This window comes from Caenispirillum bisanense (assembly GCF_900230255.1).
GTDB classification, from domain to species: domain Bacteria; phylum Pseudomonadota; class Alphaproteobacteria; order Rhodospirillales; family Rhodospirillaceae; genus Caenispirillum; species Caenispirillum bisanense_A.
Map to the genome: position 1 here is coordinate 1 of NZ_OCNJ01000004.1, position 55,057 is coordinate 55,057.

The 55,057-nt window shown below is 71.3% G+C and carries 55 protein-coding genes, 1 tRNA gene and 1 pseudogene (1 of these 57 cut by a window edge); 33 read left to right on the top strand and 24 right to left on the bottom strand.

Annotated elements, in window-relative coordinates; genetic code table 11:
- Positions 1 to 319 precede the first annotated feature (319 nt).
- Positions 320 to 1,216 carry a bifunctional methylenetetrahydrofolate dehydrogenase/methenyltetrahydrofolate cyclohydrolase FolD gene (gene folD, locus CRP50_RS09775; RefSeq protein WP_097278981.1) on the bottom strand — a complete coding sequence of 299 codons (897 nt, stop codon included), beginning with the start codon at positions 1,214 to 1,216 and terminating at the stop codon, positions 320 to 322.
- Positions 1,217 to 1,376: 160 nt separating this feature from the next.
- Here folD and CRP50_RS09780 point away from each other — a divergent pair, with 160 nt between their 5' ends.
- The 10 genes from CRP50_RS09780 (at position 1,377) to map (ending at position 10,495) form a co-directional block, all read left to right on the top strand.
- Positions 1,377 to 2,021, top strand: coding sequence for a helix-turn-helix domain-containing protein (locus CRP50_RS09780; RefSeq protein WP_097278982.1), 645 nt, complete (start codon positions 1,377 to 1,379; stop codon positions 2,019 to 2,021).
- Between the two features lie 3 nt (positions 2,022 to 2,024).
- The gene (locus CRP50_RS09785) at positions 2,025 to 3,395 is read left to right on the top strand and encodes a hypothetical protein (RefSeq protein ID WP_097278983.1); all 1,371 of its coding nucleotides are present in this window, start codon (positions 2,025 to 2,027) and stop codon (positions 3,393 to 3,395) included.
- On the top strand, positions 3,392 to 3,871 hold the full coding sequence (locus tag CRP50_RS09790) for a hypothetical protein (protein ID WP_097278984.1): 480 nt from the start codon (positions 3,392 to 3,394) through the stop codon (positions 3,869 to 3,871). The genes CRP50_RS09785 and CRP50_RS09790 overlap by 4 nt, the downstream gene beginning before the upstream one ends.
- A 13-nt stretch (positions 3,872 to 3,884) precedes the next feature.
- Positions 3,885 to 4,550, top strand: a complete 666-nt coding sequence (locus CRP50_RS09795) for a DNA-3-methyladenine glycosylase family protein (RefSeq protein ID WP_097278985.1) — start codon at positions 3,885 to 3,887, stop codon at positions 4,548 to 4,550.
- A 50-nt stretch (positions 4,551 to 4,600) separates the two neighbouring features.
- Positions 4,601 to 5,413 carry a rhomboid family intramembrane serine protease gene (locus CRP50_RS09800; RefSeq protein ID WP_097278986.1) on the top strand — a complete coding sequence of 271 codons (813 nt, stop codon included), beginning with the start codon at positions 4,601 to 4,603 and terminating at the stop codon, positions 5,411 to 5,413.
- A gap of 392 nt (positions 5,414 to 5,805) precedes the next feature.
- Positions 5,806 to 5,988, top strand: coding sequence for a hypothetical protein (locus CRP50_RS09805; RefSeq protein WP_097278987.1), 183 nt, complete (start codon positions 5,806 to 5,808; stop codon positions 5,986 to 5,988).
- 34 nt (positions 5,989 to 6,022) lie between these two features.
- Positions 6,023 to 6,415 (top strand): bactofilin family protein, encoded by a 393-nt coding sequence (locus CRP50_RS09810; protein WP_097278988.1) that lies wholly within the window; start codon positions 6,023 to 6,025, stop codon positions 6,413 to 6,415.
- A gap of 81 nt (positions 6,416 to 6,496) precedes the next feature.
- On the top strand, positions 6,497 to 8,887 hold the full coding sequence (locus CRP50_RS09815) for a PAS-domain containing protein (protein ID WP_176525107.1): 2,391 nt from the start codon (positions 6,497 to 6,499) through the stop codon (positions 8,885 to 8,887).
- Positions 8,888 to 9,128: 241 nt separating this feature from the next.
- Positions 9,129 to 9,710: a TetR family transcriptional regulator gene (locus CRP50_RS09820; protein WP_097278990.1), complete on the top strand. Its 582-nt coding sequence runs from the start codon at positions 9,129 to 9,131 to the stop codon at positions 9,708 to 9,710.
- Entirely contained in the window at positions 9,704 to 10,495 is a 792-nt protein-coding gene (gene map / locus CRP50_RS09825) for a type I methionyl aminopeptidase (protein WP_097278991.1), read from the top strand. Before CRP50_RS09820 ends, map begins: the two co-directional genes overlap by 7 nt.
- 72 nt (positions 10,496 to 10,567) lie before the next feature.
- Here the strand turns inward: map and CRP50_RS09830 are convergent, their stop codons facing one another.
- The 3 genes from CRP50_RS09830 to CRP50_RS09840 form a co-directional block, all read right to left on the bottom strand.
- Positions 10,568 to 12,544 carry a methyl-accepting chemotaxis protein gene (locus CRP50_RS09830; RefSeq protein ID WP_097278992.1) on the bottom strand — a complete coding sequence of 659 codons (1,977 nt, stop codon included), beginning with the start codon at positions 12,542 to 12,544 and terminating at the stop codon, positions 10,568 to 10,570.
- Between the two features lie 178 nt (positions 12,545 to 12,722).
- Positions 12,723 to 14,099, bottom strand: coding sequence for a glutamate--cysteine ligase (locus CRP50_RS09835; RefSeq protein WP_097278993.1), 1,377 nt, complete (start codon positions 14,097 to 14,099; stop codon positions 12,723 to 12,725).
- Positions 14,100 to 14,142: 43 nt separating this feature from the next.
- On the bottom strand, positions 14,143 to 14,904 hold the full coding sequence (locus CRP50_RS09840; RefSeq protein ID WP_097278994.1) for a 16S rRNA (uracil(1498)-N(3))-methyltransferase: 762 nt from the start codon (positions 14,902 to 14,904) through the stop codon (positions 14,143 to 14,145).
- A gap of 79 nt (positions 14,905 to 14,983) precedes the next feature.
- On the opposite strand from CRP50_RS09840, the gene ubiA reads away from it, so the two are divergent.
- From ubiA to CRP50_RS09855, 3 genes are all read left to right on the top strand, one after another.
- A complete protein-coding gene (ubiA, locus tag CRP50_RS09845; protein WP_097278995.1) occupies positions 14,984 to 15,919 on the top strand; it encodes a 4-hydroxybenzoate octaprenyltransferase in 936 nt (311 codons plus the stop codon).
- Positions 15,916 to 16,605 (top strand): class I SAM-dependent methyltransferase, encoded by a 690-nt coding sequence (locus tag CRP50_RS09850; protein ID WP_097278996.1) that lies wholly within the window; start codon positions 15,916 to 15,918, stop codon positions 16,603 to 16,605. The genes ubiA and CRP50_RS09850 overlap by 4 nt, the downstream gene beginning before the upstream one ends.
- Positions 16,606 to 16,999: 394 nt before the next feature.
- Complete coding sequence (locus tag CRP50_RS09855; RefSeq protein WP_097278997.1) at positions 17,000 to 17,671, top strand: UdgX family uracil-DNA binding protein; 672 nt, start codon at positions 17,000 to 17,002, stop codon at positions 17,669 to 17,671.
- A gap of 176 nt (positions 17,672 to 17,847) precedes the next feature.
- Here the strand turns inward: CRP50_RS09855 and CRP50_RS09860 are convergent, their stop codons facing one another.
- Positions 17,848 to 18,174, bottom strand: coding sequence for a hypothetical protein (locus CRP50_RS09860; RefSeq protein WP_097278998.1), 327 nt, complete (start codon positions 18,172 to 18,174; stop codon positions 17,848 to 17,850).
- Positions 18,175 to 18,323: 149 nt separating this feature from the next.
- On the bottom strand, positions 18,324 to 19,088 hold the full coding sequence (locus tag CRP50_RS09865; RefSeq protein ID WP_097278999.1) for a helix-turn-helix transcriptional regulator: 765 nt from the start codon (positions 19,086 to 19,088) through the stop codon (positions 18,324 to 18,326).
- A gap of 134 nt (positions 19,089 to 19,222) precedes the next feature.
- On the opposite strand from CRP50_RS09865, the gene trpS reads away from it, so the two are divergent.
- The 10 genes from trpS to CRP50_RS09915 all read left to right on the top strand — a co-directional run bounded on the left by trpS (position 19,223) and on the right by CRP50_RS09915 (position 26,722).
- Positions 19,223 to 20,221: a tryptophan--tRNA ligase gene (gene trpS, locus CRP50_RS09870; protein ID WP_097279000.1), complete on the top strand. Its 999-nt coding sequence runs from the start codon at positions 19,223 to 19,225 to the stop codon at positions 20,219 to 20,221.
- A gap of 88 nt (positions 20,222 to 20,309) precedes the next feature.
- Positions 20,310 to 21,104, top strand: a complete 795-nt coding sequence (locus CRP50_RS09875; RefSeq protein WP_097279001.1) for a TIGR02186 family protein — start codon at positions 20,310 to 20,312, stop codon at positions 21,102 to 21,104.
- A gap of 13 nt (positions 21,105 to 21,117) precedes the next feature.
- A complete protein-coding gene (locus tag CRP50_RS09880; RefSeq protein WP_416045207.1) occupies positions 21,118 to 21,633 on the top strand; it encodes a universal stress protein in 516 nt (171 codons plus the stop codon).
- Positions 21,634 to 21,750: 117 nt separating this feature from the next.
- A complete protein-coding gene (locus CRP50_RS09885) occupies positions 21,751 to 22,314 on the top strand; it encodes a NifU family protein (protein WP_097279003.1) in 564 nt (187 codons plus the stop codon).
- 429 nt (positions 22,315 to 22,743) lie between these two features.
- Positions 22,744 to 23,784, top strand: coding sequence for a glucosaminidase domain-containing protein (locus tag CRP50_RS09890; protein WP_176525108.1), 1,041 nt, complete (start codon positions 22,744 to 22,746; stop codon positions 23,782 to 23,784).
- A gap of 171 nt (positions 23,785 to 23,955) precedes the next feature.
- Positions 23,956 to 24,048 (top strand) — tRNA-Ser (locus CRP50_RS09895).
- A 301-nt stretch (positions 24,049 to 24,349) separates the two neighbouring features.
- Complete coding sequence (locus CRP50_RS09900) at positions 24,350 to 24,619, top strand: DUF2282 domain-containing protein (protein WP_097279005.1); 270 nt, start codon at positions 24,350 to 24,352, stop codon at positions 24,617 to 24,619.
- A 27-nt stretch (positions 24,620 to 24,646) separates the two neighbouring features.
- The gene (locus tag CRP50_RS09905; protein ID WP_097279006.1) at positions 24,647 to 25,537 is read left to right on the top strand and encodes a DUF692 domain-containing protein; all 891 of its coding nucleotides are present in this window, start codon (positions 24,647 to 24,649) and stop codon (positions 25,535 to 25,537) included.
- On the top strand, positions 25,521 to 26,294 hold the full coding sequence (locus CRP50_RS09910) for a DNA-binding domain-containing protein (protein ID WP_097279007.1): 774 nt from the start codon (positions 25,521 to 25,523) through the stop codon (positions 26,292 to 26,294). The genes CRP50_RS09905 and CRP50_RS09910 overlap by 17 nt, the downstream gene beginning before the upstream one ends.
- Entirely contained in the window at positions 26,291 to 26,722 is a 432-nt protein-coding gene (locus CRP50_RS09915) for a DoxX family protein (RefSeq protein ID WP_097279008.1), read from the top strand. The genes CRP50_RS09910 and CRP50_RS09915 overlap by 4 nt, the downstream gene beginning before the upstream one ends.
- Here the strand turns inward: CRP50_RS09915 and CRP50_RS09920 are convergent.
- On the bottom strand, positions 26,713 to 27,822 hold the full coding sequence (locus CRP50_RS09920; protein ID WP_097279009.1) for a DUF418 domain-containing protein: 1,110 nt from the start codon (positions 27,820 to 27,822) through the stop codon (positions 26,713 to 26,715). The two genes, CRP50_RS09915 and CRP50_RS09920, sit on opposite strands and share 10 nt — an antisense overlap.
- A gap of 69 nt (positions 27,823 to 27,891) precedes the next feature.
- Between CRP50_RS09920 and CRP50_RS09925 the strand changes: the two genes are divergently transcribed.
- The 3 genes from CRP50_RS09925 to CRP50_RS09935 are packed head-to-tail and all read left to right on the top strand — an operon-like array spanning position 27,892 to position 31,343.
- Positions 27,892 to 28,491 carry a TetR family transcriptional regulator C-terminal domain-containing protein gene (locus tag CRP50_RS09925; RefSeq protein WP_097279010.1) on the top strand — a complete coding sequence of 200 codons (600 nt, stop codon included), beginning with the start codon at positions 27,892 to 27,894 and terminating at the stop codon, positions 28,489 to 28,491.
- Between the two features lie 25 nt (positions 28,492 to 28,516).
- Positions 28,517 to 30,091, top strand: coding sequence for a B12-binding domain-containing radical SAM protein (locus tag CRP50_RS09930; protein WP_097279011.1), 1,575 nt, complete (start codon positions 28,517 to 28,519; stop codon positions 30,089 to 30,091).
- 10 nt (positions 30,092 to 30,101) lie between these two features.
- Entirely contained in the window at positions 30,102 to 31,343 is a 1,242-nt protein-coding gene (locus tag CRP50_RS09935; RefSeq protein WP_097279012.1) for a nitric oxide synthase oxygenase, read from the top strand.
- On the opposite strand, the gene CRP50_RS09940 is transcribed toward CRP50_RS09935, so the two are convergent.
- The 6 genes from CRP50_RS09940 to CRP50_RS09960 form a co-directional block, all read right to left on the bottom strand.
- A complete protein-coding gene (locus CRP50_RS09940; protein ID WP_097279013.1) occupies positions 31,338 to 32,357 on the bottom strand; it encodes a polysaccharide deacetylase in 1,020 nt (339 codons plus the stop codon). The genes CRP50_RS09935 and CRP50_RS09940 overlap by 6 nt on opposite strands.
- A 111-nt stretch (positions 32,358 to 32,468) precedes the next feature.
- The gene (locus CRP50_RS09945) at positions 32,469 to 32,936 is read right to left on the bottom strand and encodes an iron-sulfur cluster assembly scaffold protein (protein WP_097279014.1); all 468 of its coding nucleotides are present in this window, start codon (positions 32,934 to 32,936) and stop codon (positions 32,469 to 32,471) included.
- 75 nt (positions 32,937 to 33,011) lie between these two features.
- Positions 33,012 to 34,415, bottom strand: a complete 1,404-nt coding sequence (gene amrB, locus CRP50_RS09950) for an AmmeMemoRadiSam system protein B (RefSeq protein ID WP_097279015.1) — start codon at positions 34,413 to 34,415, stop codon at positions 33,012 to 33,014.
- A 45-nt stretch (positions 34,416 to 34,460) separates the two neighbouring features.
- On the bottom strand, positions 34,461 to 35,057 hold the full coding sequence (locus CRP50_RS09955) for a hypothetical protein (RefSeq protein ID WP_097279016.1): 597 nt from the start codon (positions 35,055 to 35,057) through the stop codon (positions 34,461 to 34,463).
- The gene (locus CRP50_RS25545; protein ID WP_176525109.1) at positions 35,057 to 35,203 is read right to left on the bottom strand and encodes a hypothetical protein; all 147 of its coding nucleotides are present in this window, start codon (positions 35,201 to 35,203) and stop codon (positions 35,057 to 35,059) included. Before CRP50_RS25545 ends, CRP50_RS09955 begins: the two co-directional genes overlap by 1 nt.
- 59 nt (positions 35,204 to 35,262) lie before the next feature.
- A complete protein-coding gene (locus CRP50_RS09960; RefSeq protein WP_097279017.1) occupies positions 35,263 to 36,306 on the bottom strand; it encodes a zinc transporter ZntB in 1,044 nt (347 codons plus the stop codon).
- 96 nt (positions 36,307 to 36,402) lie between these two features.
- Here CRP50_RS09960 and amrS point away from each other — a divergent pair, with 96 nt between their 5' ends.
- Entirely contained in the window at positions 36,403 to 37,491 is a 1,089-nt protein-coding gene (gene amrS / locus CRP50_RS09965) for an AmmeMemoRadiSam system radical SAM enzyme (RefSeq protein WP_097279018.1), read from the top strand.
- 243 nt (positions 37,492 to 37,734) lie between these two features.
- Here the strand turns inward: amrS and CRP50_RS09970 are convergent, their stop codons facing one another.
- On the bottom strand, positions 37,735 to 38,085 hold the full coding sequence (locus tag CRP50_RS09970) for a RidA family protein (RefSeq protein WP_097279019.1): 351 nt from the start codon (positions 38,083 to 38,085) through the stop codon (positions 37,735 to 37,737).
- A 167-nt stretch (positions 38,086 to 38,252) separates the two neighbouring features.
- Between CRP50_RS09970 and CRP50_RS09975 the strand changes: the two genes are divergently transcribed.
- Positions 38,253 to 38,696, top strand: a complete 444-nt coding sequence (locus CRP50_RS09975) for an acyl-CoA thioesterase (protein ID WP_097279020.1) — start codon at positions 38,253 to 38,255, stop codon at positions 38,694 to 38,696.
- Entirely contained in the window at positions 38,693 to 39,628 is a 936-nt protein-coding gene (locus CRP50_RS09980; protein ID WP_097279021.1) for a 2-hydroxyacid dehydrogenase, read from the top strand. The genes CRP50_RS09975 and CRP50_RS09980 overlap by 4 nt, the downstream gene beginning before the upstream one ends.
- A 27-nt stretch (positions 39,629 to 39,655) precedes the next feature.
- Here the strand turns inward: CRP50_RS09980 and CRP50_RS09985 are convergent, their stop codons facing one another.
- The 6 genes from CRP50_RS09985 to aceA form a co-directional block, all read right to left on the bottom strand.
- Positions 39,656 to 41,479 carry a hypothetical protein gene (locus tag CRP50_RS09985; RefSeq protein ID WP_097279022.1) on the bottom strand — a complete coding sequence of 608 codons (1,824 nt, stop codon included), beginning with the start codon at positions 41,477 to 41,479 and terminating at the stop codon, positions 39,656 to 39,658.
- 161 nt (positions 41,480 to 41,640) lie between these two features.
- Positions 41,641 to 42,225 carry a hypothetical protein gene (locus tag CRP50_RS09990; RefSeq protein WP_097279023.1) on the bottom strand — a complete coding sequence of 195 codons (585 nt, stop codon included), beginning with the start codon at positions 42,223 to 42,225 and terminating at the stop codon, positions 41,641 to 41,643.
- Positions 42,226 to 42,238: 13 nt separating this feature from the next.
- Positions 42,239 to 42,421 (bottom strand): hypothetical protein, encoded by a 183-nt coding sequence (locus CRP50_RS09995; protein WP_097279024.1) that lies wholly within the window; start codon positions 42,419 to 42,421, stop codon positions 42,239 to 42,241.
- Positions 42,422 to 42,486: 65 nt separating this feature from the next.
- Positions 42,487 to 44,061, bottom strand: coding sequence for a methyl-accepting chemotaxis protein (locus CRP50_RS10000; RefSeq protein WP_176525110.1), 1,575 nt, complete (start codon positions 44,059 to 44,061; stop codon positions 42,487 to 42,489).
- A gap of 695 nt (positions 44,062 to 44,756) precedes the next feature.
- Positions 44,757 to 44,981 carry a DUF4170 domain-containing protein gene (locus CRP50_RS10005; RefSeq protein ID WP_097279026.1) on the bottom strand — a complete coding sequence of 75 codons (225 nt, stop codon included), beginning with the start codon at positions 44,979 to 44,981 and terminating at the stop codon, positions 44,757 to 44,759.
- 50 nt (positions 44,982 to 45,031) lie between these two features.
- The gene (gene aceA, locus CRP50_RS10010; RefSeq protein ID WP_097279027.1) at positions 45,032 to 46,327 is read right to left on the bottom strand and encodes an isocitrate lyase; all 1,296 of its coding nucleotides are present in this window, start codon (positions 46,325 to 46,327) and stop codon (positions 45,032 to 45,034) included.
- Between the two features lie 276 nt (positions 46,328 to 46,603).
- Between aceA and CRP50_RS26035 the strand changes: the two are divergent.
- The 3 genes and pseudogenes from CRP50_RS26035 to CRP50_RS10020 all read left to right on the top strand — a co-directional run.
- A pseudogene (locus CRP50_RS26035) lies at positions 46,604 to 47,335 on the top strand (helix-turn-helix domain-containing protein); the annotation flags it as partial.
- A gap of 166 nt (positions 47,336 to 47,501) precedes the next feature.
- Complete coding sequence (locus tag CRP50_RS26040; RefSeq protein WP_245913426.1) at positions 47,502 to 47,969, top strand: DUF2083 domain-containing protein; 468 nt, start codon at positions 47,502 to 47,504, stop codon at positions 47,967 to 47,969.
- 45 nt (positions 47,970 to 48,014) lie between these two features.
- The gene (locus CRP50_RS10020; protein ID WP_097279028.1) at positions 48,015 to 48,968 is read left to right on the top strand and encodes a D-2-hydroxyacid dehydrogenase family protein; all 954 of its coding nucleotides are present in this window, start codon (positions 48,015 to 48,017) and stop codon (positions 48,966 to 48,968) included.
- Positions 48,969 to 48,970: 2 nt separating this feature from the next.
- On the opposite strand, the gene CRP50_RS10025 is transcribed toward CRP50_RS10020, so the two are convergent.
- The 3 genes from CRP50_RS10025 to CRP50_RS10035 are packed head-to-tail and all read right to left on the bottom strand — an operon-like array spanning position 48,971 to position 50,756.
- Positions 48,971 to 49,444: a putative molybdenum carrier protein gene (locus CRP50_RS10025; RefSeq protein ID WP_097279029.1), complete on the bottom strand. Its 474-nt coding sequence runs from the start codon at positions 49,442 to 49,444 to the stop codon at positions 48,971 to 48,973.
- Between the two features lie 54 nt (positions 49,445 to 49,498).
- A complete protein-coding gene (locus tag CRP50_RS10030) occupies positions 49,499 to 49,978 on the bottom strand; it encodes a hypothetical protein (protein ID WP_097279030.1) in 480 nt (159 codons plus the stop codon).
- Positions 49,979 to 50,018: 40 nt separating this feature from the next.
- Positions 50,019 to 50,756 carry an SDR family oxidoreductase gene (locus CRP50_RS10035; RefSeq protein WP_097279031.1) on the bottom strand — a complete coding sequence of 246 codons (738 nt, stop codon included), beginning with the start codon at positions 50,754 to 50,756 and terminating at the stop codon, positions 50,019 to 50,021.
- A gap of 169 nt (positions 50,757 to 50,925) precedes the next feature.
- Here CRP50_RS10035 and sbmA point away from each other — a divergent pair, with 169 nt between their 5' ends.
- On the top strand, positions 50,926 to 52,224 hold the full coding sequence (sbmA, locus tag CRP50_RS10040) for a peptide antibiotic transporter SbmA (protein ID WP_097279032.1): 1,299 nt from the start codon (positions 50,926 to 50,928) through the stop codon (positions 52,222 to 52,224).
- A gap of 88 nt (positions 52,225 to 52,312) precedes the next feature.
- On the opposite strand, the gene gltB is transcribed toward sbmA, so the two are convergent.
- On the bottom strand, positions 52,313 to 55,057 hold the 3' portion of the coding sequence (gene gltB, locus CRP50_RS10045; protein ID WP_097279033.1) for a glutamate synthase large subunit. Its footprint extends 1,815 nt past the window's final position; only the last 2,745 of its 4,560 coding nucleotides appear in the window; its start codon lies beyond the right edge, outside the window — the gene reads right to left on this strand; its stop codon occupies positions 52,313 to 52,315.

Here is a 55,057-nt window from a genome sequence, read left to right on the forward strand (position 1 = left end):
GCAGTCGCGCGCCTGAGCCGCCGAGGTGGTCGGAAACGTCGATCCAGTCCTTCGAGACGTCGACACCGTAATAGAGCTTGTCCGTCATTTCGACCTCCCGCACCATAGGGGAAGGGTCCGCACGCCGGATTGTATGCGGGTTATGCCCAGACTTCCGTTCGCGTGTAAGACCGTGATGCCGGCGGCTTTCGAGATGCCCTCGGTCGCAAGACCAATCCACGTCCGAAATGCCGCCGGCATCCTACTCTCTCATCTCAGAGAGCGACGCCAACATACAATCCACGGCGCCCCGAACGGTAGCCGTGAAAGGTGACGCCCCTTAGGCGTCCAGTTCCGCCGGCACGGCCACGCCGGCCTGGAGGCAGGTGGCGCGCAGGGTGTTGTAGAGCAGCATGGCGATGGTCATGGGGCCGACGCCGCCCGGCACCGGCGTGATGGCGCCGGCGCGCTCCACCGCGGAGTCGAAGTCGACGTCGCCGACCACCTTGGTCTTACCGTCGCCGGCGTCGATGCGGTTGATGCCGACGTCGATGACCACCGCGCCCGGCTTCAGCCATTCGCCCTTCACCATGCGCGGCCGGCCGACGGCGGCGACCACGATGTCGGCCTGCGCCACCTCGGCCGCCAGGTCGGCGGTGCGCGAGTGGGCGACGGTGACCGTGCAGCTCTCGTTCAGCAGCAGCCCGGCCATGGGCTTGCCGACGATGTTGGAGCGGCCGATCACCAGCGCCTTCTTGCCGCTCAGGTTGCCGACGTGGTGCTTGAGCAGCTGCAGGCAGCCGAGCGGCGTGCACGGCACGGTGCCGGCGCCGCCGGTCCACAGGCGGCCGGCGTTGATGACGTGGAAGCCGTCGACGTCCTTGTCGGGGTGGATGGCGGCGATGACGGCGGCCTCGTCGATCTGCTTCGGCAGCGGCAGCTGCACCAGGATGCCGTTGACGCGCGGGTCCTCGTTCAACTGGGCGACCAGGGCCAGCAGCTCGGACTCGGTGGCCTCGGCCGGCAGGCGGTGCTCGAAGCTGTGCAGGCCGGCCTCGACCGTCGCCTTGTGCTTGTTGCGCACGTAGATCTGGCTGGCCGGGTCCTCGCCCACCAGCACCACGGCGAGGCCGGGGTGGATGCCGTCGCGGTCCTTCAGCACCTGGGCCGCCTTCGCCACGCGCTCGCGCACGGTGAGGGCGAAAGCCTTGCCGTCGATGAGGGTCGCCTGCGTCATGGGGAGGTCTCCGGCCGAGGGGTTGTGGACGACTGGCGCCCCTATACTCCGCCGCGCACCGTGGGGCAAGCGGGCGCCGCCGTGCGCGGCCCTTCCGGGATGCTCCGGTTCGCCTTATAGTCCAGGCCGCAAGCATCTTCGACGGACGGACACGATCTCCTTGAACAGCGACGCCCGCCCCCCCGCTCCCCTGGCCCAGACGCCGCGCACCGAACCGCGCGGCCGCGACGGCAACTCGCTGGAAAGCGCCATCGGCCTGCAGGTGCGCGAGTTCCGCACCCGCCTCGGCATGACGGTGGTGGAACTGGCGCGCCAGGCGGACCTGTCGCCCGGCATGCTGTCGAAGATCGAGAACGGCCAGACCTCGCCGTCGCTGTCGACCCTGCAGAGCCTGTCGCGGGCGCTCAACACCCCCGTCACCAGCTTCTTCCGCAAGTTCGAGGAACAGCGCGACGCCACCTTCGTGAAGGCCGGCCAGGGGCTGAACATCGACCGCCGCGGCACCAAGGCGGGGCACCACTACGCCCTGCTCGGCCATTCCATCGGCAAGCACATCGCCGTCGAGCCCTACCTCATCACCCTGACCGAGATGACCGACATCTCGTCGACCTTCCAGCATGCGGGGTTCGAGTTCCTCTATCTGATCGAGGGCGAGGTGGTCTACCGCCACGGCCAGAAGATCTACGAGATGGGGCCGGGCGACAGCCTGTTCTTCGACGCCGAGGCGCCGCACGGGCCGGAGGAGCTGCGCAAGCTGCCCATCCGCATGCTGTCGGTCATGGTCCACGCCCGCGAGGTCGACTAGGCCATGCCCTACCCGCGCCGCGGACGCCGCGCCGGCGGCCTCGCCCTGGTGGCGTTGCTGTGCTTCGTGGCGGCGCTCGCCTTCGGGCTGGCGGTGTTCTGGGCGATCCCGCTCGGCCTCGGCGACAAGAAGGAGGCGGCGGTCTTCGGCTGGCTGGTGGAGCGGCGGGTCGCCTATCAGGTCGGCTTCGCCGCGGCGGCGGTGAACCTGCTGGTCGGGGCGGCGGCCCTGGTGCTGCGCGGTGCCACTGCCCAGGGCTGGCTGCGCACCCTGTTCGCGGCGGCCAACGTGGCGGCGGTGGTGTTCCTGGTGGTCAAGAGCGACGCCCTGCTGGCCCAGCGCGAGGACGTCGGCGCCGACCCGCGCCCCTTCACCGAAATGCCCGACACGCCCTATTCCGACCCGGATCGGGCGGCGGAACTCATCCACGTTCATACCGCGACGGCGGCGGAGGCCCTGCGCGACCGCCTGACCGCGCGCATCTTCGGGGCGGAGGCCCTGCCCGCCGCCAAGGTCTTCGACGTCACCGAGCGCGAGGTGTCCGAGCCCCGCCTCGCCGACGTCGGCGCTGCGCAGATCGACCGCTTCAGCCTCGCCCTGCCGCACGGCTACGGCGCCATCGGTTACCACTTCGTGGCGCCGCAGCCCAACGGCCGCCTGGTGCTCTACAACCACGGCCACGTCGGCGGCCTGTTCGCCGAGCCGGCGCGGGAGGCGATCCGCCGCTTGCTGGCCGCCGGCTACGGCGTCACCGGCTTCTCCATGCCGCACCGCGACCCCAACGTCACTCCGGCGCGGGTGGAGACGCCCCTGCACGGCACCCTGCCGCCCCTGCGCGACCACGAGACGTTCCAGTGGCTGGAGAGCGAGGACTTCTCGCCCGTCCGCCTGTTCGTGGAACCGCTGGTGGTGGCGGTGAACCAGGCCCTGCTCGACGGCTATACCGGCATCGCCGCCGCCGGCATTTCGGGCGGCGGCTGGACGGTGACGCTGGCCGCCGCGCTCGATCCGCGCATCCGGGCGAGCTATCCGGTGGCGGGCAGCCTGCCGGTGCATCTCGCCATCCTGCCGCCCAACGATCCGCAGGACTGGGAACAGCGGGCGGCTGACATCTACCGCCTGGCATCCTATCTCGATCTCTACGTCCTCGGCGCCGCCGGGGCCGGGCGGCGGCAGGTGCAGATCCTCAACCAGTACGACGCCTGCTGCTTCCGCGGCGTCGGCGCCCGCGGCTACGCGCCGGCGGTGGCGGCGGCGGCCGAGCGGCTCGGCGGCAGCTACCGCCTGGAAATCCTGCCCGAGCATGCCCACCGCATTTCGCCCGAGGCCTACGACATCATCCTCGGCGACCTGGAGAAGGCTTTCGCGCCATGAGGTTCCCCCGCTTCCCCGCCGCCGCCCTCGTGCTGCTCGCGCCGCTGGCGCTGGCCGCCTGCGCCAGCCCGCCGGTGCAGGGCACGGGCGTCGTCACCGGGCTGAACGGCCAGCCCGCCGGGCAGGCGGTGATGACGGTGGAGCAGGACGTCGGCTGGCCGACGCCGCTCGCTTTCGTCACCCTGCCCGACGGCGAGCAGTTCCGCGGCAAGGTCATCCACGAGCGCACCGAACCGGAAGCCGGCTTCGCCCTCGGCACCGGCTTCGGCTGGGGCAGCCGGCGCGGCGTCGGCTATGGCACCGGCGTGCTGTTCGAGGGGCCGGAGCGCACCAGCCGGGCCGGCGCCCTGCTCATCGGCGACCGCGGCCGCAGCATGACCTGCGACATCCGCACCGCCGCCCCCGGCCGCATCAGCTCCGGCGGCTATGCCGACTGCAAGGTCTCCGACGGGCGCGTCGTCGCCCTGCAGTTCTGAGGCAGGCGCCGCCATGCGCGACGCCGACAGCCTGACCGACGCCCTCGCCCTGCTGGCCGAGCGCGACCCGCGCCTCGCCCGTGCCCTGCGCGACGTCGGCCCGCCCGAGCCGCGGGTGCGCGAGGCCGGGTTCGGCACGCTGCTGCGCGTCATCGTCGACCAGCAGGTCTCGACCGCCGCCGGCGCCGCCATCTGGGCCAAGGTGACCACCGCCTACGGCGCCGCGCCCGACCCCGCCGCCATCGCCGCCGCCACCGACGAGGCGCTGACCGCCTGTGGCCTGTCCAAGCCCAAGCGACGCTACGCCGTGGCGCTCGCCCGCGAGGTGGCCGAGGGGCGGCTCGACGTCGACGGCCTCGCCGCCCTGCCCGACGACGACGTGCGCCGCGCCCTTCTGCCGCTGCCCGGCATCGGGCCGTGGACGGTGGACATCTACCTCATGTTCGCGCTCGGCCGGCCCGACGTGTGGCCGGTCGGCGATCTCGCCCTGCAGGCCGCCTGCGCCGGCCTGTTCGAGTTGCCGAAGCGGCCCGACGCCGCCACACTGGAAGTGCTGGGCGAAGGCTGGCGGCCCCATCGCTCGGCGGCGTCGCTGTTGTTGTGGCGGTGGTACGGCGGCGTGCTGAAGAACCGCACAGGCGCCGGCATTCCCATGACGGAAAGCGGAAAAAAGACCTGACGGGCCGCTTAGCGGTTGCAGCGCGGCAGGGCAGGCCGCACCTTCTTCCCATGCTGTTCCTGCCCATCGCCGACGACAACCCGACCCGCCGCACGCCCTTCGTCACCTGGACGATGATGGGCTTGTGCATCGCCGTTTTCCTGTGGCAGCAGAGCCTGGGGCCGATGGACCAACGGGCGGCGCTCTACTCCTACGGCGTGGTGCCGGCGGTGCTGTTCGGCATCAAGTCCCTGCCGCCCGAACTCGACGTCATTCCCGGCTGGCTGAGCGTGGTGTCGAGCATGTTCATGCACGGCGGCTGGCTGCATCTCGGCGGCAACATGCTGTACCTGTGGATCTTCGGCAACAACGTCGAGGACAGCATGGGCCACGGCCGCTTCCTCGTCTTCTACCTGCTGTGCGGCGCGCTGGCGGCGCTGGCCCAGAGCGTGCCGGCCCCCGAGTCGGTGATCCCCATGGTCGGCGCCTCGGGCGCCATCGCCGGGGTGCTCGGGGCCTACCTGCTGCTCCACCCGAAGGCCAACGTGAAGGTCTTCCTGTGGATCATCATCATCTTCCGCATCATCAACGTGCCGGCCATGGTGGTGCTGGGCGGCTGGTTCGTGATGCAGTTCATTTCCGGCGCCTCGGCCCCCATCGACCAGGGCGGCGTCGCCTTCCTCGCCCACATCGGCGGCTTCGTCGCCGGCAGCGTGCTCATCCTGGTGTTCCGCCAGCGCGGGGTGCCGCTGTTCGCCGGCTCCCGCTCGCGCGCCTTCGAGGTCAGCCGGCCGCCGCCGCTGCGGCGCCGGACCGGCAGCGTGCCCCCCGTGGCCCCGGCCGAGCACCACCGCCGCCCGCGCGGTCCGTGGGACCGCTATTAGAGCATCCTCAAGCACTTGCGGCCCGCCCGCGGCAGGCACCCGAGGATTTCCGGCGAGTCGCGCCGGCCCGCCCGGCCGGGGTGGGGCGCGACCAGCCCCAATCACCCCTACCTCCTTTTTGCCAAGGCGCTGTTGCAGAACTGCAACAGCCGACGATGTCGTTGAATCACAGCATCTTGCTTTCCGACCTTCAGTCGGTGCCTTATCCGCCGCCTGCCGCGAGTGACGGCGGTCACGTCGCGCCCCCTGCGAACGATGGTAGGTCGAGATGGCGCGGCTATGATCGTATCGAAGCCGCGACGTGGCGGTGCCCGTCGGCAGATCGACTTGGAGTGCCACCGGTGGTCCGGGCGGACAATCCGCCCGCCGCCGACGCTTGAGGATTTGCGACGATGCAGTACGGGGATCTGAAGAACCTCATCAACCGCGCCATGGAGGATGCCCGCCGGTCCGGTCGGGACAGCCTCGCGGCGCGGCGGGCCGCGGTTCGCGCCGTCATGGCGGTCCGCCCCGACCTAAGCCCGTGGGAAGCGCAGGACGCGGTCAGCGGGTGTTCCGACGGATCGCACGCCTGACCGCTTGTTCCACCACCGGCTCTCGAGAGGACGCATGACCACCAGTCGTTCCCACTTCGCCGCCGACCTGATCGTCACCGGGTCCGTCAGCGGCCCCGGTCGCCTGCAGATCGACGGCCGCGTCGACGGCGAGGTTTCGGTGGGCGCCCTGGCGGTCGGCGCCCGCGGCAGCCTCATCGGCACCGTCACCGCCGAGCAGGCCGAGGTGGCCGGCAGCGTCACCGGCTCCCTCCGCGCCGCCTCCGTCACCGTGGCGCCCGAGGGCTTCCTGTCGGGCGTGGTGGAATACGAGCGCCTGGGCGTCGCCGCCGGTGGCCGCTTCGAGGCCGAATGCCGCCCGACCGCCGTGCCCGCCTTGCAGAACGGCGGCTCCGGCAGCGCGGCGCGCACCGCCCGCCCCTTGCGCGCGCGGCTCGTCGCGGGCTGATCCGCGGGACCGCGCTGGCCCTCGCCCTGCCCCCGGGTGTATGGTTCTCCCCCTAAAGTGCAGCAGTGGGGAGCGGCACCTTTGCCCGTTCGCGATACCGTTCCGGCCGCCGGCTTCGCCGCGCCCGCCGTCGACGTCCTGGCGGCCATCAACGCCCTGCGCATCGGCCTCGCGGTGTTCGACGCCGACGAGCGGCTGGTGTGGTGCAACGGGCAATTCCGCTACACCTACCTGTCCTTCCAGGCGGTCGACGAGCTGATCGGCCTGACGCTGGAGGAGATCCTCCGCCTCGAGCTGGAAAACGGCGAGATCGCCGGCGAGCAGGCCGCCTATCACCCCGAGGACTGGCTGGCCGAGATGCTGGCCTTCCACCGCCGCGGCGCCTATGAGCCGCTGGAGCAGCGGCTGGCCGACGGGCGGTGGATCCAGATCAAGATCCGCCGCACGTCCGACGGCGGCTCGGTCGGCCACTGGGCCGACATCACCGACGCCAAGCTGGTGCAGCTGCGCCTGGAAGACGCCGTCAACAACACCGCCGACGGCTTCGCCTTCTGGGACCAGACCGAGCGGCTGGTCATGTTCAACCACCGCTTCGCCGACCTGATGGAAGGCCTCGACCACCAGCCCGCCTACGGGTCCTCCCTGCGGACCGTGCTGGAGGACCTGGTGCACTCCGGCCGCCTGCTGCTGGAGGAGACCGGCGCGGAACTGGTCGAGCGCTGGGTGAAGGACCGCCGCCAGCCGGTGTGCGAGCGGGTGCTCGACTACGTCCACGGTCGCAGCTACCTCATCAAGGAGCGCCGCACTCGCGACGGCGGCACGGTGACGGTGCTGACCGACATCACCGACCTGAAGGAGAAGGAGCGCCAGCTCGTCTTCCGCGGCCAGACCCTGGAAGCCACCATCTCGGAACTGGAGATGGTGCAGGCGACGCTGGAGGAACAGGGCGCCGAACTGGCCGGCACCGCCGAGCGCCTGGCCGAGATGCAGGCGCAGAGCCGCGCCATCATCGAGGCCGTGCCCGACCTGCTGCTCACCGTCGGCGCCGACGGCTCGCTGCGCGAGATCCTGTCGCCCGACCACGAGGACCTGCCCTTCCCCGCCCATACGCCGCCCGGCCGCAAGCTCGGAGAACTGCTGCCCGAAACGACCGCCGACCAGTTGCTGGCCGGCGTGCGGGCGGCGGTGGCGACCGGCCTGCCGCAGCGGGTGCAGTACGCCAGCCTCGACCACGACGGCCAGCCGCAATGGTTCGACGCCCGCATCGCCGCCAAGGCCTTCGACGAGGCGCTGGTCTGCGTGCGCAACATCACCGAGATGCGCCGCATCCAGGACAGCCTGCAGCAGGCGACCGCCGTCGCCGAGAAGGCCAACGCCGACAAGACGCGCTTCCTGGCCGCCGCCAGCCACGACCTGCGCCAGCCCATCCAGGCGCTCAACCTGTTCATCCACGCGCTGTCGGGCATGGAGCATTCGCCGGCGGTGCGCGAGATCATCGGCAAGATCGAGCGGTCCACCACCGCCCTCGGCGACCTGCTGAACGGGCTCCTGAACATCTCCAAGCTGGAGGCCGGCATGGTGGAGCCGGTGATCACCAGCTTCCCGCTCGGCCGCCTGCTCGACCGCCTGATGCTGGAATACGGTCCCATCGCGCAGGAGAAGGACCTCACCCTGCGGCTGGCGCGCACCAGCCTGGTCGCCCTGTCGGACCAGACGCTGCTGGAACGCATCATCGGCAACTTCCTCACCAACGCCATCCGCTACAGTGTCGAGGGGCGCGTGCTGTTGGGCGTGCGGCGCCAGGGGGCGGTCGCCCGGATCGAGGTGTGGGACACCGGCATCGGCATCGACGAAGGCCATATCCCGCTGATCTTCCAGGAATTCCATCAGGTCGACAACGCCGCCCGCAACCGCCGCGAGGGCCTCGGCCTCGGCCTCGCCATCGTCGACCGCCTCGCCCAGTTGCTCGGCCACCCCATCACCGTGCGCTCGGTGCCGGGCCAGGGGTCGTGCTTCGCGGTGGCAGTCCCGCTCGACCTCAGCGCCCCCGCCGCGGTGGTGGAGGACGAGGACGCCGACCTGGAAGACGTCGACCTGCAGGGCGTGGTGATCCTCGCCATCGACGACGAGCCCGACATCCTGGAAGGCATCGAGGCCTCGCTCACCCAGCAGGGCTACCGCGTCATCACCGGCTGCACGGTGGACGAGGCGGTGCGGGCCGTGCGCGCCGCCGAGGTGGTGCCCGACGTCATCCTGTCCGACTACCGCCTGGAGGAGGGCATGACGGGCATCGACGCCATCGCCCGCGTGCAGGCCTGCATGGGCGGCCCCATCCCCGGCATCCTGCTCACCGGCGACACCGCCCCGGAAATCCTGCGCGCCACCCTGGCGAGCGGCTTCCCCCTGCTGCACAAGCCGCTGCCCGTGCACGACCTGAAGGCGGCCATCATCGCGGCGTTGAGCGGCGGGTGAGCCGGTTTTCTTAACCACCAAGACACCAAGACACCAAGGAGGTCGTGCAACGGCTTCGGTCGGATGAACCCCGTCCATAGTGACGGGAGGGAGCGCGAGGGAGGGCCTCCCCTCCCTCGCCCCTGCCGCCGCGCGGCAGCCTTGGTGTCCTTGATGTCTTGGTGGCTCAAACCTCCTTGATCCAACATTCTAGAACGCGCATTCTATTTCCTGTTCCGCACCCCGTGCCGACAGGAGTCCCATGGTCCGCACAGCCAAGTTCACCGACGACGCCTTCTTGACGGCGGCCGTCGGCCTCATCGCCCGTGGTGGGCCGCAGGCGGCGACCATCGCTGCCATCGCGCGGGCCGCCGGCGCGCCGAGCGGGTCGATCTATCATCGCTTCGCGTCGCGTGACGCCCTGGTGGCCCGGGCGTGGCTCGACGTGCATGCCGGCCTGCGGGCCGCCCTGCTGCCCCGTCTGGCGGCCGGCGACGGGGCGGCGGCGGCGCAGGCGCTGGTGCGCTGGGCGGCGGCGCATCCGGTGGAGGCCGCCTTCCTGCTGCCGCACGAGACGGAAGACCTGATCGGCGCCGCCCCGCCCGAGGACCTGCGGGCGGCGGTGGAGGCGGCCCAGGGCGAACTGGACGACGCCTTCCTCGCCTTCTGCCGCCGCATCGGTGCCGCCGGCGAGGAGGACGTGGCGTTCTGGCGCTATGCCGTGTTCGACGGCCCCATCGCCCTCTTGCGCCCCTACCTGCGCGGCGGCGAGCCGCTGCCGCCGTGGCTGCCCGGCCTGCTGCCGCGCGCCTTGCCGGCCGGGGCGGAGGTCGTGGCATGCTGAGGAGCGGCTACCGTCCCGACCAGATCAACGCCTGTGGCATCCCGCTGCACGACGCTGCCGACATCGCCGCCATGCGCCGCGCCTGCGCCCTGGCGGCGCGGACCCTCGATTTCATCGGCGGCGAGGTGCGGGCGGGCGTCACCACGGCGACGCTCGACGCCCTGTGCGAGACCTTCATGCGCGACCACGGCGCGGTGCCGGCGACCATCGGCTATCGCGGCTACCGTCATGCGTCGTGCATCTCGGTGAACCACGTGGTCACCCACGGCATCCCGAGCGACCGCCAGACCTTGCGCGACGGCGACATCCTCAACATCGACGTGACGCCGAAACTGGACGGCTGGCACGGCGATTCGAGCCGCATGTACGTGGTCGGCGAGGCGACGCCCGAGGCCCGCCGCCTCATCGAGGCGACGCGCGGCGCCATGCTGGCGGGCATCGCGACGGTGCGCCCGGGCGGCCGCATGGGCGACATCGGCGCCGCTGTGCTCGCACATGCCCAAGGGGCGGGCGGCTACGGCGTGGTGCGGGAGTTCATTGGCCACGGCGTCGGCCGCGTCTTCCATGCCCTGCCGGACGTGCACCACGTCGCCCGTGCCGGCACGGGGGAGATGATGGAACCCGGCATGATCTTCACCATCGAGCCCATGCTGACCATCGGCAAGCCGGCCGTGCGCATCCTGCCCGACGGCTGGACCGTGGTCACCCGCGACCGCAGCCTGTCGGCCCAGTTCGAGCACACGGTGCTGGTGACGGAGACGGGGTACGAAATCCTGACGGTGTGACCCGGAGAGCGCGGGCGCGGCCTTTGCCGCGCCTGCCGAACCGCGCTCACGCCACCGAGGCGCGCCGGCCGATCAGCCGGCGCGGACGCGCTTCAGGAAGCGGTCGACGGCCGATTGCAGTTCCTCGGCGCGGCTGTGTAGCTGGGTCGCCGACTGCAGCACCTGCCCGGCCGCCTCGCCGGTTTCGCCGGCCGCCTGGGTGACGCCGCCGATGGTGGACGACACCTCGTGCGTGCCGCGGGCGGCTTCCTGGGTGTTGCGGGCGATTTCCTGCGTCGCGGCCCCCTGTTCCTCCACCGCCGAGGCGATGGCGGAGGCGATCTCGTTGATCTGGTCGATGGTGCCGGTGACGCCCTTGATGGCGTCCACCGCGCTCTGCGTCGCCGCCTGGACGGCGGCGATCTGCTGGCCGATCTCCTCGGTGGCGCGGCCGGTCTGGTTGGCGAGGTTCTTCACCTCGTTGGCGACCACCGCGAAACCCTTGCCCGACTCGCCGGCGCGCGCCGCCTCGATGGTGGCGTTCAGGGCCAGCAGGTTGGTCTGTTCGGCGATGTCGGTGATCATGCTGACCACCTCGCCGATGCGCCGGGTCGCTTCCAGCAGGCCCGCCACCTGATCGTTGGCCTGCGCCGCCTGCCCCACGGCGGAGCGGGCGATGGCGGCCGACTGGGTGACCTGGCGGCTGATCTCGGAGATGGAGGCCGACAGTTCCTCGGCGGCGGCGGCCACCGTCTCGACGTTGGACGACGCCTGCATGGTGGCGGTCGCGACCGTGGCGGCCTGGCGGTTGGTGTCGTGCGCCGTCGCCGACATGGCTTCGGCCGTCGACTGCATCTGCGAGGCCGAGGTGGTGATGGCGCCGATGGCGCCGGCGACGCTTTCCTCCAGCTCGTCGGCCATGCCGAGCATGGCGCGGCGGCGGTTCTCCTCCTCGCGGCGGCGGGTCTCGGCCTGCTCGGACTGCAGGCGCTCCACCTCGCGGGCGTTGTCGCGGAAGATGCGCACGGCGGCGGCCATTTCGCCGATCTCGTCCTTGTTGCCGTCGGCCGGCACTTCCACCGTCAGCTCGCCGGCCGCCAGGCGGCGCATGGCGGCGGTCATGGCGGTGACCGGGCCGGCGATGGAGCGGCCGATGAGGAAGGCGGCGGCGCCCCCGAGCACCAGGCTGGCGACGGTGAGGCCGATCACCCACGAATTGGCCGCGCTCAACTGGCCGTCGGTGTCCTTCTTGATGGCGGCTTCGGCGGCCAGGGACTCGGTCTTCACCTGCTCGGTGTGGTCGGTGATGACGGCGCCGTGCCGTTCCAGCTGCGCCTGCGCCGACTGCAGCTCGCCGATGACGCCCGACAGCTCGTTCACGCCCTCCAGGTACTGCTCGTAGAGGGTGGTGGCCATTTCAGCCTCGGGCAGCTGGGCGATGGCCTCGTCCACCTTGAACAGCTCGTCCCAGATGCCGGTGAAGGCCTCCTCGGTCGGCCGCAGCAGGTAGCTGGTCACGGCCATCTGCGCCTGCAGGGTATGCTGGATGAGCTGGCCCGCCACCGCCACGTCGTTGGCGATGCCTTCGGCGCTCGATTCCTCGGCGTGCAGGCGGGCTTCCTCCACCAGCGCCTGGGCGGTGGAGCCGAGCACGCCGGTGGAAATGTCGACGCGGCGGGACACCAGCGACATGGCGGGGTCGAGGGTGGCGAGATAGTCGTCGTAGGCCGCGGCGATGTCGGCCGCATGCTGCGCCGCCTGACCGGCGGTGGCGGCGGCCTGGAATTCGGAGATGCGGGCGCTGAGGCCGGCGCGACTGTCGCCGAGCGCGGCCAGGGCCTCGTCGGACGGTTCGCGCAGGTAATCGCTCACGCGGCGGTCGAACAGCGCCGTCGCCCGGTCCAGTTGCACACTCAGAACCGCGCCCTGGGCGGAGCCGGCGAAACGCTCGAAGGAGGTGCTGACCGACCCGAACACCCAGATGGACGCCGCCGCCACCAGGGCGAGCAGCGCGAGGACCGCGAAGAACCCGGCATAGAGCCGGGTGCGGATGCGAAGGGTGGAGAGCATGCTGGCGCCTTTCTTCCCCCGGGCCGGCGACCTCTTTTAAGCCTAATCCGAAAGGCGGGTCGCTCGGCTCAATTTATACCAAACGGTATGGGGGATTCCAGCACGGGCCGCAGAAAATCACATGCCGCACGCGCTGGTGAGGAGCGACAGTTCGCCTTTCACGCCCAGGCTGTATACACTAGTAGGCATATGCGGCCCACAAGGGCTCCAGGCTGCCGTTCCAGCGGTTCTGGTAGGCGTCCAGAAGCTCGTCGGCGGGGCTCATGCCGCTTTCGGCGATGCGCTGCAGCGGCTCGAGGAAGCCGCTCTCGTCCATCCCGTCTGCCGACAGTCGGCCGCGACGACCCAGTCCGGCGCGGGCGATGCGCAAGGCGTCCAGCGCCAGGTCCTGCACGGTGCCGGACCGGAAGGGGGTCTTCAGCGCCGTCACCGGAACCCCGGCGTGCAGGGCGCGGCGCTCTTCCGGCGTCCAGTCCTTGACCAGATGCCAGGCTTCGTCGAGGGCGTCGGAGTCGTAGAGCAGGCCGCCCCAGAAGGCCGGCAGGGCGCACAGGCGGCTCCACGGCCCGCCGTCGGAGCCCCGCATCTCCATGTACTTCTTCAACCGCACGTCGGGGAAGGCGGTGGAGGCGTGGTCGGCCCAGTCGCCGACCGTCGGCGTCTCGCCCGGCAGTTCGGGCAGCTTGCCCTCGAGGAAGTCGCGGAACGAGCGGCCGGCGACGTCGATGTAGCGTCCGTCGCGGGCGACGAAGTACATGGGCACGTCGAGCAGGTAGTCGACGTAGCGTTCGAAGCCGAAGCCGTCCTCGAAGGCGAACTCGGGCAGGCCGGCGCGGTTGTTGTCGGTGTCGGTCCAGATGTGGGCGCGGTAGCTGCGCCAGCCGTTGGGCTTGCCCTCGGTGAAGGGCGAGTTGGCCCACAGCGCCGTCGCCACCGGCTGCAGGGCCGTCGCGACGCGGAACTTCTTCACCATGTCCGCTTCGGAGGCGTAGTCCATGTTCACCTGCACGGTGCAGGTGCGCAGCATCATGTCGAGGCCGAGGGTGCCGACCTTGGGCATGTAGTTGCGCATGATGGCGTAGCGGCCCTTGGGCATCCAGTGCATGTCCTCGCGCCGCCAGGTCGGCGCGAAGCCGAGGCCGATGAGGCCGACGCCGAGCTTTTCCGCCACTTCGCGGACCTGCTTGCGATGCGTGGTGACCTCGGTGCAGGTCTGGTGCACGGTTTCCAGCGGCGCGCCCGACAGTTCCAGCTGGCCGCCCGGTTCGAGCGAGATGGAGCCGCCGTCGTCGCGCGTCATGGCGATGACGTTGCCGTTCTCCTCCACCGGCTGCCAGCCGTAGGCCTGCAGGCCTTCCAGCATGTCGCGGATGCCGGGGCCGCCGTTCGGATCGGCGTAGGGCAGCGCCGTCTTGTCCGACAGGCGATAGGCGAACTTCTCGTGCTCGGTGCCCATGCGCCACTGATCCTGCGGCTTGTTGCCGCTCTCCAGCCACGCCACGAGGTCGTCGCGCCCGGTGATGGGCTGGAGGTTGGGCTTGGAGGGTCCGGACATGGAAGGTCGAGGCTCCGAACAGGAGGAAACGGAAAAGGACAGCTCAGCGGAAGGCGGGGCCGCCGGAACGCCAGTCGCCGGCGACGGCTTGCAGCACGGCGAGCGCGGCGAGGGCGGCCGTCTCGGCCCGCAGGACGCGGGGACCGAGGCCGACCGGCAAAACAAAGGATGTCCGCCGCAAGAGGTCAAGTTCCGACTGCGAGAATCCGCCCTCCGGCCCGATCAACAGGCCGAGAGTGGCACCGGCGAGTCGCGCAGCGGCGGCGGCAAGTGGCTCCCCGCCGCCGGTCTCGTCGCACACCAGCAGCGGCCGCGCCGGGTCCCACTCCGCCAGCACGCGGGCCAAGGGCGCGGCCTCGGCGACCTCGGGCACGGTCAGGCGCTCGCACTGTTCGGCGGCCTCCACCGCATTGGCGCGGGCGCGTTCCGTATTGATCCGGCTGGCGTTGGTGTTGTCGGTCATGACGGGCATCAGGCGGGCCGCCCCCAGCTCGGTCGCCTTCTCCACCACCATGTCCGTCGCGTCCTTCTTCAGCGGCGCGAACAGCAGCCACAGGTCCGGCTCCGCCGCCTGCGGGCGCAGGGACTCGGCGACGGCCAGGGTGCCGCCCTTGCGGGCCAGCTCCGCCACCTCGGCGCGCCATTCGCCGTCGCGGCCGTTGAACACCGCCACCGCCTCGCCGGCCTTGGCCCGCATGACGGTGCCGAGGTAGTGCGCCTGGCCCTGCGTCAGCGGCACCGCAACGCCGGCCGCCAGCGGAGCGTCCACGAACAGGCGGTACTTGGGGCGCAGCGGAACGGTCATGACGGCGGATACCTCCGGCGGACGGACAGAGAGAGACGGCAGCTTGAGCGGCGACGGGCGATTAGATATGACTAGCCCCATGGCGAATGGCAAACCTCTCGTCGGCGACATGCCGGTGGGCGGCTGGATCGACCGGCTGGCCCCCGCGCAGATGCGCCCCTACCTGAAGCTGATGCGGCTGGACCGGCCCATCGGCACATGGCTGCTGTTGCTGCCCGGCCTGTGGAGCATCACCCTGGCCGGCACCGCCGGCACGTGGCCCGACCTGTGGCTGATGGCGCTGTTCTGCGTCGGTGCCGTGGTCATGCGCGGGGCGGGATGCACGGTCAACGACATCGCCGACCGCGACTTCGACGGCCGTGTCGCCCGCACCGCCGGCCGCCCCATCCCCTCGGGCGACGTCAGCGTGCGGCAGGCGGTGCTGTTCCTCTGCCTGCAACTGCTGACCGGCCTGCTGATCCTGGTGCAGTTGAACGGCACCGCCATCGCGCTGGGGGCCGGGTCGCTGCTGCTGGTCGGCGCCTATCCGTTCATGAAGCGCGTCACCTACTGGCCGCAGGTGTGGCTCGGCCTCACCTTCAACTGGGGCGCCCTGCTCGGGTGGGTGGCGGTGACCGGCGAGCTGTCGCTGCCGGCGGTGCTGATGTACGTCGGCGGCCTGTTCTGGACGCTCGGCTACGACACCATCTACGCCCACCAGGACAAGGAGGACGACGTGCTGATCGGCGTGAAGTCCTCCGCCCTGGCGCTGGGTGGCCGCACGGTGCCGTTCCTCTTCGTGGTCTACGGTCTCGCCGCCGCGCTGTTCGTGCTGGCGGCATGGCAGGCCGGAGTCGGCTGGGCCTTCTGGCCGCTGGCGGCGGCGGCCTGCCTGCACCTGCTGTGGCAGGCGGTGGACGTCGACATCGACGACGGCGCCGACTGCCTCGCCAAGTTCAAGTCGAACCGCGTGTTCGGCTGGCTGTTCCTGGCCGCCGCCATCGGCGGCCGGCTGACCGCCGGGATCCCGGCTTGAGCACCGGCGCGGCTGGGGCCGTGGTCGATCTCGCCGCCTTCATCCGCGCTCAAACAGTCCTCACCGCGCCGCCCCTGGTGCCCGAGGTGCGCCTGCATCTGGCGACCGAGGTGACGCCCCTGTGGCAGGCGACGCAGGACTTCCTCGACGACAACGCCCTGCCGCCGCCCTACTGGGCCTTCGCCTGGCCCGGCGGCCAGGCCATGACGCGCTGGCTGCTGGACAATCCCGCCGTGTTCCGCCGCCGCCGGGTGCTCGACCTCGCGGCCGGCAGCGGCCTGACGGCGGTCGCGCTGGCCGCCGCCGGGGCCGGCGCCGTGGAGGCGGCCGAGATCGACGGCGTGGCGCGCGTCGCCATCGCGCTCAACGCCGCCGCCAACGGCGCCGCCGTCACGGTCTGCGACGACGACCCCATGGCCCGCCCCGGCTGCCCGTGGCCCGGCGGCCCGTGGGACGTGGTGGCGGCCGGCGACGTCTGTTACGAGAAGCCCATGACCGACCGCATGATGCCCTGGCTGCGCGCCTGCGCCGCCGCCGGGGCCTTCGTGGTCATCGCCGACCCCGGGCGCAGCTACCTGCCGAAAAGCGGGCTGGAGCGCCTCGCCGCCTACACGGTGCCGACCAGCCTCGACCTCGAGGACCGGACACACCGCGACACGGTGGTCTACCGCGTGCTGCCGGTGTGAGCCGTCGGGCCGTCGGCGGCGACGGGTGTACACGCCCCGCCGGTGGCACCGTACCGCGACTGCTCTCGCCGACCACCTGGCCGAGAAACCGGGCAGGCGCACGCTCACCCGACTGCGCCGAACGGTGGAAAACGGCGCTCTTCCGGCGCGCATTACGCACTGAGTGCGGCTTGCCGTCTTGACTTTTGTGTCAAAAAACCTCAAAAGTTCCGTCACCCGGTGTCCCGTCGCGCGCCGTCGGGATCCGTCCAGCCCGGACCATGACCGGGTGGGATGGCCGCGCGAACCGGACGCACCACATCGACCGCCGTCGGAGAGCCCCTCCGGCGGCGGTCGTTCTTTGGGCGGTGCCCAGGCGTTTCCCCGGCAGTGTCACGCCGCGAGGAGGACCGCCATGCCCGCCCCCTTCCCCACCGCCGAGGCCTTCCTCCCGTCCGGGCCGGAGGCGGAGTCGCTCGACGCCCTGCGCCGCGCCGCCGCCGGCTGCCGCGGCTGCCCGCTCTACGAGAGCGCGACGCAGACGGTGTTCGGGGCCGGGCCGCCGCAGGCCCGCATGATGATGATCGGCGAGCAGCCGGGCGACCAGGAGGACGAGGCCGGCGCGCCCTTCGTCGGCCCGGCCGGCAGGCTGCTCGACCGGGCGCTGGAGGCCGCGGGCATCGACCGCGAGCTGGTCTACGTCACCAATGCCGTGAAGCACTTCAAGTGGGAGCCGCGCGGCAAGCGCCGCCTGCACAGGAAGCCGTCGAGCCGCGAGATCAAGGCCTGCACCCCGTGGCTGCGCCAGGAAATGGCGGCGGTGCGCCCGCGCCTGCTGGTGCCCATGGGCGCGACGGCGGCGCAGGCGCTCATGGGGCCGGCGTTCAAGGTGACGGAACGCCGCGGCGACCTGCTGCCCTACCGCCCGCTGGGCGCGGCGGCGGAAGACGGCGGCACGGCGGTGGAGCTGATGGCGACGCTGCACCCCTCGGCCCTGCTGCGCGAGCGCGACCCGGCGCGGCGCGAGGAGAGCTTCGCCACCTTCGTCGCCGACCTGAAACGCGCGGCGCTGGTGCTGGCGGGGTGATTTTGGGGGTGGAGGGGGCGACCGCCGCTCCTCCCTTCACTTGTCATGGCCGGCCTCCGAGCCGGCCATCCACGGCGTGCACGGCGGTAGCCGTGGCGCCGTCCTTCACGGCCGCCGTCGGTGGCGCCGTGGATGGCCGGATCAAGTCCGGCCATGACACCTGAAGAGGTTACCTGCTACCCCGGCCGGACCTCGCCGACGCGCTTCTCGTCGCGTTCGGCGACCCCGTCGCGGCGCGGGGTGCGGTCGCGGTGGGCCCAGGCGGCCTGACGCTCGCCGCGGATGCCGGTGATGACGCCGAACACGGCGAAGACCACCAGCGTTCCCCAGACGAAGCCGAGCACGCCGATGCGCGCCGGGTCGGCGGCGTCCAGCGCGGCAACGTCGATGCCGAGCAGCGCCGGCACGTCCACCACCACCACGGGGACGTAGACCACCACAAGCCAGAAGAGCAGGCTGGTGATAGCGCCCTTGAACCCGGCCTTCATCTCTCCGATGCGCATCTACGTCCTCCGACCATGCACCGAGAGTGACCCATGGCACCCGTCGGGTCAACGGACCGAAGGGGGTGGATCCGCGGCGCGCCGCGGTGGCGGAAAGGCACAGGGACCGCCGATGTCGCGGTCGGGCCGCCGCTTTCTACCGCTTTCGATCACGTCCGGCCGGAGCGGCGCAGGGCGGCCGGCGTGACGCCGCGCTCCTTGCGCAGGGCGCGCGTCAGGGCGGTCTGGTCGGCGTATCCGCAGGCCTGCGCCACCTCGGCGATGGGCATGGCGCTGCCGGCGAGCAGGGCGCCCGCCCGGTCGAGCCGCACCCGCCGCAGATACTCCGCCACGCCGCAGCCGAGCGCCCGCCGGAACTCGGCGTGCAGCTGGCTCGGGCCGAGGCCGGCGGCGCGGGCGACGTCGGTGACCGTCAGGGCCTCGCCGGCGTGCGCTTCCATGAAGGCGGCCGCCGCCGCCACCCGCGCCGGCAGCGCCGCGCCCGCCCCGCCGGCGACGCCGACCGGCTCGGCCGACAGCAGCAGCAGGTTGAGCGCGTGGTGCGCCGTCGCCGCGTCGGCCGCCCCGCCGGCTTCCTCCAGGTAGCGTAGCAGGTGGCGGGCCGGCTCGGTCAGGGCGAAGAAGGTGCCGGCCGCCAGCCGCGGCAGCAGGCGGTCGGGCAGGCCGGCGGTGCGGAGCGCGAAGTCGACGACGAGGAAGCGGTTGCCCGCCCCCTCCACCCGGAAGCGGTGCGGCTGGTGGGGCGGCAGGAACACCCCCTGGCCGTCGCGCACGGTGCCGGTGCGGTCGCCGGCGTGCAGCGGCATGCCGCCCGCCAGCGGCAGGACGATCTGGTGGTGGTCGTGGGCGTGCGTATCCTCGACCGCCTTGGGCCGGTAGGACCGCACCTCGACCCGGATGGCGGGCGTGCTCATGCCCCGAGGATCGGTCGTGCAGGGCCGGGTGGCAAGAGCCGCGGTTGACGCCTCGGCACGGCTGGGCTACCTCCGTCCCCGGGCCGGCCCTCCACCCGCCGGCGACACCCACAGCCAGACGGAACACACACACGATGAGCCGCATCTTTTCGGGCGTTCAGCCCACGGGCAACCTGCACCTCGGCAACTACCTCGGCGCCATCCGCAACTGGGTGCGGCTGCAGAACGAGTACGAGTGCATCTTCTGCGTCGTCGACATGCATGCCATCACCGTCTGGCAGGACCCCGCCGCGCTGACCCAGGCGACGCGCGAGGTGACCGCGAGCTTCATCGCCGCCGGCATCGACCCGGAAAAGCAGGTGCTGTTCAACCAGTCGGCGGTCGCCGGCCATGCGCAGCTCGCCTGGGTGTTCAACTGCGTCGCCCGCATCGGCTGGCTGAACCGCATGACCCAGTTCAAGGAAAAGGCCGGCAAGAACCGCGAGAACGCGAGCGTCGGCCTTTATGCCTACCCGAACCTCATGGCCGCCGACATCCTGCTCTACAAGGCCACCCACGTGCCGGTGGGCGAGGACCAGAAGCAGCACCTGGAACTGGCGCGCGACATCGCCCAGAAGTTCAACACCGATTTCGGCCGCGAGGTCTTCCCGCAGCCCGAGCCGCTGATCTTCGGCGCCGGCACCCGCGTCATGTCCCTGCGCGACGGCACCGCCAAGATGAGCAAGTCGGCGGAAAGCGACTATTCGCGCATCAACATGACCGACGACGCCGACACCATCGCGCAGAAGATCCGCAAGGCCAAGACCGACCCCGAGCCGCTGCCGACCGACGCCGACGGCTTCGAGGGCCGCGCCGAGGCCCGCAACCTGGTGAACATCTACGCGGCCCTGCGCGACGTGTCGTTCAGCGAGGCGGTGGCCGAAGTGGGCGGCAAGCCCTTCAGCGAGTTCAAGGGCATCCTGACCGACGTGGCGGTGGACGTGCTCGGCCCCATCAACGCCGAGATGAAGCGCCTGCTCGCCGCCCCGGCCGAGATCGACGCCATTCTGGCCCGCGGGGCGGAGCGCGCCCGCGCCATCGCCCAGCCGGTCATCGACGAGGTCTACGATACGGTAGGCTTCCTGCGTCCGTAAGGCGTGTGGTCGACAGGCGGGGGCTTCCCCAAAGCCCCCGCCTGTCCTATGACTTGTCGGACGCCAACCATTCCGGCCGCCGCCTCTCATGCCGATCGCCGTCGTCCGCCGCCCCTGGTCCCCGCTCCGCCTGCTCGGCCTGATCGCCGCGGTCGTCGGGGCGCTGTGGGCGGGGGCCATGGCGGTGCGCGCCGTGGAGCAGCCGCTGGTCGCCGACCTGTCCAAGCATCTGGTCGCCATCACCACCGGTTTCGCCGGCACCGACGTGCTGCTGTTCGGCGCCACCGACGGGCCGGGCGACGTGGTGCTGGTGGTGCGCGGGCCGGAACAGCCGGTCATGGTGCGCAAGAAGGACAAGGTCGCCGGCCTCATCTGGGCCAATACGGAGTCGGTGGCCTTCGAGGGCGTGCCCAGCTTCTACAAGGTCGCCGCCTCGCGCGACTTCGCCGACTTCCTGCCCGAGGGCCTGCGCGAGCGCCATCGCATCGGCACCGACAACCTGGACCTGCGCCCCGAGCAGGACGAGGACATCACCCCCGCCGAACACGCCGCCTTCCGCGAAGCCCTGGTGCGCCTGAAGACGGAAGCCGGGCTCTACCTGGAGAAAGAGGACGGGGTGCGCATGCTGGCCAACCGGCTGTTCCGCTCCGAGCTGTACTTCCCGTCCAACGTGCCCACCGGCACCTACATGGTGGAGGTCTACCTGGTGCGCGAAGGCGAGGTGGTGTCGGCGGAAATCACCCCGCTGGTCATCAGCAAGGTGGGCATCGGCGCCGAGATCTTCCATTTCGCCTACAATCAGTCCGTCCTATATGGAATGGCGGCCATCGCGCTGGCCGTGTTCGCCGGCTGGCTGGCCGGCGTCATCTACCGCAAGACCTGACGGAGTTCCCATCGTGACCGACCCCCTGCCGCCCTGCGCCGCCCCGGTGCCGGAGCCCGGCCACGACCGGCCGCGCACCTTCCTGGTGGTCGTCGACGAGACGGAGGAAATGCACGCCGCCCTGCTGTTCGCCGCCATGCGGGCCCGCTCCACCGGCGGCGTCGTGGCCCTGCTGAAGGTGGTGGAGCCGGCCGAGTTCCACCACTTCGCCGCCATCGGCGCCCGCATGCAGGACGAAAGCCGCGACGAGGCCGAGCAACTGCTGCAACGCCTGGCGGCCGAGGTCGTGCAGTTGTGCGGCCGCATGCCCATCCTCTACATCCGCGAGGGCAAGGCGCAGGACGAGCTTCTGAAGCTCATCGACGAGCAGCCCGACATCTCCATCCTCGTGCTCGCCGCCGGCACCGGGCCGGAAGGGCCGGGGCCGCTGGTCTCGGCGCTGACCGGGCGCATGTCCACCCGCCTGCACGTGCCGATGACCATCGTGCCCGGCACCCTGTCGGACGAGGACATCCTGCGTCTGGCTTGACCTTTCCCGGTGCTTGGACCACATAACGACCAAGCCGATCACTCAAGAATAGCGGGCGGACGGACGGTCGAAGGCGGCCGCCGGGCGACCCGACGACCGACACGAGGGGTGCCCAGAATGTTCATCCAGACCGAGCCGACGCCCAATCCCGCGACGCTGAAGTTCCTGCCCGGCCGTCAGGTCATGCCGGCCGGCACCGCCGACTTCACCAGCCCCGAGGCCGCCGAGCCGTCGCCCCTGGCGGCGCGCCTGTTCGGCGTGTCCGGCGTCACCGGCGTGTTCCTGGGCGCCGACTTCGTGACCATCACCAAGGCCGAGGGCGAGGACTGGCAGATCCTCAAGCCCATGATCCTCGGCGCCATCATGGAACACTACACCAGCGGCGCGCCGGTCATGACCGGCGCCACCACCGCCGGCCCCGGCGGGGCCGAGGACGGCGGCGAGGACGACGACGAGATCGTCGTGCAGATCAAGGAACTGATCGACACCCGCGTGCGCCCCGTGGTGGCCCGCGACGGCGGCGACATCGTGTTCCGCGGCTTCCGCGACGGCGTCGTCTACCTGCACATGCAGGGCTCGTGCTCGGGCTGCCCCAGCTCCACCATGACCCTGAAGAACGGCATCGAGAACATGCTGCGCCACTTCGTTCCCGAGGTCCGGCTGGTGGAAGCGGTGAACTGACCGCAGCCGCCGCGACTCGCGACACGACCGCCGACGGCCGGGCCCTGCGCCCGGCCGTCTGGCATTTCGGGGGCAGGCCGCGACTCGGCGGAACCCTTCGGCCGGGGCCACCCCTCGGTCTTTCGGCGTAGGTTCCGCATTGACGGCGGGTGCGTGAGTCGTATCATCCCCGGCGCGAGCACCGGTGCGGGGTGGGCGGGCTATCCGCCGCCGCCGGTGCCACGAGCGCCGCCGCATCGTCGGCGGCACCCCGCCGGACCCGGTGGATCGGGAAGTGAATGGGGGACCGTCCGGCTTGCAGGCAGTGCGACCGCTCGCGCCAAGGCGCGGTCGCCGGCCGACCAGAGAAGAGACCACGGAATGAGGACGACGACTCCGACGTCCGGTCGATGGTTCGACCGTTTTGCTCTTGGCTTGCTGGGGACGTGCGTGCTGACGCTCTACGGCGCCACCCTGGCCGAACTGGCCACGCCCTACCTGCCCGGTGCGCCGGCGCGCGGCGAGGTTGGCACGGCCCTGTCCGGCAGCGTGCCGGCGCTGCGCTACACCTTCACCTCCGACGGGCAGGAAGCGCGCACCCTGCAGCCGGCCGCCATGACCAAGGTGTCCTTCCCGGCGCCCGAGCCCCTGCCCGTGCGCCTGCCCGGCGACGGCTTCGCCGAACGCCCCCGCCTCGCCAGCGCCGAGACGGTGCGCGAGGTGGCGCGCCTCTACGACGCCCTCGGCTACGACCTGGAGCGCGTGGCGACCGGTGTCAGCGTGCCGCGCCTCTACCTCGCCACCGTGCCCGACGACATGCCGGTGGTGGACGACATCGAGACGCGCAAGAGCGTCTTCATCCGCTCCATGCTGCCGCTGATCCTGCGGGTGAACGAGGAAGTGGCGCGCGACCGCGCCCGCCTGATCGAGATCGACGCCCGCCTGAAGTCCGGCGAAGGCGTCCACCGCACCGACATGGCGTGGGTCAGCGAACTGGCCGACTCCTACGGGATCCGCGACGCCGATATCCCGAAGCTGCTGCGCAAGGTGGACGTGGTGCCGCCGTCGCTGGCGCTCGCCCAGGCCATCGAGGAAAGCGGCTGGGGCACCTCGCGCTTCGCCCGCGAGGCCAACGCCCTGTTCGGCCAGTGGACGACCAAGAGCCACGTGCCCGGCATCAAGACCTACGTGTCGCCGAGCGACCCCAACTACAACAACCGCATCCGCGCCTTCCCGAGCCTGCTGGACGCCGTGCGGTCCTATGTGCGCAACTTGAACACCCACCGCGCCTACGCCGAGTTCCGCGAGGAACGCGCCCGCCAGCGCCGCGCCGGGACCGAGTTGAACGGCCACGCCCTGGCCGGCCACCTGCACTTCTATTCCGAGCGCGGGCCGGACTACATCGCGACGCTGCGCGAGATCATGCGCGCCAACGCGCTGGCCGACCTGGACGGCACCCGCCTCGGGCGCCAGCTGGCTGCCCTGCCGTGACCGGGGGCGCCCCCGCGAAAGCGGCGCAAGCGCCTGCAAACGCTGGAGAATCACCGCGACAAAAAGGTGAAATCGGCTGTTGCAAGGTCCGGCACTCCCTTATATAGTGCCGGCCTTCCAGGCGGGGGACCGCAGCGCCGCAAGGCCGCGACACAGTCCCCCGATCCTTGCGGAGGGGTGGCCGAGTGGTTGAAGGCGCACGCCTGGAAAGTGTGTATACGGTGTTGAGCCGTATCGAGGGTTCGAATCCCTCTCCCTCCGCCAGAATTCTGCATCGAGCCCTCGTGAGGACGCCCTCCTCCGGGGGCTCGGTCGTTTCCGGCCTCTGGTGACACCTCCCTCCCCCTCCCGGCGGCGCTCACGATTGCGCGACCGGGTGTAATCGACACGCCCCCTCACGACCTCGTGACGTGACAATCCGGCGGCTTTTATTTCGCGGATTCCAAGTAACGACCTTGTGAAACGTCTACCGAGACTTCGAAGGTGACTCTCCCGACTTCCTGAACGACAGTGATCTGGCAGACCATTCTGCTGCCAATCAAATGGACGACAGGGAGTTCCCGCAATGACCATCGCCAGCACCCGCAACCTCGCCCTTCTGGTCGCCGCCGCCGTCACCGGGGCCGCCGCCCTCGCCGCGCCGACCTCCACCGCGCATGCCGCCGACGAGAAGGAGAAGTGCTACGGCGTCGCCAAGGCCGGCCAGAACGACTGCCAGACGCCCACCAGCTCCTGCGCTGGCACCTCCAAGATGGACGGCGAGAAGGCCGCCTTCATCCTCGTCCCCAAGGGCACCTGCGCCAAGATCGTCGGCAGCTCGCCCCAGCCCATGTGATCGGCCACTGCGACGGGAGGACGCGCCATGCCCGACCTGCACGCCGGTCTGCGCACCGGCCCGGCCGGCGGCCTCGCCCCGGCGGGCACCGGCATCGGCGCCAAGGCGATGCACTTCGCCGATCTGGCGGCGGTGCGTCCTCCCCTGGCCTTTCTCGAGGTCCACGCCGAGAACTACATGGGCGCCGGCGGCCCGCCGCATCGCTGGCTGGACGTGCTGCGCGAGAGCTACCCGCTCAGCATCCACGGCGTCGGCCTGTCGCTCGGCTCCGCCGGGCCGCTGCACGCCGGGCACCTGGAGGCGCTCGGGCGGGTCGTGAAGCGGTTCCAGCCGGCGCTGGTCTCCGAGCATCTGGCGTGGTGCCGCAGCGGCGAGACCTGGCTGAATGACCTGCTGCCCATCCCCTACGACGAGGCGACGCTCGCCCTCCTGGTCGACCACGTCGACGAAACCCAGGACCGCCTGCGCCGCCGCCTGCTGATCGAGAATCCCTCGGCCTACGTGGGCTGGAGCGGCTCGACCATCGCCGAGGCGGAGTTCCTCGCCACGCTGGCGGCCGAGACGGGGTGCGGCATCCTGCTCGACGTCAACAACCTGTTCGTGTCGGCCTGCAACTTGGGCTTCGACCCGCTCGCCTACCTTGATGCCCTGCAGCCGGCGGCGATCGGCCAGTACCATCTCGCCGGCCACCATCACCGCCGGCTGCCGGAGGGCGGCGAGATCCGCATCGACGACCATGGCTCGCCGGTGGCCGACCCGGTGTGGCAGCTGTTCGACGCAGCGCTGCGCCGCTTCGGCCCGCGCCCCACCCTGGTGGAATGGGACAGCGACGTGCCACCGCTCGACGTGCTGCTCGCCGAAGCCGCCCGCGCCGACCGCCACCTCGCCGAGGGAGCGCGCCATGTCCGCGCTGGCTGACCTGCAGGCCGCAATGGCGGACTGGGCCTTGCACGGCCGGCCCGTTCCGGCAGCCCTGGCGGCGGCACACGGCCCGCCCGCGGCGGCGGCGCGGCTGTCCGTCTACCGCAACAACACGCGGTCGAGCCTGACCGAGGCGCTCATGGCCGCCTATCCGGTCACCACCCGCGTCGTCGGCGCCGACTTCTTCGCCGCGCTCGCCGCCGCCTACCTGGAAGGGCATCCGCCGCGCGCCGCCAGCCTGCTGCACTACGGCGACCGCCTGGCCGCGTTCCTGGCCACGTGGGCGCCGGCGGCGGCGCTGGTCTACCTGCCCGACCTCGCCCGGCTGGAACGGGCCTGGACGCTCGCCTACCACGCCGCCGAGGCTCCGACCCTCGACCCGGCGGCGCTCACCGCGCCCGGGGTCGCGGAGCGGCTCGGGTCGCTCCGCCTCGTGCCCCATCCGTCGCTGCACCTCGTCGCATCGCCGTGGCCGATCGCCGAGATCTGGCGCCAGCACCAGGGCGAGGACGAGCCGGCCGGGATCGCCCTGGACGCCGGTCCGAGCCGGGTGGCGGTCGTGCGGCCGGCGGCGGAGGTGCGGCTCTGCGACCTCGCCCCCGGCGCCCTCGCCCTGGTGACCGCCCTGGCCGAGGGGCGCCCGCTCGCCGCCGCGCTGGACGCGGCCTTCACCGCCGACCCCGACTTCGCCGTCGAGCGGGACTTCGCGGCGGTTCTCGCCGCCGGCCTGTTCACGACCCTGGAGGCCCCATGATCGCCGTCGCCCGCACCCTGCTCGCCCGCCTCGACGCCCAGCCGCTCGCCCTCGCCCTGCTGCTCTGCCGCCTGGGGGTGGCCGCCATCTTCTGGCGGTCGGGCCAGACCAAGGCGGACGGCTTCACCATCCTGGAAAGCACCTACGACCTGTTCCGCTACGAATACCAGGTGCCGCTGCTGCCGCCCGACGTGGCGGCGGTGATGGCGACGGTGGCCGAGCACGTCCTGCCGATCCTGCTGGCGATCGGCCTCGCCGGGCGGCTGTCGGCGGCCGGCCTGCTGACCATGACGGCGGTCATCCAGGTCTTCGTCTACCCCAACGCCTGGCCCGATCACCTGCTGTGGGGCTCGGTCCTGATGCTGATCCTCCTGCGCGGGCCGGGTCCGCTGTCCCTGGATCACCTCGTGCGGCGGGCTCAGGCATAGGTCACGCGGCGCAGCAGCGCCTCCAGCGGGCCGCGGCCGAACCGGGCCGCCACCAGCCCGACCGCCGTGACGGCCACCGCGGCGACGGCCAGTGCGACGGGGACGAGCCAGGCATGGCCGATCGCCGCGAACAGGCCCGCGCCGTAGCCGCCGAACAGGACGCCCGCCACCACCCCCTGCGCCACGTAGACGGACAGGGAGTTGCGCCCGGCGGTCACCACCAGCGACGGCAGCCGCACCCGATCGGCCGCGTCGAGCAGCAGCGACAGATAGACGGCCGACAGCAGCGGGGCGCCCGGTGCCAGGGCCATGAAGCCCGCCAGCTCCAGCCCCTCGTACTCCGGCGGCAGCCAGCCGCCCATGGCGGCGGCATAGAGCAGGTTGAGCGGCACCCCCACCGCCGCCAGCAGCGGCACCGCCCGCTTCAGCCGGCGGCGGTGCGGGCTGTCGGCCTCGAACACCCCGAGCCGGCCGGCGGCGATGCCGGCGGCGAAGGCGGCGAAGGCGAGCGGCGCCTGGAACAGCAGCAGGAACCCGAAGGTCGCCGGCCAGTCGGCCAGCCGCGCCCGCGTCGCCTCGCCGAACGAGCCACTGAGCCCGGCCGCGCTCCCCAGGCCGAGATCGCCCGACAGCAGCACGCCGAGACTGGCGAGACAGACCGCCGCCACCGGCACCATGGCGGCGGCGATGCGCAGGAGCGTGCGCGGCGACGCCGCCCGCAACGGCCACACCAGCGCCCCCAGCAGCGCATAGAGCAACAGGATGTCGCCGGTGAACACGAAGACGGCGTGCAGGCACCCCAGCACGGCCAGCACCGCCAGGCGTCGGCTCCACCGCCGCCCGAAGCAGGCGCCCGCCCGTGCGGCCGCCTGCGCCTGCACGTGCAGCCCCCAGCCGAAGACGAAGGAGAACAGCAGGAAGACCTTGGCCTGCAACAAGGCCTCGACGGCGAAGGCCACGGCCCGGTCGGCCGGCGCTTCCGGCGGCGTGAACAGCGCCTCCAGCGGCAGGCCGAGGAAGGGCACGTTGACGACGCAGATGCCGACCAGGGCGACCGCCCGCACCACGTCGACGGATCCGTTGCGGACTGCCGTTGCCATGATACCCTCCTTGTTGAGCAAGCGCTCAACATGAATTGAGCAAGTGCTCAATTTTGTCAAGGAGGACCCATGCCCCCCACCGAGAAGGCCCTCGACCGCCGCCGCGCCCTGGTGCGCGCCGCCGCCACGCTCCTGCCCGTCCTCGGCCTGCGCGGCACCACCACCCGCGCCGTCACCGACCACGCCGGGGTGGGCACCGGGCTCCTCAACCACTACTTCCGCTGGCCGGAGTTGCGGGCGGCCGCCTGGGGCGCCGTGTTCGACGCGGTCGCCGAGACGCAGTACGCCGATGGGGCGACGAACCCCTCCGGCGCGATGGAGCGTTACTGCACGACCGCCTTTATGGAAGAGTCGCGACCGTACTGGCAGCTGTGGATCGAGGCCTGCGACCTCGCCCCCGCCGACCCCGCACTGGCGCGGGAACTGGCGCGGGCGCAGGCCCGGCTGACGGACGGGCTGGCCCAGACCCTGCGGCACGGCGTCGCCGCCGGCTGCTGGACCCTCGCCGACCCGGCCGCCACGGCCGTGCGTCTGGGGGCGCTGCACGACGGGCTGGTGGCGCTGCTGCTGTCGGGCATCGGCGGCATCGGCCCCGCCGAGGCCGAACGCCACCTGCGCACGGCCTTCGCCCTGGAATGCGGCCTGCCGGCGGATCGTGCTCGTCCCTGACCGCCGCCCGAGGATCGTCCGCCGCATGACCGTTGCCTTGTCTCCCCTCCCGCTCCGCGCCCGCGGCCGCGCCGCCCGCCCGCCGACGGCCGGCGGCGGCGCCGCCCCCTTGCCGCCGGTGCGGACGACGGCGGGGGTGAGGGCGCTGATCGTCGATCTCAACAATTTCGCGTCCTTCCCGACGCTCGCCGTCGGCCTGCTGGTCGGGTCCCTGCGGGATGCCGGCCACAGCGTCGAGGTGCTGTGCCCGCTCGCCTACGACGTGCCGGCCGCCCTGCGCGAGCGGCGCGAAACCCTGCGCGATCACCTCGCCCGCCGCATCCACCTGTCCACCTGGGCGCCGTTCCGCTCGGTGCGCGACGCCGCCCGCGTCGCCCGCGCCTGGTGGACCGGCCGGCCGCATCCCGTGGTGCTGCGCGAGGTGGCGCGGGCGCTGGAGCAGAAGCCCGACGTGCTGCTGCTGTCGGCCTACCTGCAGCATTACGCCTCGGTGGTGGAGATCGGCTGGCTGGCGGCGCGGGCCGGCGTGCCGCTGGTGCTCGGCGGCCCCATGTTCAACGTCGGCGGCATCGCCGAGGCGTGGCGCGCCGTGCCCGGCCTGACGGCCCTGGTGGGCGGCGAGGTCGACCTCTGCCTGCCCGACCTGGTGGCGACTGCGGCCGCCAGCGGCGACTTGCTGCGCTTTCCCGGCGTGACGCTGCCCGACGGCCGGCGCTCCCGCCCCGCACCGCCGCTGCGGCCGCTGGACGCCTGCCCGCTGCCCGACTTCACCGACTTCCCGTGGGACCGCTACCCCTTCCGCATCATCCCCATCATGACCGGTCGCGGCTGCCAATGGAGCCGCTGCCGCTTCTGCAGCGACGTGGTCTCGGCCAGCGGCCGCACCTACCGCAGCCGCAGCCTCGGATCCGTGCTGGCCGAGATGGACGAGCAGGCGCGCCGCTACGGCACCGGCAACTTCCTGTTCCTCGACCTCAAGCTCAACTCCAACCCCGGCCTGTTCCGCGGCCTGATCGAGGAGATCCCGCGCACCGTGCCCGGCGCCCAATGGGTCGGCACCGTGCACGTCGACCAGCGGGCCGACAACGGCCTGTCGCGCGGCGATCTGCGGGCGGCGGCGGCGGCCGGCATGCGACGCATCAGCTTCGGCCTGGAAAGCGGCAGCCAGCGCCTGCTCGACGCCATGGACAAGGGCAGCTCGGTCGAGGCCAACAGCGCCTTCATCCGCCATGCATGGGAGGCTGGCCTCAGCGTCCGCTGCACCCTGTTCAAGGGCTACCCCGGCGAGACCGCCGACGACCTGGAGCAGACCGCCGAGTTCCTCGAACGCCACGCGCCTTACCTCGACCGCGTGCGCTTCAACGAGTTCGCCATCCTGGAGGACACGCCCGTCTACGACGAGGTGAAAGCCTCCGCCACCGCCCTGGAGGAGCTGACCCTCGGGGCGGAGGATCGCCGCAGCGGCCGCACCCGCGCCGACCATCGCGCCGCCGGCAGCCCCGCCTACCGCCGCGCCAAGGCCCGCGCGCTGGCGGTCGTCCACGCCATCAACCGGCGCGAGGTGCGGCGGGCGGCGCGCGCCTTCGACGGCCTCATGTGACGCCCGCGCCATGTCCCTGCGCGACACGCCGAGCCGATCCTCCCCCCTCGCCCGCCGCCTGCGCCGCCTGACGACCGGCGAGCGGCGCGACGAGGCGGAAGCCTTCCTGCGCCTGTTCCATCGCGAGACCGGTCGCTCCGACACCGCCTTGCGCCGCCGCCTCGCGGAAGTGGAGGGCGCCCTGCGGCGGCGCGGCACCTACGACCACACGCCCGACGAACTGGCCTTCGGCGCCCGCGTCGCCTGGCGCAATCATGCACGCTGCATAGGGCGGCTGTTCTGGGAATCGCTGGAGGTGATCGACTGCCGCGACGTCTCCGACCCCGACGCCATGGCCGGCCACATCGTCGAGCACATGGCGACGGCGCTCGGCGACGGCCGCATCCGCTCGCTCATGACCGTCTTCGCCCCGGCCCGGCCCGACCGGCTGCCGCCCTATGTGGAAAGCGCCCAGATCACCCAGTATGCCGGCCACCTGCGGCGCGACGGCTCGGTCCTCGGCGACCGCCGCACCCTGGAAGCCACCCGCACCGCCCGCCGCCTGGGCTGGACGCCGCCCGACCCGCCCGGGGCTTTCGACATGCTGCCCTTCGTCATCCGCGACACCTTCGGGCGCCGCGTGCCCTACCAGCCGCCGCCCGACTGTTATCGCGAGGTCGCCATCACCCACCGCGCCCACCCGGGGCTGGGCGACCTGGGGCTGCGGTGGTATGCGGTGCCTTGCATCAGCGACATGATCCTGACCATCGGCGGCATCGACTACCCCTGCGCGCCCTTCAACGGCTTCTACATGGGCACGGAAATCGCCTCGCGCGATCTCGCCGACGTCATGCGCTACGACACCCTGCCGGCGGTGGCGCGCGCCGTCGGCCTCGACCCCGACCGCCCCGGCGACGGCCTGTGGCGCGACCGGGCGCTGACGGAGCTGAACGACGCCGTGCTGCAGTCCTTCCGCGCCGCCGGGGTGACCATCGTCGACCACCACGCCGCGTCCGAGCAGTACATGGCCTTCCTGCAGCGCGAACAGACCGCCGGCCGCTGCCCGAGCGGCGAATGGACGTGGATCGTGCCGCCGCAGGCGTCTTCGGCCTGTCCGGTGTTCCACCTCGCCATGGAAGACCGCCGCCTCACCCCCAACTTCTACCGCTCCCGCGCCGCCGACGGCGCCGGCTTCGGGCCCGATGTCGAGGACCTGGGACCGGTGCGGCGCACCCTGCGGCGCTGGCAGCGGCGCTGGACGGCGACTCTATAACCGCCACACCAGGTCGTTCAGCCGGTTGGCGATCAAGCCCGGCAGGACACTGGCGAAGGCGACGTCCGGGCCGGCGGCCATGACCGTCGGCGGGTGCGCCGACGCTGCGGCCTCGGTGATGGTCGCCATGCGGAAGTCGGCGGGTCGCTCGGCGACGAAGGCGCAGAGGTCCGCCAGCCGCCGCTGGTTGATGCGGTTGGGGCGCAGGGTGGCGAAGTCGGGGTCGCGGCGCTTGGCGAACTCGAAGGGATGCGTCAGCACCACCACCGGGCCCCCGTCGGCCGCCCGCACGTCCTGCAGCAGCCGGCGGGTGGTGCCGGCGGCCGTTCCGGTGATGGTCAGGCATTTCTGCCGCGGCGGACGACCAAGCGGCAGACCGACGTCGTAGGTCAGCACCGGCAACTCCGTCACCCCCTCCACCACATGGGCGCCGCCGGTCAGGTGCAGGGCGGCGTCGCCGCTGCGGTGGATGCCGAGCCCGACGTTGGACGCCACCGTCAGCCCGAGCCGCGCCATGGCGCGATAGATGCCGAGGTCGCACATCAGGTTGCCCATGCGCAGCGAGGTGGGGCGCGGCAGCCCCCAGCGCTCCATGACGCCGAGGCCGTTGGCGATGGTCGCCTCCACCGCTTCCGCCGGGCGGCCGCACAGGCTGTCACCGGGGCCGGCGCGGCGCACGCGGCTGCGCCAATCGGGGAAGTGGAAGATCTGCCAGCAGGGATGCAGGTGCAGCCCGACCTCGTGGCCGGCGTCGAGGATGCGCTCTGCATAGGTGCGCATGGGTTCGTCGCCGAAGTGGGCGGTGCACAGGGTCTCGACGAAGAAGGTGGCGCGCTGGCCGTGGCGGGCGAGCGTGCGTAGCAGGAAGTCGAGCCCGTGGCCCTCGCCGGCGATGCTGCACTCGACCGCCGGCGCGCCCACCGGCCGGCGGCGGTCGGGATCGTGGAAGGTGCCGGCGATGCTGAACTCGATGTCGACGGTGAGGCAGACGTCGGTCGGGGGCCTGGGCGGCATGTCGGGACGGCCTGTGCGGTGCGTGTCCCGGCAGTGTGCGACGCCCCTTGCGCAACCCCAAGGGAGCATGCGGCCTAACCGCTTGGGGGTGGACGCGCAGGGGACCGTCGCTCAGGCGCGGGCCTTGCGCACCTCGGCGATGGCCGCCTCGACGGCGTCGAAGGGCAGCATGACGGAGCCGTGGCGGCTGCGCAGGTCGCGCACGAGGCGCAGGTATTCCAGGTCCTGCCAGTCGCCGCCGGGCAGCGGGCCGTCGTCCTTCAGCATGGCCCGCATGGCGGCGGCGACGGCGTTCACCTCCGTCGCCGAGTGGCCGACCAGACACTCGGCCAGGATGGCGGTCACCGCCTCGCCGAGCGCGCAGGCCCGCACGGCGTAGCCGAAGCCGGTGATGGTCTCGGCGTCGTCCAGCGTCACGTCGACGGTGATGCGGCTGCCGCACAGGCGGCTGGTCTTCTCCACCGTCGCCTGGGGCGCGGGCAGGCGGCGATCCTCGCGCACGGCGCGGGAGTAATCCTTCAGCTTCTCGCTGAAGAGATCGATCATGGCGGTCGAGGTATCGTCGGCGCTGGTGCTCATGGGGCTGCGGCCATTCCCTGGATGCGACGGCGCAGTCTAGCGCCGCACGGAACATGGGGAGAAGACCTTATCGGGTCACCCCTTGACGGACTTGGCCGTGAACCGCTCCACCGTCACCGTGTCGGACCAGTACCCCGCCGGCAGCCCCGCCTTGTGCTCGAGGTGGGCGACGAAGTCGCGCGGGTCGGGCAGCGTCTCCCATACCGCCGGCAGGAACAGGCCGCGGGCCCCGCCGTCGCCGAGGATGAGGCCGTCCACCCCCGGCCGCAGGCGGGCGATCAGGTCGGCCTCGTCGCGCACCGGGAAGGGCTCGGGCGGCGTCAGGACGGAGAGGGAGACGGCGACGCCCGGCCACTCCGCCTCGGTCAGCGGCGGAAACCGCGGGTCGTGGAAGGCGGTGCGCCAGGCGTTCTCCGCCACGTCCTGGGCGAGCGGCCGCCATGCCTGCGGGCTGCCGATGCAGCCGCGCAAGGTGCCGTCGATGGTCAGGGTCACGAAGCAGGCCCCGTTGTGGCGCAGCGGCTCGGGCAGCGTCATGGGGTCCACCACCAGCGGCGCGCCGTGGTCGAGGCCGTGGGCGATGGACCGCCGGGCGAGGTCGATCAGCGCCGGACCGTGGTCCCGCAGCATGGCCTCCACCGCCGCCTCGGGGCTCGGCGTGGAGGCCCCGGCGCCCGCCTCCCACAGCGCCCAGGCGCCGTAGCCGACCACCCGGTCGCGCGGGCCGGCGGTGTCGCCCGAGGATCGCACGTCGAGCGTCTCGATGGTCATGCCGCGGCGCTTGGCCGCCAGCAGCAATCCGGCCATGGGCGTGCGGCCGCAGGCGCGGTCGTAGGTGAGGCGGGCGGGGTCGAGCGCCTCGATGGCGGCACGCGTCTCGCCGTCGACGCGGCGGCAGCTGTCGTAATCGAGGAAGTGCGACAGGTCCGTCGACACCACGATCAGCGTCTCCGGCCCGCCCCACAGGTGGTCGAGCAGGGCCGCCACGTCCTCGGGCCGTGCCTCGCCGACGCACACCGGCACCACGGCGACGTCGCCCAGCACGGCCTTGAGGAACGGCAGGTGGACTTCCAGGCTGTGCTCCTCGGCGTGCGCCTCGTCGGAATAGCCGCAGCCGGGCACGGTGGCGACCAGATCCTCGATGGCGGCGGTGTCGAGGGTCACCGGCCCGAGCGGCGTCGCGAAGGCCGCCGCCGTCGGCAGCGCCATGCCGCGGAAGGCGACGCGATGCGCCGGCCCGAGCAGCACCACCCGCCGCACCGTCCCCGCCAGCGGCGCGAGCCGCGCATAGGCCCGCGCGGCGACGGGGCCGGAGTACACATAGCCGGCATGCGGCGCGATGATCGCCTTGGGCGCCGGCGCGGCGGCAGGCACGCTCGCCCGCGCCTCGGCCATCAGGTCGGCGAGGGTGCGGGACAGGCTCTCGGCGTCACCGGGATAGAAGGCACCGGCGACGGCGGCGGGTCGCATGTGCGTCATGGGGCGTCTCCTGTCGCGGGGCTCACCCTGACGATAACGCGGAGGTCAGCCCGAGGGTACGGCGGGAAGGCGGAAGAAGCCCTTGATGTTCGCCGGATCGACGACGGCGATCTGGATGTGCGTCTTCTCGAAGAAGCCGGCGTTCTCGTAGATCGCCTCGCCCTCGCGGAAAAGCCCGCGCACGGTCTCGAACGGCGGATTGCCGGCGACGGTGCTGTTGAGATAGTGCAGATGGCGGATTACCGCACAGTCCAGGTGGCGCCTCTCGAAATCGAGCGTCTGCCCCTTGTTCCAAGGCAGCGGGCCGGGGTAGCGGCCGGACCGGTACATGTCCTCGAGACTTTCATAGGCGGCCTTGACGGCGGCGATGGAGCGGCGCGACAGGAGATCCAGGCAGCGCCCCAGATCGATGACGGCACCGATCACGAAGGGGTCGGCGCGCCCCTTGCGGCCGCACCATTCCTCCGCCCATTCCAGGGCTCGCACCGGATCGGCCTCCCAGAAGTAGATCCCGGGGCCGAGCCAGTCGTACGAATTCTCGCTGCGGATCATGGACCGCTCGCCCGCCAGGATGGCTTCCCCTGTCGCCCTGTTGGTGCCGTGGTAGCCGAGGACGAAGGAGGTGGCCTGCCGATGCGGCATCAGCGGTACTCGGGGGCCAGTTCGCCGTCTTCGGTATAGATGCCTTCCTCGACCAGCACGCGCCGAGCAAACGCCGGGTCGCGCTTCGCCCGTTCTTCGAGCTTGGCGGCGGCATCCTGGATCTGCTTCAGATGCTCTTCGGTCATGGTGACCCTCTCTCGTCGTCTGCGCCGACGCTACCGCGGACGGGCATCGCCGGCAACGGTCAAAGCCACCCCAGCTTCTTGAACGCCCACAGGATCACCGCCAGCACCAGGCCCATGACGATGCTGGAGTAGAGGAAGCCGTGCGGGCTTTCGGCGAAGGGGATGCCACCGACGTTCATGCCCATCATGCCGGTCAGCACGGTCAGCGGCATGAACACCGCCGCCACCGCCGACAGCACGAACATGGTGCGGTTGAGGCGGGCGTCCATGCGGTGCTCGATGCGGTCCGACAGGATCAGGGCGTGCTCGCGGATGGCTTCCAGCACTTCCACCTGGCGCTGCACGATGTCCGACACCTCGCGCAGGCGGCGCTGGTGCAACGGCGTGATCCACGGCAGGGCGAGGTTGCAGGCCTGGTTCAGCGCGTCCTTCTGCGGCGCGATGTAGCGGCGCAGGTTGGCGGCCTGGGACCGCACCTCCAGCACGTGGTCGGCCGCCGGGTCGTCGCTCAGGGGCGAGCGGAAGCGGCGGCGGTGGCGGGCCAGCTGCTGCTCCTCCAGCTCGTCGACCACCTCTTCCAGGGTGTTCACCACCGGCTCGATGCCGTCGACCATGTATTCGGCGATCTCGCACAGCAGGTCGCCGACACCGGTCGGGCCGCGGCCGGCCTCCAGGGCGAAGTGCAGGTCGCGCACCGCCATCACCGGCAGGCGGCGGAAGGTGAGGATGCGCATGGGCTCGAACCACATGCGCAAGGACACCATGTCGTCGGGGTCCTCGCCGGGGTTCTGGTTGATGCCGCGCAGGTTGACGAGCGCGCAGTCGCCGTGGCCTTGGGCGCGCGGGCGGGTTTCCTCGGCCAGCACGGCTTCCCACACCAGCTCGTCGAGGCCCGAGTCCTCGCGCAGCCAGCGGCGGGTTTCCGGGTGCTGGCGGTCGAGGTGCGCCCACAGCGGCCCCTGCTCGGGCGTCCAGGCCAGCACCTCCTGCCAGCTCACCTGCCGGCCGCCGCCCGTGCCGTCGAGCAGCCAGCCGCGCACCATGGGTCCCACGTCGTCGAACACCGGCATCTCCGCATTGCGCAAGGGGGGAGGCGTCACCATCTCCCGTTCACCCTTCGTCTCTTGGTTTGGCAGGGACCGCCGGGCACCGCCGGAGGCGGTACGAGGCTCGGGGCATTCAGCCGAAGGATCGCGCGGATGGCAAGCACCACCTTCCCCGACGCCGCCCCCGGGCGCCACTTCCGGCGCCTGGACGACGGCCGCATCGAATGCCGCGTCTGTCCGCGCCTGTGCAAGCTGCACGACGGCCAGCGCGGCCTGTGCTTCGTGCGGGCGGCGGAGGGCGGCGAAATCGTGCTCACCACCTACGGCCGGTCGTCGGGCTTCTGCGTCGATCCGGTGGAGAAGAAGCCGCTCAACCACTTCCTGCCGGGCACGCCGATCCTGTCCTTCGGCACCGCCGGCTGCAACCTGACCTGCAAGTTCTGCCAGAACTGGGACATCAGCAAGGCGCGCGCCTTCGACCGCCTGCAGGACCAGGCGAGCCCCGACGCCATCGCCGCGGCCGCCGAAGACCTGGGTTGCCGCTCGGTCGCCTTCACCTACAACGACCCGGTGATCTTCCTGGAATATGCGACGGACGTGGCCGACGCCTGCCGGGCGCGCGGCCTGAAGACGGTGGCGGTGACGGCCGGCTACGTGGAGCCGGCGGCGCGGGCCGATTTCTTCGCCCACATGTACGCCGCCAACGTCGACCTGAAGGCCTTCACCGAGGGCTTCTACAAGCAGCTCTGCACCGCCGCCCTGGCGCCGGTGCTGGAGACGCTGCGCTACCTGAAGCACGAGACGCCGGTGTGGCTGGAGATCACCACCCTGCTCATCCCAGGGCAGAACGACTCGGACGACGAGGTGACGGCGCTGTCGGACTGGATCGCGGAAACCCTGGGGCCGGACGTGCCGCTGCACTTCTCGGCCTTCCACCCCGACTACCGCATGCGCGACATCCCGGCGACGCCGGCCACGACGCTGAGCCGCGCCCGGCGCATCGCGCAAGCGGCGGGGCTGCATCACGTCTATACGGGAAACGTCCACGACCCGGAGGGCGGTTCGACCTGGTGCACGGGCTGCGGCGCGCTGCTCATCGAGCGCGACTGGTACGACCTCGGCCGCTGGCACCTGACGCCCGAAGGCTCCTGCGCGTCCTGCGGCACGGTGCTGCCCGGCGTGTTCGAGGCCGCGCCGGGAACCTGGGGCCGGAAGCGGCTGCCGGTGCGGCTGTCGGCTTGATCGTCTGCCCTCAGGCGCCGGGCGCGCGCGTCGCGCGCTTGGCTCCCGCGGCAGGGGCCGCGCGGCGCGGTCGCGCCGTAAGGAATTGTTCGTCTGCCCTCAGGCGCCGGGCGCGGGCCTCGCGGCCCGCTTGGCTCTCGCGGCAGAGGCCGCGCGGCGCGGTCGCGCCGTGGGGAATTGTGTGAGCCGCGCTGTCCGACCCGCGACGAGACGTGCTCGCCACGGGTCGGGGTTATCAGCGCCTCAGAGGGCGGCGGTGCAGACCACTTCCACCAGCCATTCCTTCTTGGCCAGCTGGGCCTGCACGGCGGCGCGGGCCGGCGGGTTGCTGCGGTCGATCCAGGCGTCCCACACGCGGTTCACGGCGGCGAAGTCGGCGGCCATGTCGGTGACGTAGACGGTCGCGGCCAGCAGCTTCGACTTGTCGGTGCCGGCCTGCTTCAGCAGGCGGTCGATGCTCGCCAGCACCTGCTCCATCTGGCCCTCGGCCGGCAGCGAGGCGTCGTCGGCCACCTGGCCGGCGAGGTAGACGGTGTTGCCGTGGATGACGGCCTGGCTCATGCGCGGACCCGGGTCGATACGCTGTACGGTCACGATGCAAATCCCTTTCGTGATGAAACTCCGGTGGAGGGGTCGGAGTCTGCGACGACGGCGGCGGGGTACGCAAGCGTTCCTTTGCGGGGCGCCCGCCGTTGCCACGCGCGCCGTGGCGTGGCAGGCTCGCCGCAATCCCCGACTTTCACCGTCAGGAACGATCCGCGATGACCGCCGACGCCACCGACCGCAGCCTCTATCCGCACTGGACGACGGAGAAGATCCGTTTCGCCGACCTCGACACCCTCGGGCACCTGAACAACTGCGCCTTCGCCGTATACTGCGAAAGCGGCCGCGTCGAGTTCCTGGAGGACCTGCACGCCAACGCCCTACGCGGCGGGGCGGAGATCAACTGGGTGATCGTCAACCTGGCCATCGACTTCCGCGCCCAGGGCCACTACCCCGGCACCTGTGACATCGGCACCCGCGTCATGCGGGTGGGCGGCAAGTCGGTCACGCTCGGGCAGGCGCTGTTCGTGGGCGACACCTGCATCGCCACGGCCACCAACGTCGTCGTCCTGTCGGACCTGCGGGCCGGCAAGGCGGTGGAGCTGCCCGAGGCCCTGCGCGCCCGCCTCGCCGAACTGACCGGTGGCGGGGTGCCGGCATGAGCATCGTCGTCATCACCCCCGAAGGCGCGGAAGCCGCCGCCGAATACGCCCGCCACACGGCGACCGCCCTGCCCGACATGGACGTCCACGTGTGGCCCGAGACCGGGCCGCTGGAAGACGTGACCTACGCCCTGGTGTGGCAGCCGCCCGCCGGCGTCCTCGGCACTTTCCCCAACCTGCGCGGCATCTTCAACCTGGGCGCCGGGGTGGACGGCATCCTGCGCGACCCGACCGTGCCGGCCGACGTGCCGCTCATGCGCCTCGCCGACGCCGGCATGGGGCCGCAGATGGTGGAATACTGCCTCTACGGCGTGCTGCACTTCCACCGTGCCATGGACCTCTACCGCCGCGACCAGACCGCCGGCGCGTGGGAGCCGCGCCCCTTCGTCGCCGCCGAGGACCGCCGCGTCGGCGTGCTCGGCATCGGCACGCTCGGCGCGCAGGTGGCGCAGGCCATTGCCGGCTTCGGCTTCAAGGTCATGGGCTGGAGCCGCAGCGCCAGGCAGGTGGAGGGCGTCACCACCGTCGCCGGCCGCGACATCCTGCCGCGCTTCCTCGGCCGCACCGAGATCCTGGTGAACCTGCTGCCGCTGACCGACGAGACGCGCGGCATCCTCAATGCCGAGACCCTGGCCGCCCTGCCCGCCGGCGCCTGCATCGTCAACGCCGCGCGCGGGGCACACATCGTGGAAGCCGACCTGCTGGCGGCGCTGGACGCCGGACAGATCCGCGGCGCCCTGCTCGACGCCTTCGAGGTGGAGCCGCTGCCGGCCGACCACCCCTATCGCGCCCATCCCGGCATCGCCATCACGCCGCACATCGCCGCCCAGACCCTGCGGCTGGAGGCCTGCCGCCAGATCGTCGCCAACATCAAGTTGCTGGAAGCCGGCCGCCAGCCGCAGAACCGCGTCGACCGCGGCTCCGGCTACTGACGACGGGACGCGCGCGCCCGGCCGGCGTCACGCCTGCAGGGCGCGCATGTTCTTTTCCACCAGCTTGAGGCCCGAATAGATCTTGGCGATGTGGCCGCCGATGGTCTTGGCGGCCGCGATCACCGGCTTCAGGTCGTCGACGGCCTTGGTGATGCGGCCCCAGGCGGCGTCCACTTTGGTCAGCTGCACGTCCTTGCCGGCGTTGGCCTCGCGGATCAGCTTCTCCAGCTCGGCGTGGAACTCCATCTTGCGTTCCAGGCGCTCCAGCACCGCCTTCTGGATGGCGGCCAGCTTGCCGCGTTCGTCGTCGATCTTGTCGACCAGCCCCTGGATCTGCGCCAGTTCCTTGCGGGTCGCCTTGGCCAGCGCCTCGGCCTTGGGGTCCTTGGTGCTGCTCTTGGCGAGCTTGGCGGCGGCCTCGCCCAGCTTCTTCTCCGCCTCCGCCTTGCCCTTGGCGAGGTCGGCGATCTTCACTTCGAGGTCGGAGATGTTCTCGACCATGCGCTGGCAGTGCATCCAGTGCTCCACCTTGGCCTTCTCGCAGGTCTTGGCGTAGCCCTTCACCAGGTTCTGGGCGTCGCTCGCGAGCTTGGACAGGCCGCCCTTCTGCTGCGCCTTGGCCTTCTTGTCGAGGTAGGTGCGCAGGTCGCTGTAGGTCGACAGCAGCTTCTTTTCGGCCATGTTCTCGTTGCGCTGGGCCTTCTGGTAGACGTTCACCCAGGCGCCGACGGCCCCCGCCGCCGTGCCGAGGATGCCGACGGCGCTGACGCAGATGGAGGCGATGACCAGCGGCGACAGGCCGCCGAAGGTGGCGACGGCGCCGGTCACCGAAGCGGCGATGCCGACGCCGCTGGCGGCGATGGCGGCGAGCGCCACGGCGGTCGCGATGATCGCACCGCCCACCGCCTTGGCGACGGCCAGCTTCTTGCGGGTCTTCAGCTTCTTGCCGAGCAGCTTGTCGGCCAGGAAGGCCTTCTCCAGGTCGGCCGGCACGCCCTGTTCGAAGGTCAGCACCGCCTGCTTCACCATGACGTTGGCGGCGACCACCATGTCGGCGATCTCGCGCTTGTCGGTGATCTCGCCCTTGTCGATCTTCTTCGCCAGGGTCTTGTCGAAGTGGACGATGCCCTCATTGATCGCGGCCACCAGCTCCGCCACGCGCTGCTTGGTGCGGATCTTCATGACCTCCAGCGCGCCGCGGTGGCGCGGGTCCTTGTCGGACAGGAAGGCGACGCGCACCTCCACGCTCATGGGGTCGCATTCCAGGTACTTGGTCTGCTTGAACTTCAGCGTCTCGGCGAAGATCACCGACTGGTTGCCGGGCACCAGCCCGACGGCCGAGGGATCGGCCGAGTCGAAGGCCGCGCCGCTGCCGGTATGGATCTCCAGCGCCTCCTGGTCGTCGAGGATGCGCTTCAAGTCCTTGCGGGCCAGCAGGATGCGGGACTCGATGGTGGCCGCCATGGTCGCCGCCGCCGTGCCGATGCCGTCCAGCGCCTTGCTGGTGTCGGCGAGCACCGGGCTGTGGCGGACGATCTGGCTGCCGATACGGTCGCGCTGCTGGCCGGCCAACGTCTCCAGGCGCTGCAGGTCCTTCACCAGGGCGGCGGTCTGCTTGGCGATGGGGCCGCCGTTGAGGCTGTCGAGCGTGCCGCGCACCCAGCCCGAGCCCCGCTTGGGGGCGAGCCGCTGGGCGGTATCGGGGTCGAAGTCGCTCCACGCCACGGCCTTCATGCCCTTGGCCAGCGCCTCCAGCGCCGCCCGCACGCCGCCGTCGCCGTTGAACACGAAATCACAGACGCGCGCACCCGGATTCCAGGTGACCGCCGTCAGCTCGCTCGGCAGCTGCATCCCCTCGTTCCCCCAGTGTGCGGCCGCCGGGGTCCTGCCCGGCCGGCCGCGGTCTTTCCCCATGACGGGCCGGCGGCCCCCGCCGCACAAGCCCGTCGAACAAACTGGAGCGGGTTCCTCGGTCTCTTGTCAAGGGGATGGGGATGGGGATGCGGTGCCGGTCAGGGGGCGACCGGCGCCACCAGCGCGGCGATCTGCAGCATGCGCGCCAGCGGGATGCTGAAGGCGATGCTGGAGAAGGCGAGCGCGTCCTCGCCTTCCACCGTCGTCGGCGGATGCCAGGCCGGCGCCAGCGGCGCGGCCTCGGCGAGGTCCGGCGCGTCCATGACGGCCACGGCCCCGCCGGTGCCCCAGCTCGCGCGCACGTCCCATGCGCGGCGCGGCCGGGTCCAGCGGCGGGCGAGGCGGCCGCCGGTTTCGATGACGCAGACTTCCTCCAGCGTCGGGCAGGCGACCACCGAGGACAGCGACAGCCACTCGTTGTCGGGGCAGCGCGCCTCCACCACGCCGACGGCGAGCACGGGGACGGCGCGGCGCAGGCCGTCGGCCACCGTCACCACGTCGATGGCGCCGGACCGGCCGCCGGGCGCTGGCAGCGGCGGCGCGATGCGGTCGACGGCCACCCGCCAGCGGCCGGCATGATCGTCGGCGTGCTTTTCCAGCAGCGCCCGCATGATCTCGCGCACCGCCGCCGGGCCGGGACGGGCCGCCGCAGCGGGAAAGAAGGGATCGAGGGATGCGGTCATGTCCAGGTCTCCTTCAGGACCAAGGGGTCTCGGTGCCCCGCACGCGGATCAGCATCTGGCGGGCGCAATCGAGGCAGCGGCGGGCATAGTCCACCACCTCGCTGGCATAGGCGTCGGGATCGTCGAGAACCCGTTCGGCGCAGGCTTCCAGGTCGTGGCACAGGGTCTCGTCTTCCGTGTCGGGATCGCCGGTCACGGTGGGCCTCCGCATTGGCCGGCCGGGCGGAGGGGAGGCCCGGCCGGGCGTTGGACGGGGAAGGATCAGGCGGCGCGGATCTGGTCGAGCATCGCCTTGATCTCGGCGGTGAGGCGGTCGGCACGGGCGGCGACGCCGTGGGCCGCGTCCTCGACGCTGGCCGCCGCCTGGTCCGTCTCGTCGGCGGCCTGTGAAACGCCGCCGATGTTGCGCGACACCTCGGTGGTGCCGGCCGAGGCCTGGGCCACGTTGCGCGCGATTTCCCGCGTCGCCGCGTTCTGCTGCTCGATGGCGGCGGCGATGGCCTCCGTCACCGCGGCAAGGCCGCTGACGCGGGTGGCGATGTGCTGGATGGCGGCGACGGTCGCCTTGGTCTCGTCCTGCACCGCCGCGATCTGCTCGGCGATCTCGCCGGTGGCGCGCGAGGTCTGGGTGGCGAGCGCCTTCACTTCGCTGGCGACGACGGCGAAGCCCTTGCCCGCCTCGCCAGCCCGCGCCGCCTCGATGGTGGCGTTGAGCGCGAGCAGGTTGGTCTGGCTGGCGATGTCGTCGATCAGGCTGACCACTTCGGAAATGCGCCCGGCGGCGTCGGACAGCTTGGCGACCATGCGGTCGCCGTCCTGGGCGTCGCGGGTGACCTCGCCGACGACGCCGCTGACGTCGGTAACCTGGCGCTGGATCTCGGCGATGGCGGCCGACAGTTCCTCGGTGGCGGCGGCGACGGTCTGGACGCTGGCCGAGGATTCCTCGGCACCGCTGGCGACGGCGCTCGACTGGTGAGCCACCTGGTCGGCGGCCTCGCGCATGGATTCCGCGGTGCTTTCCATGGCGTGGGCGGTTTCCGAAACCTCCATCAGAATCTGCCCGACCTGGCCTTCGAACTGGTCGGCCATCTGCAGCATCATGCGGCGGCGTTCGGCCCGGGCGTTCTCTTCCGCCTCGCGCTGCTGCTGTTCCAGGCGGGCGCGCTCCAGGGCGTTCTCGCGGAACACCTGCAGGGCGTGGATCAACTGGCCGACCTCGTCCTTGCGATCCTCGGCCTGCACCGTCACGTCGGTGTCGCCGTGGGCGAGGCGCTGCAGGGCCGCCGTGGTGGCGCCGAGCGGGCGGGTGATGCTGCGCACGACGAAGAACACGATGGCGCCGAGGACGGCGATGAACACGACGGCGGTGCCGCCGAAGGTGCCGACGTTGCGCCAGAAGGCGGCTTCCAGGTCGTCGACGTAGAGGCCGGTGCCGATCATCCAGCCCCAGGGCTCGAAGGCGACGGCGTAGGACACCTTGTCCACCGGCTTTTCGCTGCCGGGCTTGGGCCACATGTAGGGCACGAGGCCGCCGCCCTGCGCCGCCGCGGTCAACAGGTCGCGCAGCATGGGCTTGCCGGTCGGGTCGCGCATGTCGATGAGGTTCTGGCCTTCCATCTCGGGCTTCGGGCCCATGACCAGGCTGGTCCCCTTCTGGTCGTAGACGAAGACGTATTCGGTGCCGTCGAAGCGGGCGGCGCGCAGGGCCGCCTTGGCCTGCTCCTGAGCTTCCGCCTCGGAGATTTCGCCCTTGGCGGCGAGGGTGTGAAAGCCGGTGACGATGGTCTTGGCGACGTCGGTTATACTGATGAGCCGCGCGTGACGTTCGGTGGTCATGACCGCCCGCGTCTGAAGAATCGCCACCCCCATTCCGATGACGAGAGCAAGGAAAAGGACGAAAATCGGCCCCCAAATCTTGGCGGCGACAGGAGCATCTTTCAGTCTCATGGCAGTACTCCTCTGTTCACCGTCCACCGGATGATCCAGTGAATCGGTGTCGACGACTGCTGTGCTGTTTGATGTCGCTGCTCCCCTTGGTGATTTTTTGGCGACCCGTCGAGCGTAGTACCCACATACGACGTAGGGCAACTACTCGAACGCCATAAGCAATTCCGCTTGCGACGCACAATGGCCGAAGCCGGAACCATCGGGTGGTCGCGGATAGTATCCATGAGGAGAATAGGGTAGTCGGAAACACACCGCGCCGGATGTCGCATCCGCAGCCCGGGCGTTCGCGCATATTTCCGTGCGCTGATGTAGGATACAACCGGGGCAGGATACTGCCCTGCGGGTCAGGCTCCTGACGAGGCCGTGCCCTCTATGACCCTACGTTCGGCGGCCGCGCGAAAAATGTGATGTCGACCGTCGGGCGACGACAACGGCGGCTGATGATGCACCGCAGCACAACCTGTGCGCGGAAAACTCTCCAGCGACTCGACCACAATGCGGTATGGCGATGATGCGCCCGCAAACGCTGACGGCGGCGGTAAGACCGCCGCCGCCGTCGTCCGCCCTCGGCTACGCACTGCCGCTCAGCGCGCCGGCAGGCCCGCCTGCGCCGCCACGCCCTCGGCGGCGATGGAGAAGCGCAGGCAGGCGTCGCCGCGGTTCTCCTCGGCCCGGTTGCGCCAGTCGCGCAGGGCGTCGTCGTACTCGGTGAAGGGACCGGCGATGGTCTGCGTGCCGGCCTTGATGCGGGTGAAGGCGGTGTCGGTGTACTCGCCGCCGATGACCCAGAAGCGCGTCGACTGTCCCATGGTGCTCTCCTTCCTCGTCGCGTGATGACGGTCCGAACTCGGATCCGAACTCAGAACTGCGCCGCCTCGGTGCTTTCGGTCAGGGCGGCGGTGGAGGCGCGGCCGCCGGCCACCGTGTCGGCGACGGCGTCGAAGTAGCCGGTGCCGACCTCGCGCTGGTGGCGGGTGGCGGTGTAGCCCTCGGCCTCGGCCGCGAACTCGGCCTGCTGCAGGCGCGAGTAAGCGGCCATGCCCTCGGCCCGGTAGCCCTTGGCGAGCTGGAAGCTGGCGTAGTTCAGCACGTGGAAGCCGGCCAGCGTCACGAACTGGAACTTGTAGCCCATGGCGCCGATCTCGCGCTGGAACCGGGCGATGTCGGCCTCGCCCAGGTTCTTGGCCCAGTTGAACGACGGCGAGCAGTTGTAGGCCAGCATCTTGCCCGGGTAGCGGTCGTGGACGGCCTCGGCGAAGCGGCGCGCGTCGTCGAGGTTGGGGGTGGAGGTTTCCCACCACAGCAGGTCGGCGTAGGGCGCGTATTCCAGCTGGCGAGCGATGCAGTAGTCGACGCCCATGCCGGCCTTGATGCGGTGGAAGCCTTCCGCCGTGCGGCCGGCGTCGAAGTCGATGAAGGGGTGATCGCGCTCGTCGATGTCGGTGGTGAGCAGGCGGGCGCTTTCGGCGTCGGTGCGGGCGACCAGGATGCTCGGCACGTCGCACACGTCCGCCGCCAGCCGCGCCGCCGACAGGGTGCGGATGAACTGGCCGATGGGCACCAGCACCTTGCCGCCCAGGTGGCCGCACTTCTTCTCGCTGGCCAGCTGGTCCTCGAAGTGGACCCCGGCCGCACCCGCCTCGATGAAGGCCTTCATCAGTTCGAAGGCGTTGAGCGGGCCGCCGAAGCCGGCCTCGGCGTCGGCCACGATGGGGGCGAGCCAGGGCGTGCGGCCGGAATGGCCCTCCAGGTGCTCGATCTGGTCGGCGCGCAGCAGGGCGTTGTTGATGCGCTTGACCAGCGCCGGGGCGGAGTTGGCGGGGTAGAGGCTCTGGTCCGGGTAGGTCTGGGCGGCCAGGTTGCCGTCGGCCGCCACCTGCCAGCCGGACAGATAGATGGCCTCGAGCCCGCCCTTCACCCACTGCACCGCCTGCGCGCCGGTCTGGGCGCCGAGGGCGGGCACGTAGTCGCGGCTGTGCAGCAGGTCCCACAGCCGGCGGGCGCCCATCTCGGCCAGCGTGTGGCGGATGCGCACGCTGCCGCGCAGGCGCTCCACGTCGGCCGTGGTGTAGTCGCGCCGCACGGCCTCGAAGCGGCGGCGGTGGATGTCGGTGTGGTCGGAGCCCTGGTCGGTGCGGGCGTCGAGCGGTGCCATGCGGTTCCTCCTCGGTGTGCTTTGTGCGTTTGCGAGATAAGTCACGATTTTGACTTGATCGCGCGGCACCGCAACACGACTTGGAAAGTAAAAGGGTTGGCTTGTGAAGCATTTACAGCCGGACATGGTGAACGTGTAAAGCAAACGACTCCGCCGCACTGCGGCACGAACCGGGGGAACGGGGGAATGACCACCATCACGGGGCTCGACCGCAAGGCCATGCTGGGCGCGCGGGTGCGCCGCCTGCGCCAAGACCACGGCCTGACGCAGGCGCAGATGGCCGAGCGCATGGGCATTTCGCCCAGCTACCTGAACCTCATCGAGCACAACCAGCGCCCGGTCACCGTGCCGGTGCTGCTGCGCCTCGCCCAGACCTTCGACGTCGACCTGCAGACCTTCGCCGGCGGCGACGACGCCCGCCTGGCCGACGCGCTGACGGAGGTCTTCGCCGACCACCTGTTCGACGACAGCCCGGTGCGGCGCCGCGACATCCACGACCTCGCCGGCCAGTCGCCCGACCTCGCCCAGGCGGTGCTGACGCTCTACGGCGCCTGGCGGCGGGCGGCGGAGGACCTGGCGACGCTGGCCGGGCGCATGGCGGAGGGCGACGGCGCCACGCCTACGGCCCAACCGCTGGAGACGGTGCGCGAGTTCTTCGCCGCCGCCGGCAACCACTTCCCCGAGCTGGAGACCGCCGCCGAGGCCCTGTGGGAGGACGCCGGCCTGCGCCGCGGCGACCTGTGGAAGGGCCTCTGCCTGCACCTGGAGGCCGCCCACGGCATCCGCGTGCGGGTGCTGCCGGCGGAGGCCATGGGCGCCGCCATCCGCCGCTACGACCACCACGGCCGCCAGTTGCTGCTGTCGGAGCTGCTGCCGGCGCCGAAGCGCGCCTTCCAGGCGGCCTGCCACATCGCCTACCTGCAGCACGGCGCGTTGCTCGACCGCCTGCTCGACGCCGCCGGGCCGACCCATCCCGAGGCGCGGTGGGCGGCGCGGCTCGGCCTCGCCAACTACTTCGCCGGCGCCGTGCTCATGCCCTACGAGCCGGTCCTGGCCGCCGCCCGCCGCCCGCCGCCTGCGCTACGACATCGAGCTGCTGGAGCACCGCTTCGAGGTCAGTTTCGAGCAGGTCTGCCACCGCCTCACCACCCTGCAGCGCCCGGGCGCCAAGGGGGTGCCGTTCTTCCTCATCCGCGTCGACAAGGCCGGCAACGTATCCAAGCGCTTCGCCGCCACCGCCTTCCCCTTCGCCCGCTACGGCGGCGCCTGCCCGCGCTACATCGTCTACGACGCCTTCCGGGTGCCCGGCGTCATCAAGACCCAGGTGAGCGAGATGCCCGACGGCGGCCGGTTCTTCTCTGTCGCCCGCACGGTGCACCAGACGGCCGGCGGCTTCCACGCCGCCCGCCAGCAGTTCGGCGTGGCGCTCGGCTGCGCCCTGGAGCACGCCCGCGAACTGGTCTACGCCGACGGCCTCGACCTCGGCCCCGGCGCCGTGCCCATGCCCATCGGCGTCACCTGCCGGCTGTGCGAGCGCGCCGACTGCGCCCAGCGCGCCCACCCGAGCCTGCACCACCGCCTGCGCCTGGACGATAGCGAGCGCGGCTTCAGCCCCTTCTCCTTCGCCGCCCGCGACGGGTAGCATGGGCGGAGTATCCGACCGTCCCGCTCAGGAGTCCGCCGCACCATGCGCATCGCCATCCTCGACGACTACCAGGACTCCGCCCGCCGCTTCGCCGACTGGTCGCGCCTGCCGGCCGAGTGCCGCGTCACCGTCTTCCGCGACACCCTGACCGACCCGGCGGCGCTGGCCGAGCGGCTGGCGCCCTTCGAGGTGATCTGCGCCATGCGCGAGCGCACGCCCCTGACGGCGGAGCTGTTCGCGGCCCTGCCGGCCTTGCGCCTCGTCGTCACCACGGGCAAGCGCAACGACGCCATCGACGTCGCCGCCGCCGCGGCGCGCGGGGTGACGGTCTGCGGCACCAACTCGCCGGGGCATGCGACGGCGGAGCTGACGCTGGCGCTCATCCTCGCCCAGGCGCGCCGCCTGCTGCCGGAGAACCGCTCGGTGCGCGCCGGCGGCTGGCAGGTGGGCATCGGCCGCGACCTGCGCGGCGCCACCCTCGGCATCATCGGCCTCGGCCGGCTCGGCGCCCAGGTGGCGGCCTACGCCAAGCCCTTCGGCATGAAGATCGTCGCCTGGAGCGAGAACCTCACCGACGCCCGCTGCGCCGAGGTGGGCGACGTGACGCGGGTGTCGAAGGAGGAGCTTCTGGCGACCGCCGACTTCGTCACCATCCACCAGCGCCTGTCTTCGCGCACCCGCGGCCTGATCGGCGCCGCCGAGCTGGCGCTGATGAAGCCCGACGCCTACCTGGTCAATACCGCGCGCGGCCCCATCGTCGACTGGCGCGCCCTGCTCGACGCCCTGGCGGCGGGCCGCCCGGCGGGGGCGGCGCTCGACGTCTACGACACCGAGCCGCTGCCGGCCGACCACCCCCTGCGCGCCGAGGGCCGCCTGCTGCTGACGCCGCACATCGGCTACGTGACGCAGGAAACCTACCGCGTGTTCTACGGCGAGACGGTGGACGCCATCCTCGCCTGGCTGCGGGGCGAGCCCATCACCGTCATCCCGGCGTAAGGTCATCCGAGGGCACGGACGAGAAACGCGAGCACCCGGGCCTGGAGCCCCGGCGCCTCGCTTTCCCGTGGTCCGGCGATGTTGAGTGTCGGAGGCTCGGGCTGCAGCCGCACCCAGTCACGGAAATCGGTGACGGCGGCAGGATCGCTCACATCGAACACCCGGACCGGCTTGCCTGCCCGCCGGGCGGCTTCCTCGGTCAGGGTCGTTCCGGGCGATGCCGCGAACCCGCGCGACGGCACCAGGATGGCGGTGATGTCGCTGTCGCGGGCGTTCCATTCCGTCCGCTGCGCCGGGTCCGCCGACGGTGTCGCGATCAGCGCGGGATAGTCGGCGAGCAGGCCGGGAAAGGCCGGGCGATCCTCGGCCCAGCCGTCCCGCGGGCACCACCCGCCATAGGGAATGCCGGCCAGGATCGCATAGTCGAGCGCCGCCCGGTCGGCGCCGGTCTGTCCACCGCACACGATACGCGCCACGGCCGGCCAGACGCCCGCCCTCGCCCCGGCACCGCGGTGATGCAGGCGGGCGGCCTAATAGAGGCGGCCGAAATGCACGAAGAAGGCGCGGCCCGTCTTACTTGGCGTCTGGCGCGCATCGAGGAATCCCTCCAGCGCCTCGTACTGATCGCAGACGCTCTCACCCCACGACGAGCGCAGCAACAGCTCCGCCTGCGCCGGCGCAATCACCTTCGTCTCCATGAGGAACCCGGCCTGGTCGTAGCTGGCGCAGACACGGCTGGCGTGGAGCTTGTCGTCGTCGGTCCAGGCGGCATAGGGGATGGTAGACAGGCGGCAACGCACTGCCTCCCGCGCCGCGCTGAGTTCGTCGCGCGCCAGATAGCCGTGCAGATACAGAAGCGCCTGCCGGCGCTGGTCGCGCAGAGTGTTGACGAGCCCGATCAGCACCCCCGCCGTGGCAAGGAGCGTAAGAGCGGTGGCGAAATCGGCGACGGTGCTCCAGGTCACGGCGGCCTCCGGTTGCGCCGGGACGCCCGGCGGGAGCTTCATCATGCCCGAGTCGCGCCGCGTCGGGGAGCGCCGCGCCGCCGCCTCAGCCGGCGTCGCGCACGTCGGCCGTCGCGGTGGCGCCGAAGCGGGGGGCGAGCAGCATGTCGGCCAGGGCGCGGGCGGCGTCTTCCGGCGACGACAGGCTGCCACTCTCCTTCAGCGCCACGAAGCGCTCGCGCAGGGCGAACTGCTCGGGCGTGGTGGCGCGGATGGCGGCCTGCATGTCGGTGTCGATCACCCCCGGCGCGACGCTGGCGATGCGCAGGCCCGGCCGGGCGTCGGCGATCACCGCGCGGGCGTGGTGGTCGAGCGCCGCCTTGGTGGCGCAGTAGATGCTCCAGCCGGCATAGGCGGTGCGGGCGGCGCCGCTGGAGACGTGCATGACGCGACGGTCGGCGCGGCCCTCGGTGGCGGCGACGAAGGCGTCGGCCAGCAGCAGCGGGGCGGTGACGTTGAGCGCGACGGCGCGCGCGATCTCGGCCGCGTCGAGCGTGCCGGCCGGGCCGACGGGTGCGACCGTACCGGCATTGTTGACCAGCGCCACGGCGCCGTCGTCGCCGTCGGCCAGCACCGCGCTCAGGCCGCCGCCCGTCAGCCAGCCCTGCACCGCCGCCGGGTCGCCCAGGTCGACGGCGGCCTGCGCGAAGCGGTCGGGGAAGCGCGCCGCCAGATCGTCGTTGCCGCCGCGCGACACGCCGAACACCCGGTAGCCGCGGGTCAGCAGCTCGGCGGCGAGGGCGGCGCCGAGGCCGCGGGAATGGCCGGTGACGAGGATGGTCATGGATGAGGCTCCTGCAGGTTCGGGTGACGACCTTTCGTTAGCATAACGCGGCGGCTTAACGAGATTTCCATGAAGCATCTTTAACTACGGACGATGCGGCGGCGGCTCTAGGATCGCCGCAGTGACTTCCCACGGAACCCCGGGTTATCCGCCACAGGACGCCGCCGGCATGTTCAAGAGCTTCTTCCCCTCCCCCCGCGCCTTCTTCACCTCGGCCGTCGTCTGGATCGCGCTGTGCATCGCCGGCTGGTACGCCGGCGGCGGCGCGCTCGGGACGCATCTGGGCTTCGTGCCGCCGGACGAGCCGGTGGTCGGCGTCGGCATGTTCGCCACCGGGCCGTTCCTGTGGTTCTACCTGTACTTCTGGAGCGCCGTCGGTCTGTTCGCCACCGTCTGGCAGCGCCTGGCGCCGCACCCGTGGTGGCGGTGGTCGATCCTGGGGTCGGCGCTGATCCTCTTCGTCACCTACCTGCAGGTCCAGGTGAGCGTCGCCGTCAACGACTGGTACGGCCCGTTCTACGACATGATCCAGGCCGCGCTCGCCAAGAGCCGGCCGGTGACCATCGAGGAATTCTTCGGCCAGCTGCTCACCTTCGCCGGCATCGCCTTCGTGGCCGTGGCCATCGGCGTGCTGACGCGCTTCTTCGCCAGCCACTACATCTTCCGCTGGCGCAGCGCCATGAACGGCTACTACATGAGCCACTGGGGCCGCCTGCGCCACATCGAGGGCGCCAGCCAGCGCGTGCAGGAAGACACCATGCGCTTCTCGGCGACGGTGGAGGGGCTCGGCGTCAACCTCATCGACGCGGTGATGACGCTGGTGGCGTTCCTGCCGGTGCTGCTGACCCTGTCGGCGCAGGTGACCGAACTGCCGCTCATCGGCGAGGTGCCGCATTCGCTGGTGGTGGTGGCGCTGTTCTGGTCCCTGTTCGGCACCGGGCTGCTGGCGCTCATCGGCATCAAGCTGCCGGGGCTCGAGTTCCGCAACCAGCGGGTGGAGGCGGCCTACCGCAAGGAACTGGTCTACGGCGAGGACGACATCGCCCGCGCCCAGCCGCCGACGGTGCAGGAGCTGTTCTCCAACGTGCGGCGCAACTACTTCACGCTCTATTTCCACTACATGTACTTCAACGTCGCCCGCATCCTGTACCTGCAGACGGACAACATCTTCCCCTACATCATCCTGGCGCCCACCATCGTGGCGGGGAAGATCACGCTGGGCGCCATGAACCAGATCCTCAACGCCTTCGCGCAGGTGCGCTCGTCCATGCAGTACCTGGTGAATTCGTGGACGACGATCGTCGAGCTTCTGTCCATCTACAAGCGCCTGCGCGCCTTCGAATCGGCCATCGAGGGCGAACCGCCCGCCGACCCGCTGGAGGCCGAGGTGGAGCCGGTGCTCGCCGCCGCCCTGGCCGCGGTGACGCCCCAGGTGCCGCCCACCGCCGGCGGCGAGGCGCAGGCCTGACGGGCGGGGCCGCTCCCCCCTCCCCCAAAGCAGAACCGCCGGCCTCCCTTGGGAAGCCGGCGGTTGCCGTTTCACACCCTGTCCGTCGTCACTCGGCGGCGACGGTGGCGGCCGGGGTGACAGGGACGGCGAGCTTGTCCAGCATCTCCTTCGGGACGATCTGCCAGAACTTGCCCAGCTCGCGGCTCCAGTTGGCGAGGATGCGCTGCGCATGGGCCGAGCCCGATTCCGCCGCGTGTTCCTCGATCAGCGCCTTGAGCTGCTGCTCGTAGTGCTCCACCTGCACGCGCTGCCAGACCACGTTGTCCGGGTTGACGCGCAGCTCGAAGCTTTCGTCCTCGTCGTAGATGTAGGCCATGCCGCCGGTCATGCCGGCGCCGAAGTTGGCGCCGACCGCACCCAGGATCACCACGGTGCCGTTGGTCATGTACTCGCAGCCGTTGGAGCCGCAGCCTTCCACCACCACCGTCGCACCCGAGTTGCGGACCGCGAAGCGCTCGCCCGCCTGGCCGGCCGCGAACAGCTTGCCGGAGGTGGCGCCGTACAGCACCGTGTTGCCGATGATGGTGTTGTCGTTGGACTTCAGCGGGCTGGAGACGGCCGGACGCACCACGATGGTGCCGCCCGACAGGCCCTTGCCGACGTAGTCGTTGCTGTCGCCGAACACTTCCAGCTTCAGCCCCTGCACCGCGAAGGCGCCCAGCGACTGACCGGCCGAGCCGCGCAGGCGGACCGTGATGTGGCCCGGCTGCAGGCCGGTCATGCCGTACTTCTTCACGATCTTGTGCGACAGCTTGGTGCCGATGGCGCGGTGGGTGTTCCGCACGTTGTAGGTCAGCTGCATCTTCTCGCCGTCCTCGAGCGCCGGCTTGGCGTCGACGATCATCTGGGCGTCGAGCGTCTCCGGCACCTCGTTGCGGCCGACCGTCTGGCAGGTGGTCGGCAGGCCGCCGTCGTCCGGCTGCACCAGCAGGGCGTTGAGGTCGAGGTCGTCCAGGTGGCTGGCGCCGCGGCTGACCTGGTGCAGCAGGTCGGAGCGGCCGATCACCTCTTCCAGCGAGCGGAAGCCGAGCCCGGCCAGGATCTCGCGCACTTCCTCGGCGATGAAGGTGAACAGGTTCACCACCTTCTCCGGCGTGCCGGTGAACTTGCCGCGCAGCGCCGGGTCCTGGGTGCACACGCCCACCGGGCAGGTGTTGGAGTGGCACTGGCGGACCATGATGCAGCCCAGCGCGACCAGGCTGGTGGTGCCGACGCCGAACTCTTCCGCGCCCAGCATGGCGGCGATGACGATGTCGCGGCCGGACTTCAGGCCGCCGTCGGTGCGCAGCTTCACGCGGTGGCGCAGACGGTTGAGCGTCAGCACCTGGTGCACTTCCGACAGGCCCATTTCCCACGGCAGGCCGGCGTACTTGATGGATGTCTGCGGGCTGGCGCCCGTGCCGCCCGAGTGGCCGGACACCAGGATGACGTCGGCGTTGGCCTTGGCCACGCCGGCGGCGATGGTGCCGATGCCGGTGCGGCTGACCAGCTTCACGGTCACCTGCGCCTCGGGGTTGATCTGCTTCAGGTCGTAGATGAGCTGCGCCAGATCCTCGATGGAGTAGATGTCGTGGTGCGGCGGCGGCGAGATGAGCATGACGCCGGGCGTCGAGTGACGCAGCTTGGCGATCTCCACCGTCACCTTGAAGCCGGGCAGCTGGCCGCCCTCGCCGGGCTTGGCGCCCTGGGCGACCTTGATCTCGATCTCACGGCACTGGTTCAGGTATTCCGCGGTGACGCCGAAGCGGCCCGAGGCGACCTGCTTGATGGCCGAGTTGGCGTTGTCGCCGTTGGGCGCCGGGCGGTAGCGTTCCGGCACCTCGCCGCCTTCGCCGGAGTCCGACTTGGCGCCGATGCGGTTCATGGCGATGTTGAGCGTGCCGTGCGCTTCCGGCGACAGGGCGCCGAGCGACATGGCGGGGGTGACGAAGCGCTTGCGGATGGCGGTGGTGCTTTCCACCTCGTCCAGCGACAGGCCGGCGCGGTCGGAGCGGAAGTCCATCAGATCGCGCAGGGTGATGGGAGGCATCTTGTAGAGGCCTTCCACGTACCGGCGATAGGTCTGGTAGCTGTCCGTCGCCACGGCGTGCTGCAGCGTGTGGATGAGGTTGCCGTCGAAGGCGTGGCGCTCGCCGCCGTTGCGGCGGACGCGATAGACGCCGCCGATGGGCAGCACGATGGCTCCGGCCGCATAGGCCTTGGTGTGCTGCTCCAGCACCTTCTTCTGCACGCCCTGCAGGCCGATGCCCGAGATGCGCGACGACATGCCGGGGAAGAACTCGGCCACCAGCGTGCGCGACAGGCCGACGGCTTCGAAGTTGTAGCCGCCGCGGTAGCTGGAGATGACCGAGATGCCCATCTTGGACATCACCTTCAGCAGGCCTTCGCCGATGGCCTTCTTGAAGTTCTTCAGGCCCTGTTCCAGCGTCATGTCGCCGAACAGGCCGCGGGCGTGGCGGTCGGCGATGGCCTCTTCCGCCAGGTAGGCGTTCACCGTGGTGGCGCCGACGCCGATGAGGACGGCGAAGTAGTGCACGTCCAGGCATTCGCCGGTGCGCACGTTGACGCTGGTGAAGGTGCGCAGCTGCTGGCGGACGAGGTGCGTGTGCACGCCGCCGGCGGCCAGGATCATGGGAATGGCGGCGCGGGTCGGGCCGGCCTTCTCGTCGGTCAGCACGACATGGGTGCAGCCGCCGCGCACGGCGTCTTCCGCCTCGCGCTGGATGGCGTGCAGGGCGTCGCGCAGGGCGTTGTCACCGGCCTTCGGATCGAAGGTGCAGTCGATGATCGC

Bases quoted from the DNA above. Each gene is read 5' to 3' on its own strand.
- CRP50_RS09865 (WP_097278999.1), bottom strand. From the start codon at position 19,088: ATGAGCACGCCCGCCATCCGGGTCGAGGTGCGGTCCTACCGGCCCAAG.
- CRP50_RS09790 (WP_097278984.1), top strand. From the start codon at position 3,392: ATGAGGTTCCCCCGCTTCCCCGCCGCCGCCCTCGTGCTGCTCGCGCCG.
- CRP50_RS09985 (WP_097279022.1), bottom strand. From the start codon at position 41,479: ATGCAGCTGCCGAGCGAGCTGACGGCGGTCACCTGGAATCCGGGTGCG.
- CRP50_RS09955 (WP_097279016.1), bottom strand. From the start codon at position 35,057: ATGCCGCATCGGCAGGCCACCTCCTTCGTCCTCGGCTACCACGGCACC.
- CRP50_RS10035 (WP_097279031.1), bottom strand. From the start codon at position 50,756: ATGACCATCCTCGTCACCGGCCATTCCCGCGGCCTCGGCGCCGCCCTC.
- sbmA (WP_097279032.1), top strand. From the start codon at position 50,926: ATGTTCAAGAGCTTCTTCCCCTCCCCCCGCGCCTTCTTCACCTCGGCC.
- CRP50_RS10030 (WP_097279030.1), bottom strand. From the start codon at position 49,978: ATGATGAAGCTCCCGCCGGGCGTCCCGGCGCAACCGGAGGCCGCCGTG.
- CRP50_RS09975 (WP_097279020.1), top strand. From the start codon at position 38,253: ATGACCGCCGACGCCACCGACCGCAGCCTCTATCCGCACTGGACGACG.
- CRP50_RS09925 (WP_097279010.1), top strand. From the start codon at position 27,892: ATGCCCCCCACCGAGAAGGCCCTCGACCGCCGCCGCGCCCTGGTGCGC.
- CRP50_RS09820 (WP_097278990.1), top strand. From the start codon at position 9,129: ATGGTCCGCACAGCCAAGTTCACCGACGACGCCTTCTTGACGGCGGCC.
- CRP50_RS09945 (WP_097279014.1), bottom strand. From the start codon at position 32,936: ATGAGCACCAGCGCCGACGATACCTCGACCGCCATGATCGATCTCTTC.
- folD (WP_097278981.1), bottom strand. From the start codon at position 1,216: ATGACGCAGGCGACCCTCATCGACGGCAAGGCTTTCGCCCTCACCGTG.
- amrB (WP_097279015.1), bottom strand. From the start codon at position 34,415: ATGACGCACATGCGACCCGCCGCCGTCGCCGGTGCCTTCTATCCCGGT.
- CRP50_RS10005 (WP_097279026.1), bottom strand. From the start codon at position 44,981: ATGGGACAGTCGACGCGCTTCTGGGTCATCGGCGGCGAGTACACCGAC.
- CRP50_RS09915 (WP_097279008.1), top strand. From the start codon at position 26,291: ATGATCGCCGTCGCCCGCACCCTGCTCGCCCGCCTCGACGCCCAGCCG.
- CRP50_RS09980 (WP_097279021.1), top strand. From the start codon at position 38,693: ATGAGCATCGTCGTCATCACCCCCGAAGGCGCGGAAGCCGCCGCCGAA.
- aceA (WP_097279027.1), bottom strand. From the start codon at position 46,327: ATGGCACCGCTCGACGCCCGCACCGACCAGGGCTCCGACCACACCGAC.
- CRP50_RS09805 (WP_097278987.1), top strand. From the start codon at position 5,806: ATGCAGTACGGGGATCTGAAGAACCTCATCAACCGCGCCATGGAGGAT.
- trpS (WP_097279000.1), top strand. From the start codon at position 19,223: ATGAGCCGCATCTTTTCGGGCGTTCAGCCCACGGGCAACCTGCACCTC.
- amrS (WP_097279018.1), top strand. From the start codon at position 36,403: ATGGCAAGCACCACCTTCCCCGACGCCGCCCCCGGGCGCCACTTCCGG.
- CRP50_RS09960 (WP_097279017.1), bottom strand. From the start codon at position 36,306: ATGGTGACGCCTCCCCCCTTGCGCAATGCGGAGATGCCGGTGTTCGAC.
- CRP50_RS09905 (WP_097279006.1), top strand. From the start codon at position 24,647: ATGCCCGACCTGCACGCCGGTCTGCGCACCGGCCCGGCCGGCGGCCTC.
- CRP50_RS09835 (WP_097278993.1), bottom strand. From the start codon at position 14,099: ATGTCCGGACCCTCCAAGCCCAACCTCCAGCCCATCACCGGGCGCGAC.
- CRP50_RS09785 (WP_097278983.1), top strand. From the start codon at position 2,025: ATGCCCTACCCGCGCCGCGGACGCCGCGCCGGCGGCCTCGCCCTGGTG.
- CRP50_RS09990 (WP_097279023.1), bottom strand. From the start codon at position 42,225: ATGACCGCATCCCTCGATCCCTTCTTTCCCGCTGCGGCGGCCCGTCCC.
- CRP50_RS09810 (WP_097278988.1), top strand. From the start codon at position 6,023: ATGACCACCAGTCGTTCCCACTTCGCCGCCGACCTGATCGTCACCGGG.
- CRP50_RS09840 (WP_097278994.1), bottom strand. From the start codon at position 14,904: ATGACCGTTCCGCTGCGCCCCAAGTACCGCCTGTTCGTGGACGCTCCG.
- CRP50_RS10020 (WP_097279028.1), top strand. From the start codon at position 48,015: ATGCGCATCGCCATCCTCGACGACTACCAGGACTCCGCCCGCCGCTTC.
- CRP50_RS25545 (WP_176525109.1), bottom strand. From the start codon at position 35,203: ATGACCGAAGAGCATCTGAAGCAGATCCAGGATGCCGCCGCCAAGCTC.
- CRP50_RS09800 (WP_097278986.1), top strand. From the start codon at position 4,601: ATGCTGTTCCTGCCCATCGCCGACGACAACCCGACCCGCCGCACGCCC.
- CRP50_RS09875 (WP_097279001.1), top strand. From the start codon at position 20,310: ATGCCGATCGCCGTCGTCCGCCGCCCCTGGTCCCCGCTCCGCCTGCTC.
- map (WP_097278991.1), top strand. From the start codon at position 9,704: ATGCTGAGGAGCGGCTACCGTCCCGACCAGATCAACGCCTGTGGCATC.
- ubiA (WP_097278995.1), top strand. From the start codon at position 14,984: ATGGCGAATGGCAAACCTCTCGTCGGCGACATGCCGGTGGGCGGCTGG.
- CRP50_RS09795 (WP_097278985.1), top strand. From the start codon at position 3,885: ATGCGCGACGCCGACAGCCTGACCGACGCCCTCGCCCTGCTGGCCGAG.
- CRP50_RS09910 (WP_097279007.1), top strand. From the start codon at position 25,521: ATGTCCGCGCTGGCTGACCTGCAGGCCGCAATGGCGGACTGGGCCTTG.
- CRP50_RS09930 (WP_097279011.1), top strand. From the start codon at position 28,517: ATGACCGTTGCCTTGTCTCCCCTCCCGCTCCGCGCCCGCGGCCGCGCC.
- CRP50_RS09900 (WP_097279005.1), top strand. From the start codon at position 24,350: ATGACCATCGCCAGCACCCGCAACCTCGCCCTTCTGGTCGCCGCCGCC.
- CRP50_RS09935 (WP_097279012.1), top strand. From the start codon at position 30,102: ATGTCCCTGCGCGACACGCCGAGCCGATCCTCCCCCCTCGCCCGCCGC.
- CRP50_RS09940 (WP_097279013.1), bottom strand. From the start codon at position 32,357: ATGCCGCCCAGGCCCCCGACCGACGTCTGCCTCACCGTCGACATCGAG.
- CRP50_RS09920 (WP_097279009.1), bottom strand. From the start codon at position 27,822: ATGGCAACGGCAGTCCGCAACGGATCCGTCGACGTGGTGCGGGCGGTC.
- CRP50_RS10000 (WP_176525110.1), bottom strand. From the start codon at position 44,061: ATGACCACCGAACGTCACGCGCGGCTCATCAGTATAACCGACGTCGCC.
- CRP50_RS09855 (WP_097278997.1), top strand. From the start codon at position 17,000: ATGCCCGCCCCCTTCCCCACCGCCGAGGCCTTCCTCCCGTCCGGGCCG.
- CRP50_RS09885 (WP_097279003.1), top strand. From the start codon at position 21,751: ATGTTCATCCAGACCGAGCCGACGCCCAATCCCGCGACGCTGAAGTTC.
- CRP50_RS09860 (WP_097278998.1), bottom strand. From the start codon at position 18,174: ATGCGCATCGGAGAGATGAAGGCCGGGTTCAAGGGCGCTATCACCAGC.
- CRP50_RS09830 (WP_097278992.1), bottom strand. From the start codon at position 12,544: ATGCTCTCCACCCTTCGCATCCGCACCCGGCTCTATGCCGGGTTCTTC.